This window comes from Collinsella aerofaciens (assembly GCF_020181355.1).
Lineage (GTDB): Bacteria > Actinomycetota > Coriobacteriia > Coriobacteriales > Coriobacteriaceae > Collinsella.
In genome coordinates this window covers 2,014,227-2,071,897 of record NZ_CP084004.1, presented here as the reverse complement: position 1 = coordinate 2,071,897, position 57,671 = coordinate 2,014,227, and the positions used below count along the sequence as shown (strand labels likewise).

Below are 57,671 nucleotides of genomic sequence, written 5' to 3'. Positions count from 1 at the left end.
TACAGAGGGCGCTCAGAGCCTGCATACCATCGCGACGGACGTCCGTCGCTCCACGGTTGCCTATATCAAGGAACACGCCGGCGAGTTCCCGGGCGTCAAGATTGCCGAGCGTACCGAGCGCCAGTATCCATACGGCGAGACGGCATGCCATATCTTGGGCTATACCGGCACCATTACCTCCGAGCAGCTCGAGGCCCAGAATAAGAAAACCTCTGGCGATGATGATGCTTCTGCTGGCAAGATTACGTACCAGTCGGGCGATATCGTGGGCCAGGCGGGCGTTGAGAGCTACTACGAAAACCTGCTGCAGGGTATTCGTGGCGAGCAGACCGTCAAGGTCGATGCCTCGGGCAATGTGACCGGTCAGGCCGGCGCCGTGCCCGCGAAGGCCGGCTCCGACATTAAGCTCACGCTCGACCTTAAGATCCAACAGGCCTGTGAGACGGCGCTGGCGAGCGCTATCGAGCTTGCCAAGACCACTGGCTACAGCAATGCCGGCAACGGCGCTGTGGTGTGTCTCGATCCCAACAATGGCGAGATCCTGGGCATGGCGAGCCAGCCCAAGTTCGATCCATCCGTCTTTATCGGCGGCGTCTCAAATGACGTGTGGACCGAGCTCAATGATGACAAGGGTTCGCACCCGCTGCTCAACCGCGCCATTAGCGGACAGTACATGTCGGCCTCGACCATCAAGCCGCTCTCGGCACTGGCCGGTCTTGAGTTTGGAACCTACACTTCAACGCAGACAACCAACTGCACGGGTTATTGGACGGGTCTGGGCAAGGCTTGGGGCAAGCGCTGCTGGCTGACGTCTGGCCACGGCACCATGACGCTGCAGTCGGGTATCGCCAACTCGTGCGACCCCGTCTTCTACGACATGGGTAAGGCGTTCTTTTATGACGAGCAACATCCCGAGGGCCTGCAGGAGGTCTTTCGTCGCTGGGGCCTAGGCAAGACCTGCGGTATCGATCTGCCGAGTGAGGGCGCGGGTCGTATTCCCGATGCCGAGTGGAAAGAGTCATACTTCACCGACGCCTCTGCCGAGGACCGCAAGTGGAATGCCGGCGATATGACCAACATTGCTATCGGCCAGGGCGACATCCTGGTGACGCCCCTGCAGATGGCGTGCGCCTATATGGGTCTTGCCAACGGCGGCAAACAGTACGTGCCTCACGTATTTTTGTCTGCCGTGTCGCGCGATGGCGACGGCGATGCCTATAAGTACAATGGCAAGGGCAAGAAGAAGCGCCTGGAGGCCAAGATCAACAGCGATTCGGATTTGGCTCTTGTTCGCAACGGCATGCACGACGTGATTTACACGGCATCGACGTCCCTGGCGGCGCACTTTGGCACCCTGACGCCGCAGGTATACGGCAAGTCGGGCACGGGCGAGAAAAGTGGCGAGGACGAATACGCGTGGTTCTGCGCCTATGCACCGGCCGATGATCCCAAGTATGTTATCGCTACTGTCCTGGAGCAGGGCGGCGGCGGCTCAGATACCGCGATGCATGTCGTGCGCGACGTGCTCGGCGTGATTTATGACGAGCCCGATACCTCTTCGGCCTCGGGCGATTCTTCGGTTCGATAGGAGGTTGCGATGGATTTTTCTCCGGCGGATCTGTTCCGTTCAACCAAGACCGGCTCTCGCAGCAGCCTGGACCGCGTCAACAAGCATCTTTCGGCCTCGCGCGGCACGTTTCGCCAAAAGGTGCATATCGGTGTGCTCGTGGCTACTGTGGCGCTCGTCGCCTACGGTGCCATCATTATCTGGTCGGCTTCGCAGTTTAAGGCCGATGCATCGTTTTCACGCCATCTTCTGGGAATTGGCATCGGGGCGGTGCTGGCGGTGCTGGTCTGGCGTACCGACCTGCGCGGTATTTCCAATTTCTCGACGGCGTTGCTCGTCATCGACCTGATCGTGATCCTCTCGCCCAAGATTCCGGGTCTGTCCTATACGGGCGGTCTGGGCATGACGGGCTGGATCAAGATTCCCGGTATCGGCTTGACATTCCAGCCCGTTGAGCTTGCCAAGCTCATCACCATCTTCTTTATTGCTACGCTTGGCTCGCAGTATAACGGTCGCATCGATACCGTTCGCGACTACGTCAAGCTCTGCGGCATGCTGTCCATTCCGTTTTTGGCCGTCGTTGCCATGGGCGACCTGGGCTCGGGCCTGGTCGTGCTGGTTTCGGGCGCCATCGTCATTTGTATGAGCGGTGCACGCCGCGAATGGGTGCTGTCGACCCTGGCCCTGCTCGTGGGCCTGGTGGCCCTCGTCCTGGCGCTCGATTCGGTCTTTGATTCGCTGCTCGGCCACGATGTGCTCATCAAGCAGTATCAGATGAACCGTCTGACGGTCTTTATCGACCCCGATAATGCCGATTCGGACGATGCGTACAATCTGCAGCAGTCGTTGATCGCGGTCGGCTCGGGCGGTTTCTTTGGTAAGGGCCTGGGCCATGCGACGCAGTCGGCCGGCGGCTTTCTGCCTGAGTTCCACACCGACTTCGTCTTCGCCTTTTTGTCCGAGACCTTTGGCTTCTGCGGCTCCTTTTTGCTGCTGTGCTTGTACGTGCTGCTCATCTTCTCGACGATCCGCGTTGCCTTTAAGTGCGAGTCTCTGTTTTTGCGTCTTTCGTGTGTTGGCATCGTTGGCATGTGGGCGTTCCAGACCTTCGAGAACATCGGCATGTGCATCGGCATGATGCCGATTACCGGTATTCCGCTACCGTTTATTAGCTTCGGTTCGTCTTCGATGATGATTCAGCTGCTGACGGTGGGTATCGTACAATCCATATGGCGGCATCGTTCGGGCGCCGCGTAACCGCTGGAGGGGTTTGCTATGAAAATTCCCGTAGATAAGCTGACCCGCGCTTTTAAGATGGGCGCGTCCGTTAAGAAGGATTCCGATACGCCGGTGCGCGTCTCGGTCTATCTGGATTCGTCCGCCTCGCGCTTTCTGGCCGAGACGGTGCGTGACGCCTTTGTGCCGCAGACGACCTCGGGCATTGTGCGCGTCGAGCGTCTGGGGGAGGAGCGAATTGCTCCAAAGACCGATACCGATGTGGTGCTGGTGCTCTCGTGTGGTTCCGACCGCTTGGAGAGTGCCGTGCAGGAGCTCGTGATCGCCGGCGCGCCCGTGTGCGTGCTTGCCGAGTCTGCTGTGGAGGTGCCGTTTATCGAGGAGTCCACGCCCATGCTCGGCGTGGTAGCGGCAACCGATAAGACGTATCTGCTCGAGACGCTTGCCCGCTGGATTCTCGATCGCACCGACAAGGAAACGGCTTTTGCGGCGAACTTTGCCTTCATGCGTATCGCGGCGGCCAATCGTATCATCACCTCGTGCGCGCTCACCAATATGGCGACCGGTGCGCTGGTGTTTTTGCCGGGCGCCGATTATCCCGTTATGGCGCTGGCGCAGGTGGGTATGCTCTTTGAGCTCGCTGCCGTCTTTGGACGCGGCATTAAGCCTGAGCGCGGCTACGAGGTCGCGGGCGTGCTTGCCGGCGGTCTTGTGATCCGAGCGGTCACCCGCGCACTTGTCAAGCAGACGCCGCATATTGGGTTTGCCGTCAAGGCGCTCACTGCCGCCGCGGGCACCTATGGCATGGGCCGTGCGCTCGTTTCGCTCTACGAGCGCGATGTCGACTACAGCCGTGCCAACGAGGTGGTCACTGCCACGTTCTCCCGCGTTCGCGATCTGGTGACCACGGTCGCGGGCGCTACCCGTCCTATGGCGTCCTATCAGGACGCATCAGATCTCGCTGCTTAGGGGTTTTCCGTTGCGCGTTGCATACCAAGACTGTTTTCATTTAATTGAGCCGTTGCTCGCCAAGGTCGAGAAGCCGAGTCGCTATATCGATCACGAGTGGGGCACGCTTTCCAAGGCCGATGCCGACTACCGTTGCTGCCTGATCTATCCGGATGTGTACGAGGTCGGTCTGCCCAACCAGGGTATCGCCATCCTCTACAACATCCTTAACCAGGCCGAGGGCATCTCCTGCGAGCGTGGCTATGTGCCGTGGCCCGATATGGGCGACGCCATGCGCGAGGCGGGCATTCCACTGCTCTCGCTCGAGGGTGCAGCGCCGGTCGCTTCGTTTGATATCGTCGGTCTGCATGTGCCGCACGAGATGGCGGTGACGAACTTCCTCGAGGCACTCGACCTCGCTGGCATTCCACTGTTAGCGGCTGACCGCACCGAGGACGACCCCATTATCATCGCCGGCGGCCCCTCGGTGTACAACCCCGAGCCGTACGCGGCCTTCTTCGATGTTATCCTCATCGGCGAGGGCGAGGAATCGCTGCTCGAGACCTGCCAGTTGCATCGCCGTCTGCGTGACGAAGGAGTCCCGCGCGCGCAGATTGTCGAGCAGCTTGCATCCATTGCCGGCAACTACGTGCCGTCGCTCTATGAGGTTTGTCACGACGAGCCCTGCTCGCCGCATGGCTACACCGTGCCGCGTGAGGGCAAGGATGCGCCGACCGTGGTCTACAAGCGCGTCGTCGAGGATTTCGGCGCCACGAATCCGCTGTCGCAGTCGTGCGTGCCCTATGCGCAGCTGGTCCACGACCGCCTGTCTATCGAGATCCTGCGCGGCTGCGCCCGCGGCTGTCGTTTTTGCCAGGCCGGCATGACGTATCGCCCGGTGCGTGAGCGCTCGGCCGACCAGATCGTCTCGTCGGTGATTCAGGGTCTGGAAAAGACCGGCTATGACGAGGTGTCGCTGACCTCGCTCTCCACGACCGACCACTCCTGCATTCGCGATGTGCTCGGCAGGCTCAACCATCGCCTGGAGGATACGGGTATTCGCGTGTCTATTCCGTCGCAGCGCCTGGATTCGTTTGGCGTGGATATGGCCGAGTCGGTCGCCGGCGAAAAGAAGGGCGGACTGACGTTCGCGCCCGAGGCCGGCAGCCAGCGCATGCGCGACATCATTAACAAGAACGTGACCGAGGAGGACCTGGACCGTGCGGCCAAGGCGGCCTTCGAGGCCGGTTGGAACCGCATGAAGCTCTACTTTATGATGGGCCTTCCCGGCGAGCGCGACGAGGACATCGTGGCCATCGCCAATCTGGCCGATCACGTGCTGGAGCTCGGTCGTTCCGTGGTGCCCAAGGCTCGTCGCGGCTCGATCTCGGTGTCGATCTCGGTTTCGGTCTTTATCCCCAAGGCTGCCACGCCGTTCCAGTGGTGCCCGCAGCTCGACTACGACGACGTCAAGCGTCGCCAGAAGCTGCTCATCACGAGCGTTCGCAACCGTGCCGTCCGCGTTCATTACCACGATGCCGAGACCTCGCTCATCGAGGCTGCGCTGTCCCGCGCCGGTCGTGACATGACGCCCGTCATCATCGACGCTTGGCGCTCGGGCTCTCGCTTTGACGCCTGGGTAGAGCATTTCTCGCTCGATAACTGGAAGGAAGCTGCTGCCAAAAACGGCATCGACCTCAATGAGCTCGTGCACCTGCCCTACGAGTTGGACTGGCGCCTGCCGTGGGAGCACGTGAGCCCCGGCTGCACGCGCGGCTTCCTCGAGCGCGAGTACCGTCGCTCGCTCGAGGGCGTCACGACTCCCGACTGCACCCGCACGTCGTGCACCGGCTGCGGGATCTGCCCCACGCTCCACGCCAAGAATGTATTGATGGGTGATCGCGCATGAGTGAGCGCCTGACCGACAACCCCACGCTCTTTAGACTTCGTGTTCGCTATGGCAAGCGCGATCGCCTTAAGTACCTGGGCCATCTCGAAGTGATCCATACCATTGAGCGCATCGTGCGCCGTGCGGGACTTCCCTATGCCGTCACGCAGGGCTTCTCTCCGCACATGCGCGTGGGCTTCTCTTCGGCGCTACCGGTTGGTACGTCGTCGACCTGCGAGTGGTATGACCTGTTTATGACCGAGTTCGTGGCGCTCGACGAGGCGTTTGAGCGCCTGGCTGCGGCGTCTCCGGCCGATCTGGCGCCCATCGAGGCGGCGTACATCGACGTGCGCACGCCGGCATTGACGGCGCAGCTCACGCGCCTGTCGTATCGCATCGACTTACACCTGGATCCCGAGGCGCCCGTAAGCGCCGACGAGGTGCGTCGTGCGATCGACACGCTGCGCGCGGATCATGGCATCGACTACGCGCGCGGCAAAAAGAGCAAGCGCTTGGATTTGGATCACACGCTCGTTGGCTATGAGCTCACGGCGGGGGAGCGCCCGGACCATTTGGTTCTCATGCTCGACACCCATGCCGACAACGAGGGCTCTATGCGTCCGGAAATTTTGCTTTCTGCTGCTGATGTTTTGTTGCAGGGCTTGACCCCGGGCGTGGATGCACCTATTGTTTCCACCGGTATGCAAGACCTCGTGACCATCTGCTCCTACGATGTCGAGCGTCAGAATCAAGCATGCGAGGACGACGAGGGCCGACTCGTCAGCCCCATACCTGTGCGAACTTGTGGATTTGCTCCACATACTCGTTGACGGGGGTATTTTCGCCTGCTACTATATTCGGCTGTTGCACTAACTGATGCATGAAGGGCAAGTAAACATGTACGCAATCGTTAACACGGGCGGCAAGCAGTACAAGGTCGCCACCGACGATGTCATCACCGTCGAGAAGATCGAGGGCAATGAGGGCGACAAGGTCACCCTGCCGGTTATCTTCCTCAACGATGGTAAGAAGATCGTCACCGATCCCGACAAGCTGGCCAAGGCCAAGGTTACCGCTCAGATCGTTGAGCAGTTCAAGGGCGAGAAGCAGCTGGTCTTCAAGTTCCACAAGCGTAAGCGCTATCGTCGTCTGAAGGGTCACCGTCAGCAGCTCACCAAGCTGAAGATCGTGAAGGTCCAGGCTACGTCCCGCGCCAAGAAGGCTGTCAAGGCAGAGGCCGAGGCTGTTGCCGAGGCTCCCGTCGCCGAGTAGATTACACTCGTAACGAAAGAGTAGGTATACACAATGGCACACAAAAAAGGACTCGGTTCCTCCCGTAATGGCCGTGACTCCCGCGGTCAGCGCCTTGGCACGAAGCGCTATGCCGGCCAGACGGTAACCACGGGCACGATTCTCGTCCGTCAGCACGGCACGCACATCCACCCGGGTGAGAACGTTGGCCGTGGTAAGGACGACACGCTGTTCGCGCTGGTCGACGGTACCGTTGAGTTCCACAAGGGTATCAAGCACAGGGTCAGCGTACGCCCGCTCGCGAACGCGTAATTCACCCTTCATAGAGCACATATGTGGGAGGCACTTGAGTTTTAGGATTCAAGGGTCTCCCTCTTTTTTGTAGGAGGCGATTCTGTTGTCACAGTTCACCGATATCAGCCGCATTAACGTGTGCGGCGGCGACGGCGGAGCCGGATGCATGTCGTTTAGGCGCGAGGCATTTGTCCCCAAGGGCGGCCCCGATGGCGGCGACGGCGGTCGTGGCGGCAATGTCGTCATCCAGGCCGATGCTCAGCTGTCTTCGCTGATCGATTACCGCTTTAAGCATCACTTCCGCGCCGAGCGCGGCACGCACGGGCAGGGTGCCCGTCGTAACGGTAAGAGCGGCGAGGACCTGATTCTCAAGGTCCCTATGGGTACCGTGGTGCGCGAGCTCGATCCCGAGACGCAGACCCCGATGTTCGAGATTGCCGACCTGGTGCACGACGGCGAGCGCGTCGTCGTGGCGCCCGGCGGTGCCGGCGGTCTGGGCAACACACACTTTGTGACGTCGGTGCGTCGCGCTCCGGCCTTTGCCCAGCTCGGCGAGCCTGCCGAGGAACACTGGATCGAGCTCGAGATGAAGCTTATGGCCGATGCCGCGCTTGTGGGCTTTCCCTCGGTGGGTAAGTCATCGCTCATTGCGCGCATGAGTGCCGCCCGCCCCAAGATTGCTGACTACCCGTTTACCACGCTCGTGCCGAACCTCGGCATGGTGCGTGCCGGCGAATATTCTTACGTCGTTGCTGACGTCCCCGGTCTCATCGAGGGCGCGAGCGAGGGCCGTGGCCTGGGTCACCAGTTCCTGCGCCACATTGAGCGTACGGCACTCATCATGCACGTCGTCGATATGACGGGTGGTTTTGAGGATCGCGATCCGGTCGAGGACTATCGCATCATCAACCGCGAGCTCGAGCAGTATGGCGCCGAGCTTTCGGAGCGTCCGCAGATCGTCGTTGCCAACAAGTGTGATGCGCCGGGCACGGCCGACAAGATTGCCGACCTTAAGCGTGCGGCGCTCGACGATGGCCATATGTTCTTTGCCGTGTCTGCTGTTACGGGCGCCGGCCTCAACACGCTGATGCTTGCCGTGGGCGAGCAGGTGGCTAAGCTTCGCGCCGAGCTGGCGGTCTCTGATGAGCCGGTCGATCTGCGCGACGAGGAGTGGGAGCGTCGCCGCCTGCAGCGCGAGAAGCGTTTCCGCATTGTCCAGGAAGAGCCCGGTGCCTTCCGCGTGGTCGGTCGTGCCATCGAGCGCATGGTCATCCAGACCGACTGGGAAAACGAGGAAGCCGTCATTTACCTGCAGCATAAGTTTGCGCGTATGGGTGTTGACGACGCGCTCGAGAAGGCCGGTTGCCGTGCGGGCGACGAGGTCCGCATTTGCCAGCGCGCTTTTGACTTTGAGGGCGCCGAGGACTTCTCGGAGTACGAAGAGCTCGAGGATGCTGGCGAGGACGTTGCCGTCGAGGCCATTGACGTGGCCGATGCTGCGGATGAGGGCGTCGAGGTTGTCGATGCGGCGGATGCCGAGGACGATGCCGAGACCTCGGAGGGCGAGTAAGCCATGTCGCTGCGCGGTGGAATCGGTCTGCCCGAGCTTCCTCTAGAGGACGGGCAGGAGTTTAGGCTCGGCATTATGGGTGGCACCTTTGATCCCATCCATTACGGGCACCTGGTGACCGCTGAGCAGGCGCGTGAGTCCCTCGACTTGGATGCCGTGCTCTTTATGCCGGCGGGCACGCCTGCCTTTAAGCTTGACAAGCCGGTGACGCCTGCCGAGGATCGTTATGCCATGACGGTCCTCGCCACCGCCGCGAACCCGGCCTTTTTGGCGAGCCGGTTCGAGATCGACCGCCCGGGCGTAACCTATACGGCTGATACGCTTCATGCCCTTCGCGACTTTTACCCGCCGCAGGTAAAGCTCTACTTTATTACGGGCGCCGATGCGATTATCGATATCGTGACCTGGCATGATGCCGAACGAATCGCTGAGCTTGCTACCTTTATTGCGGCGACACGACCGGGCTTTGATATCGATACAGCGCGTGCCCGAATCAAAGAGTCGGGGCTGCCGTTCGACGTGCGCTATATTCAGATTCCGGCGCTGGCGATCAGCTCGACGAACATTCGTAAGCGAGTTGCCCGCGGCATGAGCGTGCGCTATCTTACGAGCGAGTCCGTGCTCGGCTACATTCGCAAACGCAGGCTATATGCCGATTTGGGCCAAGAAGATTTTGAGTGATGGGGGTCTACGTTGTCGGTAGAGGATCAGTTTGAGGGCGATGAGCGCGCACTGCTCAAGCGCATTCAAGAGCTGCTCGATGTTCGCATGAAGGATAAGCGCAAGCGCTATGTGCATTCGCTGGGTGTTGCCGAGACCGCACTTCATCTGGCCGAGGTCTACGGCGTTGACCGCTTTGATGCCGCTGCCGCCGGCTTGATCCACGACTGGGACAAGGTGCTTTCCGATGACGAGCTCGTGGCCCGCGCGCTTCACTATGGCATCAAGGTTGCCGGCTCTCCTTCGGCCGCGACACCGCTGCTGCATGGCCCAGTTGCCGCCTATGAGCTTCCGCAGCTTTTTCCCGGGCTGTCGCCGGCGGTCTTTCAGGCTGTCGACCGTCACACCGTGGGAGCTTGCGACATGACGCCGCTCGATATGGTGGTCTTTGTGGCCGATGCCATCGAGCCCAACCGCCACGGCGACTATGCGCATGCGCTGCGCAAGATGGTGGGGGAGTCGACGCTCGATGAGTTGTTCTTCTCCTGTTTTGCGCAGGGTTTGGTCTATGTGATCCAGTCCGGGCGTTATCTTTATCCCACGGCTATTACGATTTACAACCATTACGCCCAGCTACGCTAGCTCGGGTGCGTCTAGAAAGAGGTATTCCATGGCCGACGAGACCATGACTGACGAGCAGATTCTCAAGGATGTGGAGCACAAGAGCTTCGCCGCCACGTCCGACCGCACCGCCGCCTCGCTGTCCGCGAGCGGTGTCGCCGCCGAGGATGTCGCCCGCGCCGCCGCGCAGGCCGCCTACGACAAGAAGGGCGAGGACGTTCAGGTGCTCGACCTGACTGAGCTTTCCGATGTGTGCGACTACTTTGTCCTTGCTACCGGCACCAACAACCGCCAGGTTGATTCGATCGTCGACGAGATTGAGGAGAAGGTCGCCGAGGCTTGCGGCGAGCATCCGTTCTCCATCGAGGGCCGCGAGCAGAAGACTTGGATGCTCATGGACTACGGTTCGGTTGTCGTCCACGTCTTCACTCCCGAAGCCCGCGACTTCTACCGCCTCGAGAAACTCTGGGGAGACGCCCCCCAGCTCCCCCTCAATCTCCTCTAGTAGCTCATTTGAGACGGGGTTTAGCTACCCTCACGCATATCGCCGGGCAGTTGCGGTTTTCCGCAGCTGCCCGCCTTTCTTTTTGCCCAAAGTAGCTAATTTGGGACGGGGCTTTTTTAGCTACTACCTACCGTTCGCCGATAGAAGCGAGTTGCGGTTCATTGCGTGATATTTAGCTTTCCGACTCGGGTAACGTATTTGTTATCTGTAGAGGAGGAGATGCGTATGACTCGGACCGCGCGGGAAATCTCTGTTTACGGCTATTACCATGTCGTCCAAAAGGGCTGTGGTGGTCAGCTGATATTTGAGGATGCCGATGATCGGATATATTTGATTCGGTTGCTTGCCTCGAAATGCCGAAAATACGACGTCAATATCATTGCTTGGTGCCTTATGGACAACCATATTCACTTGTTGCTAGATGATGAACATGTTCACCTGAGCGATTGCATGCACTCTGTTACGACTGCATATGCGATGTATTTCAACGCGAAAACCGGACGGAAGGGACCAGTTTTTCAGGATCGATTTAAGAGCGTGCCGATTCTTAACGATGATCAGCTGCTCAACTGTGTGAGATATATTCACGATAATCCTGCGAAAGCCAGGATTGGGACTGCTTCACTATATCGTTGGAGCAGTTTTAGCGAATATATGGGATACCCGGGTATTTGTATGACTGAATGTGTGCTAGGTTTGCTCGGAGATTCTCATAGATTTTTTGCTTTCAGTACCTCGGGAGAACCGAATCGATATTGCTTCCGTGACGGCGCTCATGTGAGCGACATAGATGCACTGGAGTTTGCACAGGCTCTCCTTAAACCGTATGAGCCTCACCACCTTAAAGATTTGCCTAAAGCCGTGCGCGACAACTACATCCGTACGCTCAAAAACGAGGGCTTTTCGATAAAGCAGATCGTGCGCCTCACGGGCATCGGTCACTGCACGATTCAGAAGGTCAAGCTCGATCAGTAGCTATTTGGGACAGAGTTTTGTTGCGGCGGGCAAACCGGACATCCGGGGTAGTCAATTTGGGACGGGGCTATTTTAGCTACCCTTTGGCTGACGGTGAATGAATTAGGCCGAATGAATCTCAACCGATATATAGGGGTAGCTAAAATAGCCCCGTCCCAAATTGACTACCAATGCCGTGTCGGACGGAAGGCAGCAACCCCCCCGTCCAAAAAAGACTAGTTATTGAAGCGGGATTGGCGGCCGAAGGAAAGGGCGGTGTCGCCGAATTTGTCTCGGACGGCGTCGATGGCGACGGAGAGGTCGCGGCGGTCGCTGGATTGGGCTCCGCGGTCATCGATCTCGCAGAACAGGTCAGTCTGGATGCCGCCTTGGTGGTCGAAGTCGCTCATGCCGATGCCCGCTAAGCGAACATGCATGCCATCCTGCCAGATGTTGTCGAGCAGTTCGAGTGCAACCGCCACGAAGATGTTCTCATCGTCGGTCGGATGAGGCAGCCGGCGCTGTGCCGTACGCCCGCTGCCATACGAATACTTAAGCTTGAGCGTTACCGTGGCACCCGTCAGCCCCTGACGGCGCAGGCGGCGTCCCACTGACTCTCCCAACAGCGCAATCGCCGCCTCAATATCCCCACGCTCAGTCAAATCTTTCGCAAAGGTGCGTTCATTGCTGACCGACTTGACCTCGCGCTCTTCATCGAGACTCGTGACTTCGGAGATTTCGAGTCCCAGCGCACGCTGGCGCATGCGTTCGCCGTTGACGCCAAAAATAGAGGACAAGGTGGATTCCGGTGCACGTGATAGCTCGCCGAGGGTGTAGATGCGCATGCGGCGCAGTCGCTCCTCGGCCGAGCGCCCGATGCCGCTCATGGCAGATACCGGCAGCGCGGCCAAAAAGCGCTGCTCGGTTCCGGGGCGCACGATGGTCAGCCCAAACGGCTTATCCCGCTCGCTTGCGATCTTTGCGACCGTCTTGTTGCAGCCCACGCCAATGGAGCAGGTCACTCCCAGCCCTGCCACGCGGTCGCTTATACGCCGCGCAACCAGCAGCGGGTCTTCGGGCGCAAAGCGACCCGGTGTGATATCGATAAAGGCTTCGTCGATGGATACGCGCTCAACGCGCGGGGTCTCGTCGGCGAGAATCGCCATGACCTGCGCGCTGACCTCGCGGTAGCGATTAAAATGCCCGTGCGTCCAAATGGCTTGCGGGCACAAGTGCCGCGCTTCGGCCGAGGCCATGGCAGAGTGCACGCCAAAGCGACGTGCCTCATACGAACACGTGGACACGACGCCACGCGAATCGGCGTCTCCGCCCACGATGAGCGGCTTGCCGCGCCATTCGGGATGATCGAGCATCTCCACGCTCGCAAAAAACGCATCGAGGTCCATCAGGCCCACCGCCGGACCCGTCCAGGGAGGCGGCGTGACGCCTGTGGCATCCTCATAACCGTATGTATGTTCGCGTCTTTCCATGTCATGAGTATACCGCGCAGCTCATGTGGGGTGCGTGTATGTGCTTGCAAATCCCGAATTCTTGTCTAAGATATGGATTTGCCCTCGACTACACCGAAGAAGTTGGTCTCACGGACTTCACCTGCCCGCGTCGATGGCGTATTATGTTCAACTGTTTGTTTGTAGTTGCAGCCTAAAGCTGCTTGGTTGGAGGAGTTTCCTTTGGCAGTCAAGATTCGCCTTGCTCGTCACGGCGCTAAGAAGCGTCCGTACTACCGTGTCGTCGTCGCCGATTCCCGCGCCCCGCGTGACGGTCGTATCATCGAGGAGGTTGGCCGCTACAACCCGATGACCGCCCCCAAGACCATCAACCTCGACCTCGAGAAGATCGCCGACTGGCAGTCCAAGGGCGCTCAGCTCACCGACGCCGTCGCCGCTCTGGTCAAGGCCGCCAACGAGGGCGAGAAGACCGAGACCGTCGTCAAGAAGTCCAAGAAGCAGCTCGCCAAAGAGGCCGAGGCCGCTAAGGCTGCCGCTGAGGCCGCTGAGGGCGCCGAGGAGTAAATCGTGCCTGAGGTTGACGCTGCACAGCTCGAGGGTGAGGCAATGCTCTCAGATCGCATCGCCGATCTCGTCGAATATCTCGTTGTTCAGATCGTCGACGACCCGGATTCCGTGAGCCTTGAGGTCATCGATGGTGACGACGCCTCTACGATTGAGGTTTCGGTCGCCGAGGATGACGTCGCTAAGGTCATCGGCCGTCGTGGCCGTACCATCAAGGCCATTCGCACGCTCGCCCGTGCACTGGCCGCTCGCCTCGACACTGCTGTCGAGGTAGAGGTTCTGGGCTAGGACCTTGAGGTCCCAGTACAAAAACATCGCCCGTGTGGTCAAGCCGCACGGAAGGAAGGGGGAGGTCCTCGCGCAGCCGCTGCGGGGGCTTCCTTCTGTATTAGAGCCTGGTATGCGCGTCGCCCTGACGCCGCCGGCGCTCAAGCGCGACCGCTTTTGCACGGTCGTGTCCGTCACCGATACGGGCGATGGCGATCTGGTCTCGTTTGAGGGCATTGACGACTTGACGGCCGCCGAGGGCATCACGGGATGCTACGTGCTGGCAAATCGTGACGACTTTGAGCTCGATTCGCTCGACGCTGCCTATACCGACCTGATGGGTCGCGAGGTGGTCGACGAGCGCTTCGGTTCGCTCGGCACGATCGTCGAGATCATGTCGACGCTCGCTAACGATGTTTGGGTTGTCGAGGGCGATCGGTACGGCGAGGTACTGATTCCCGTGATCGAGCAGGTCGTGCTCGATCTTCCCGACACAGGAACAATTTCCGTCCACGTTATGGACGGCCTGATCGATATGGACAAGTAGGGAGGACAACATGCTGATCGAGACCCTTTCGGTCTTTCCCGAGATGTTTGAGCCCGTCATGTCCACATCGATCTTGGGCCGCGCCCGCAAGGCCGGCCTTTTTGATTTCAAGGCGTATAACCTGCGCGACTGGACGCACGACCGCCATCGTACCGTCGATGACGAGCCGTACGGCGGCGGGCAGGGCATGCTCATGAAGGTCGAGCCTATCGCAGAGGCCATCGAGGCCATTGGCGCAGAGGGTCCCAAGCCCACGGTTGTGTTCTTCACCCCCTGTGGCGAGCCCTTTACGCAGCATGTGGCCGAGCGCCTGCTCAAAAGTGAGCGCCTGCTGTTTGTGTGCAGCCGCTACGAGGGCGTCGACGAGCGCGCGTATGCGTATGCCTATGAGCGTCTGTCGATCGGCGACTACGTGCTCACGGGCGGCGAGCTTCCCGCTATGGTCGTTGCCGATGCCGTCGTACGCCTGATTCCCGGCGCCCTGGGCGACGAGATGAGCAATGTGGACGAGTCATTCTCGACCGCCGAGGACGGAGGACTGCTCGAGTACGCGCAGTACACCCGCCCCGCCGAGTTCAACGGCGAGGGCGTGCCGCCGGTGCTTGTGAGCGGCGATCACGCCAAGGTCGATGCCTGGCGTCGTAAGAACGCCATCGAGCGCACCTGCCGCTGGCGTCCCGATCTGATCGAGACAGCGCGGCTCACGCCCGAGGAGCGCGCTTACGCGCAGGAGATTTTGGACGCTTCGTATTCGCAGAGCGAGGAGTGAGAATGGTTCCTACGCAACATTCCGCGTTGAGGGGTGCTTTTGAGTGGATCGCGGTCATCGCGATCGCACTGGTCGCCACCTTCTTGATTCGCTCGTTTGTGGTCGAGCCCTTTGTGGTGCCCACCGGCTCTATGGAGGACACAATCGAGATTGGCGACCAGATCCTGGCGCAAAAGGTGAGCCTCGAGCTCGGTCAGCCCGTCAAGCAGGGCGATATCGTGGTGTTTCACAACCCCGATGGCACCTCCGAGCATGATGTTCTTGTCAAGCGCGTTATTGCCACGGCCGGCCAGACGGTCGACCTGCAGGATGGCAAGGTGGTCGTTGACGGCCAAGCGCTCGACGAGGACTATACGACGGGCATGAGCTGGCCACTTTCGGTCCAAGCGCCCGGCGCTCAGGTAAGCTATCCCTTCACCGTTCCCGACGGGTGCGTGTGGGTGATGGGCGACAACCGCGAAAACTCTGCCGACTCACGCTACTTTGGTCCCGTCGATCGCTCTGATTTGATCGCTGTGGCGCTTGTGCGCTACTGGCCGCTCAACCGCATCGGCGCTATCGACTAAAAACCGCTATAGTACAGTACCTAACCGTGTAATCGTTTCGACGAGGGGATATTAGAGGCATGAACGCTTCATCGCTTTCCTTCCAAGACATCATCCTGCGCCTCCAGCAGTACTGGGGCGAGCAGGGCTGCGTCATTATGCAGCCCTATGACTCCGAGGTCGGTGCCGGTACCTTCCATACCGCGACCACGCTGCGCTCGCTCGGTCCCGCCGAGTGGCGCACCTGCTATGCGCAGCCCTGCCGCCGTCCCGCCGACGGCCGCTACGGCGAGAACCCCAACCGCATGCAGCACTACTATCAGTTCCAGGTGCTCATCAAGCCGTCGCCGGTCAACGCCCAGGAGCTCTACCTAGGTTCGCTGGCCGCCATTGGCCTGGATCCCAACGACCATGACGTCCGCTTTGTCGAGGACGACTGGGAGAGCCCGACGCTCGGCGCCTGGGGCCTTGGCTGGGAGGTCTGGCTCAACGGCATGGAGGTCACGCAGTTTACGTACTTCCAGCAGGTGGGCGGCATCGAGGTCGATCCCGTGCCCGTCGAGATCACCTATGGCCTGGAGCGCATTGCCATGTACGCTCAGGGCGTCAACTCCGTCTACGACCTGGTGTGGAGCTACCTGCCCGACGGAACGCCCATGACCTATGGCGACGTGTTCCTCGAGAACGAGCGCGAGTTCAGTGCCTATAACTTTGAGGTCGCCAACGTCGAGATGATGCGTCAGAAGTTTGACGACTACGAGGCCGAGTGCCACTCCTGCCTGGAGCGCAAGCTGCCGCTGCCGGCATATGACTGCGTCATGAAGTGCAGCCACGCCTTCAACCTGCTCGATGCCCGTGGCGCCCTGTCCGCGGTCGAGCGCGCTAACTACATCCTGCGCGTCCGCGCTGTCGCTAAGGCGTGCTGCGAGGCCTATATGGCCGAGGTCGCCGAAGTCAACGAGAATGCCGATCAGGAAGGCGAGGTGGCGTAAGCCATGGCAGACGCTAAGGATTTCCTGTTTGAGATCGGTACGGAGGAGATGCCCTCCGCGCCGCTGAACAATGCCGTCAAGCAGCTTGGCACCATGATCGCCAAGGGTCTCGACGAGGCCGGTCTGGCCCACGGCGAGGTCCGCGTGATCTCGAGCCCGCGTCGCCTGGCTGCGCTCGTGGCTAACGTCGCCACCGCGACCGATGAGGTTCACGAGGTCAAGCGTGGCCCCGCGGCCAACATTGCCTTCGACGCTGACGGTAACGCCACCAAGGCCGCCCAGGGCTTTGCCCGCAAGTGCGGTGTGGCTGCCGAGGACCTGGTCCGTCGCGAGGACACCGACGGTCGCGAGTATGTGTTCGCCGAGAAGAATATTCCCTCCGCACCGGCTACGCCGATTCTGACTGCTCTGTGCGAGAAGACCATCGCCGGCCTGCAGTGGCCCAACTACCGCAGCCAGCGCTGGGGCCACGAGCACGCGACGTTCGTGCGTCCGGTCCGTTGGATCTGCTGCCTTCTGGGCGAGGATGTTGTGCCCGTGTCGTTTGCCGACGTGACGAGTGGCAACACCACGCGCGGTCATCGCGTACTTGGCCCTGGTGACCATGTGGTTGCCAGCCCCGCCGTTTACGAGCAGGTGCTCGAGGACGCCGGCGTGCTTTCTGCCGAGCGCCGTCGTGAGGCCATCCTCGCCGGTATCGCCGAGGTCGAGGCCGCCCGTCCCGGCTGCCATGTCGATACGCCCAAGAAGGTCTTCGAGGAGGTTATTAACCTCTGCGAGTGGCCGACGGTGCTCGTCGGTACCTTCGATGAGGAGTTCCTCAAGGTCCCGCACGAGATTATCTGCGAGTCCATGCTCACCAACCAGCGCTACTTCCCGATCTATGACGGCGAGGGCAAGCTCACGCGTGAGTTCGTGGTCGTTTCCAACAGCAAGCCCGAGAATGCCGAGCGCGTGATTGACGGCAACGAGCGCGTCGTGCGCGCCCGTCTGGACGACGCCAAGTTCTTCTACGAGGAGGACCTGAAGATCTCCCTCGACGAGTTCCGCGAGCGTCTGGCCAAGGTCGCCTTCCAGGAGAAGCTCGGTAGCGTGCTCGCCAAGTCCGAGCGCATTGAGCAACTCGCGCTTGCCATCGCTCGCGAGGCCCATCTGGGCGCCCACCTGGCCGCCGACGCTGCTCGCGCCGCGCACCTGTGCAAGGCCGACCTGGTGTCTAACGCCGTCGTCGAGTTCACGAGCCAGCAGGGCGTGATGGGCGGTTACTACGCCATCGCGATGGGGGAGAACGACGAGGTCGCTCATGCTATTCGCGATCACTATCGTCCTCGCTTTGCCGGTGACGAGCTGCCCGAGGGCACCGCTGGCTGCATCGTGGCCTGTGCCGACAAGCTCGATACCATCGCCGGTATCTTTGCCATCGGCGAGCCCCCGACCGGCTCTTCGGACCCCTACGCGCTGCGTCGTGCCGCTATCGGCATCATCAACATCCTGCGCGACCGCCTGCCGATCGACCCCACGTCGCTCATCGACTTCGCCCTCGAGCTCTATAGCGAGCAGGGCATTGAGTTCGACGCCGCCGAGGTCGCCCAGCAGGTTCGTGACTTCTTCCATGGCCGCCTGGTGAGCATGGCCCGCGACGAAAAGATCCCGGCCGATACCGTTGCCGCCGTCTCCGCGGTGCACATCATCGCTCCGTCCGTCTTCTTCGCCCGCTGCGCCGCCCTCGACGAGGCCCGCAAGAACGACGCCGAGACGTTCGACAACCTTGCGACCGCCTATGCTCGCGCCGCGCATATCTCCAAGCCCGAGCTGGGCGTGGAGTACGACCGCAGACTGATGGGCGAGGTCGAGCTTGCGCTCGCCGACGCCTCCGAGGCTGCTCAGACCGCTGTCGATGCCGCCCTTGCTACCGAGGATTATCCGGCCGCATTTGCTGCCCTCGCCGCCCTGCGCGCGCCCATCGACCGTTTCTTCGACGAGGTCATGGTCATGGACAAGGACGAGCAGCTCCGCGATAATCGCCTTAAGCTGCTCAACCGCTTCGAGGCCGTTTTCTCCGGCATCGCCAACATCGGTGAGCTTGCTCGTAAAAAGTAAGCCAGCCTGCGCGTAAGCGCAAAAGGAGCCCCGCATGGATTGCCCGGTCACCGCTCGTCCCACCGTTATCGTTATCTCCGACTCGCTCGGTGATACCGCTTGTGAGGTGGTGCTTGCGGCGTCCGGGCAATTTGATGAAGGGGCTTTTCGTTTGTTGCGCCTGCCCAAGGTGACCTCGGTGGAGCAGGTGGAGTCGTTTGTGGGCCCGCGCGTCGATGCCGACCATCGCGATATTGCCGTGTTTCACACCATTGTCGATCCGGCGCTTCGCGCCCGCGTGCTCGATTACCTGGGCATGCTGCATATCCGTTCGGTCGACCTGATCGGTCCGACGCTCGCCGTGCTATCGTCGCTCATCGGTGTGCCGCCCAAAGGCGTCGCGGGCGTGATTCACAGGACCGATGACCGCTATTTCCATCGTATCGAGGCCATGGAATATTTCGTTGAGCACGATGACGGGCGCGGTTGCGACGATTTGTCGGGTGCCGATATCGTGCTGCTGGGCGTATCGCGCACGTCCAAGACGCCGCTGTCGATGTATCTGGCTTATCAGGGCTACAAGGTTGCCAATGTTCCGTTGGCCCATGGCATGGAGCCGCCGAAGTCGATTTACGAGGTCGACCCGATGCGCCTGTTCGGCCTGATTTCGACCGTCGATGTGATTTCCGAAATTCGCGATAGCCGCTTGGGCGATGACTACGCTCGTGCCGTTGCCGGCTCCTATGCCGAGCCCGAGAGCGTGCGCAGCGAGCTTGAGGAAGCTCGTGCCCTCATGAAACGCCTAGGCTGCTTTGTGGTGCGTACCGACGGCAAGGCCATCGAGGAAAGCGCTGCCGAGATCATTAGCCACTTGGAGGAAATCCAAGAAGCCCGTGCCCGCCGCGCCGCCCGTCGCACCTAATAGTAGTAGCATTTTGATAAAGCGATTTAGCAAAAACATCGCACTTGACCTGCTTTTTTATTGCAGTGGTATCTTCATAAGGTAACCACCTTTACCTACCGTTTACCGCCAGTTTTAGCACGTTTACCAAACCGCGCACCCTCTGCTCAAGCCTGCCCAAAACCCGCCGTATAGTTCCCTCACGGCCCGCATTCGGCGGGTCGATTCGTTACCACGGTCGTGCGCGAGAGCGCATGGAAGGGGAAGTGTCGTGAGCGATTGCAAGAGGGTTTACCGTTTTGGAACCGACGCCCAGGGCACCTGTGTCACCGAGGGCGACAAGTCCATGAACTTCGCGCTTGGCGGCAAAGGCGCTAACCTTGCCGAGATGAGCCGTATCGGCCTGCCGGTTCCCGGTGGCTTTACTATTACCTGCCAGACTTGCGTCGAGTACTCCGGTGCCGGCAACGTGTGGCCCGAGGGTGCACTCGATGAGATCGTTGCTGCCGAGGCGGACCTCGAGGCCCGCTGCGGCAAGAAGCTCGGCGACGCCTCCGATCCGCTGCTCGTGTCGGTTCGTTCGGGCGCTCCGTTCTCCATGCCCGGCATGATGGACACGGTCCTCAACTTAGGCCTCAACGACGACTCCGTTCAGGGGCTCATCGCCCAGACGCAAAATCCGCGTTTTGCTTGGGATAGCTACCGCCGCTTTATTCAGATGTTCTCCAACGTCGTTATGGGCGTTGACGCCGACCTGTTCGAGAACGCGCTGACCCAGGCACGCCTGGTCGCCGGCGTCCGCGTCGACTCCGAGCTTTCGGCCGAGGATCTGCAGGAGCTCGTCGAGACCTTTAAGGGCATCTTCTCCGAGAACGTCGATGCCTCCCTGTATCCCGAGCTCGAGGTCGCTGACGGCAAGCCCGTTTTCCCGCACGACCCGGAGCTTCAGCTACGCCTTGCAATTCAGGCCGTCTTTGGCAGCTGGATGAACGAGCGTGCCTGCATCTACCGCAAGCAGCATGGCATTTCCGACGAACTCGGCACCGCCGTCAACGTACAGGCCATGGCCTTTGGCAACAAGGGCGAGACATCTGCGACCGGCGTTGCCTTCACGCGCAATCCGGCCGACGGCACCAAGGAGTTCTACGGTGATTTTTTGGTTAATGCCCAAGGCGAGGACGTCGTCGCCGGTATCCGCAACACCGAGCCCATCGCCGACCTCAAGGCCACCCCGGGCCTCGAGTCCGCAGGCAAGGAGCTCGAGCGCGTCTTCCTGACGCTCGAGGATCACTATCGCGACATGTGCGACATTGAGTTCACCATCGAGCAGGGCAAGCTCTGGATGCTCCAGACCCGCGTGGGCAAGCGAACTGCCACCGCCGCCCTGCGCATCGCCATCGAGATGGTCGAGGAGGGTCTGATCACCCGCGATGAGGCTGTGAGCCGCATCGATCCCGCGCAGCTCGACCAGCTCCTGCACCCACAGTTCGACGCCTCCAAGAAGTACGAGGCTCTCGCCAGCGGTCTTAATGCCAGCCCCGGTGCCGCCGTGGGCGAGGTCATGTTCTCGAGCGACGACGCCGTCGCGCGCGCCAACGAGGGCCACAAGGTCATTCTGGTTCGTTGGGAGACCAACCCCGACGACCTGAAGGGCATGGTCGCCGCCGAGGGCATTCTGACCAGCCACGGTGGCAAGACGAGCCATGCCGCCGTTATCGCCCGCGGCATGGGTACGCCCTGCGTCTGCGGCGTTGAGCGCTTCCATATCGACGCCGCCGAGAAGGTCGTGCGCATCGAGGGCAGCGACCGCGTGCTGCATGAGGGCGATGTCATCTCCATCGACGGCACCCAGGGTATCGTCGTCGACGGCGCCGTTGATCTGGTTTCGGCCGAGCTCACCGGCGACCTGGACACCATCCTGTCCTGGGCCGACGAGATTCGCCTGGACGAGACCGGCGGCCACGCCAACCATGTGCGCGTCAACGCCGACAACCCCGAGGATGCCGCGCTCGCGCTCGAGTTTGGCGCCGAGGCCATCGGCCTGTGCCGCACCGAGCACATGTTCCTGGGCGACCGCAAGAACATCATCCAGAGCTTTATCCTGTCTGACGATGAGGCCGTGAAGCAGCAGGCCCTGGCCGACCTGCTCAAGGTTCAGACCGAGGACTTCCTGGCGATGTTCAAGACCATGTCCGGTCGCGATGTGGTCGTCCGCCTGCTCGATCCGCCGCTTCATGAGTTCCTGGATAATCCTCGCGAGCTCGAGGTCGCCATCACCAAGAAGGAAGCCGCCGGCGCCAGCGAGGAAGAGCTTGCAGCCCTGCGCGCCCGCCTGCGTCGTATCGACGGCATGGTCGAGTCGAACCCCATGCTCGGCCTGCGCGGCGTTCGCCTGTCCGTCGTCTTTAGCGATCTGCCACTCATGCAGGTTCGCGCCGTCGCCACGGCTGCTGCCCGCCTTATCAAGGAGGGCGTCGACCCGCGACCCGAGATCATGGTTCCGCTCGTCTCCATCACGGCGGAGCATGTCCAGACCCGCGAGGTCATCGAGCGGGTAATCGCCGAGGTTTCTGCCGAGGAGGGCGTCGAGCTCAATATTCCCGTGGGCACGATGCTCGAGCTGCCACGCGCCTGCATGGTCGCTGACGAGATCGCGCATCATGCCGACTTCTTCTGCTTTGGCACCAACGACCTCACCCAGACCACCTTCGGCTTCTCTCGTGACGATGCCGAGGCTAAGTTCATCCCGCTGTACATGCACAAGAAGATCTTGAAGGACAACCCCTTCGAGACCATTGACACGGCGGTGCTCGAGCTGGTGCGCATGGCCGTCGAGAAGGGCCGCGCCACCAACCCCGACATGCACTTTGGCGTGTGCGGCGAGCACGGCGGCGACCCCAAGTCCATCAAGGGTCTGTTTAATGTGGCCGACGTGGACTACGTGTCCTGCTCGCCCTACCGCGTGCCCCTCGCACGCATGGCTGCCGCCCAGGCCAAGCTCGAGGCGAAGCGCTCCGCCTAACGTTTTGGGTTCAGACGCCTAACGTAGCCCCCCCTTCATGCCGTCCGTCTCATTCGTGAGGCGGACGGTTATCATGTGCGGGTTTTGTCTTTTTGTCTGCGTAAAAAATTGTTCTTGCAGCAGAAACCCGCGCGTGTATACTCGAATACGTTTGTTCAACTACGTGCCGGCCAGAGTGGTACGGCACCTCTAGAAGAGTAAGGAATTGCACATGGATTACATCCGCGCAATCGAGCGTCAGCAGATCCGCGAGGACATTCCTCAGGTTCGCGTCGCCGACAACGTCAAGGTTCACTACCGCATTAAGGAAGGCGACCGCGAGCGCATCCAGGTCTTCCAGGGCGACGTCATCCGCATGGCCGGCGCCGGTGCCCGCGAGACCTTCACCGTCCGCAAGATGTCCTTCGGTGTCGGTGTTGAGCGTACCTTCCCGCTTCACAGCCCCAAGATCGCCAAGCTCGAGGTCGTTCGTCATGGTCGCGTCCGTCGCGCCAAGCTGTACTACCTCCGCGACAAGGTGGGCAAGGCTGCTCGCATCCCCGAGAAGCGCTAAGAAGATCGCAGCGTCTGTCCACTCGTTTGGACGTAAGGGTCACCTTCGGGTGGCCCTTCTTTTTATCTGATTTGCATGCAAGGAGGGCCTGGTATGGCCAATATGACGAGCTCGGTTTCGGCATCGCAGGTTGCCGGAGAGCTGGCGAGCGCAACGTTTGAGGAGATCCCCGCCCTCGTGGAGCATTATCGCGAGGACCCGCGCCAGCAGGTGATCAAGGCTTGTGAACGCGCCCTCAAACGCCATTCCAAAGAGGTTGCCGAGCGCGAGCGCGTCAATGGCATGTACGAGCTTATGCATGAGCTTGGCGGCGATGGGGTGGTCGTTGGTGTCGACGAGGTGGGCCGTGGCTCGGTAGCGGGTCCCTTAACCGTGTGTGCCGTGTGCCTTCCCATGGAGCCGCGCGTCTGGGGCATCAACGATTCCAAAAAGCTCACGCCGGCGCGCCGCGAGCTGCTCTCTGTGAAGATTGCCGAGGTGGCGACGGCGATTGGTTTTTGCCATATCGCGCCTAAGGATATCGATGAGATGGGTATGGCCCGCGCCATCCGCGTTGCCGTCGCGGGCGCCGTGGCCGATACGGGACTTGAACCCGACTGCGTCCTCATGGATGGCAACCCCTTGGGCGCCGTTCCCAATGAGCGCGACGTGGTGAAGGGCGATGCCAAGATCGCCTGTATCGCCGCGGCGTCCATCATGGCCAAGGTCACGCGTGACGAGATGATGGTCGAGTACGACGCCGAGTACCCCGAGTACCATCTGGCCGAGTCGAAGGGCTATGCGAGCCCCGAGCACATCGAGGCCATTCGCAAACATGGACTTTGTCCGCTGCACCGCGTGAGCTTTTGCGGAAACTTTCTGCAGACTGAGCGCCTTTTCTAGGTCAATTGTGGAGACAGGGACCTCTGGGGTTTTATAAACCTGCTGGTAGCGGGCCGTATGCAACACCATTGCTGCGTACGGCCCGTTTTTTGACGGCATTTGGTCAGCTTTTGGTTTGCTTCCGGTACTTACCCGCATGAAAGGTGCTCTCATCATCGGGGCAATGCAGTGTGCGGGAAAGGAGACCCCATGAGTGCCGCAAGCAAAAAGAGTAAGACGCAGCAGCTCAAGGAGTGTTGGGAAAACGGCAAGCTCGACTGCGGGGCGATGACGCCCGAGTTTATCAAGGGACTCAGTCCTCGCGAGCTGGGCATGCTGGGCGAGCTGATCACCATCGACTACTTTAACGAGCGCGGCTACACCTTGCTGGAGCAGGGTTATCGTTGCACCGAGGGCGAGGCCGACCTGGTGCTGCTCGATGAGCTCGACGATGTCGTGGTGATGGCCGAAGTCAAGACCAGACGCGTTGCGCTGGATTGCAGCACGCGGGTCTTTCCCGAGGAGGCCGTGGACGCCCAAAAGCAACGCCGCTACCGCCGCATCGCAAGTTGCTATCTCATGGAGCATTATCCGCTCAAGGCGATTCGCTTCGATGCCGTGGGTGTCACCATCCGCGACGGGCATATCGCCGAGATCGAGCACCAGTACAACGCGTTCGATTGGCAGGTGTCGTGATGGCGTTCGAGACGTTTGCCGTTCACGCGGCCTGCATCCGCGGCGTCGAGGCGATTCCCGTCACGGTCGAGGTCTCGCTTGCCGGTGGCATCCCAGGCATTCAGATGCTCGGTATTCCGAGTATGGAGGTGATGGAGTCACGCGGTCGTATTCGCTGCGCGATGCGCTCCGCCGGGTTCGAGATCCCACGCTCGGGCATTACGGTCAACCTGGCGCCCGGCGATATTCGCAAGACCGGTAGCGGCTTTGATCTGCCCATCGCCATCGCGGTTCTGGCGGCCGATGGGCAGATTCCCCGTGATAACCTCGATCGCTGCCTTATCGCCGGCGAGCTCGGCTTGGACGGTACGGTGCTTCCTGTCAAGGGCGAGGTAGCGTTTCAGCTATTGGCTCGCGACATGGGGCTGTCTTTTATCGCCGGCAGGTCCGACCAGCATGTGCCACTCGCGGGCGTGGATTGTGGATTCATCGATCATTTGTCTCAGCTTGCCCATGGCATGGGCGATGCCGCGCGGCACTACTTGGATTCCGAGGGCGTCGAGGCGACCTTTGAGCCCGAGCTCGACTATGCAGACGTGCTGGGGCAGGAAGTCGCTAAACGCGGCATGGCGCTTGCGGCGGCAGGAGAACTCGGCTTGCTCATGATCGGGTCTCCGGGATCGGGCAAGACGATGCTCGCACGCCGTATGACCGGCATCCTGCCCGAGCTTTCCGTTGAGGATCAGCAGGAGGCACTGTGCATCCATTCGGTTTTGGGTGAGAACATTGATGGCTTGTTGGCGGGGCACCGCCCCTTCCGCAGTCCCCACCACAGTATTTCGACCGCAGGCCTTATCGGCGGCGGGCGCCCGGTGCACCCGGGTGAGATCAGCCTTGCTCATGGCGGCGTGCTCTTTTTGGACGAGCTTGCCGAGTTTCCCACTGGCGTGCTGCAGACGCTGCGTCAGCCCATCGAGCGCGGCTACGTGAGGATCGTACGCGTCGACGGGGCCTTTACCTTCCCGTCGCGCTTTCAGCTGCTGGCTGCGAGCAATCCCTGCCCCTGCGGCTTTTTGGGCGATCGCGAGGTGCCGTGTCGCTGCTCGGCGGCGATGGTCGAGCGCTATCGGTCTAAACTGCGCGGTCCTTTGGCCGACCGTATCGACATGATGATCGATGTGACCCGTCCCGACCCTCAAGTGATTATCGAGGGTGCGGAGGGCATGTCGTCGGCCGAGTTACGTGACTACGTTGTGCGCGGTCGCGCCTTTCGCGCTTGGCGCGAATCCCGCATGGACGATGCGGATGCCGAGGCCGAGGATGACGATACTCGGTCCATTGACGGCGTCGTTTCGACCTTTGAGCTCGATGATGCGGCGGAGAAGTGTGTGCTCGGCCTGTCGAAGCGCACGCATCTCACAGGGCGTGGCATCGTGCGCCTTGTTCGCATTGCGCGCACGATCGCAGATGTCGCCGAGAGCGAGCAGGTGACGCAGGACCACGTGCTCGAGGCGGCGATGTACCAGGGAAGGAGGGACCAATGATGGCTGAGGGGACCTTCGAGCTGCATCCAGGTGACGCGTTGTATCCCGAGACCGTTTTGGAGCTTTCTGATGTACCTCAGACGCTCTATGTGCGCGGCAACCCCGAGGCGCTTTCGACGCCCGCGCTCTCCATCATCGGTGCGCGAAAGGCCTCGCCGTATGGTCTTGCCGTGGCAGAGCTTGCGGCGAAGGTGGCGGTTGAGGCGGGAGTGACGGTAGTTTCGGGCGGTGCGGTCGGTTGTGACCAGGCCTCGGGTTGGGCTGCGGTCAACGCCGGCGGCAAACACGTCGTGGTGCTGGGGACGGGCGCCGACGTGGTCTACCCGCGTTCGAGCGCGGGGCTTATTACGCGCACGCTCGATACGGGCGGCGCGGTCGTGTCGATCTCTCCGTGGGGCATGGGTCCGCGCAAGTTTGCCTTTCCGCGTCGCAATCGCGTGATCGCGGCCCTGTCGCAAGCCCTCTTTGTATCCGAGGCGGGTATGCCTTCCGGGACGTTTTCTACAGCCGAGGCTGCTATGGATTTGGGGCGCGAACTTCTTGCCGTGCCGGGGTCGATCCTATCGCCCGAGTCGCGTGGCACGAATTACCTCATTGCGAACGGTGCCTGCTGCATTGTCGACGAGGAGTCCATCGAGATGGCTATCTCTCGCATATACGGCACCCTGCGCTACTCGCGCCCCGATGCTCCCGGCATTGCCGACCTGAATCCAACACAGCAGACCGTGATGCATGCGCTCATCGCCTCTCCGCTCAAGGTCGACGACATCGCGGCGCTCGTCTCACTCGATGCTGTCGGCGTACTCAAACTCTTGGGTTCGCTTGAACTCGAGGGCCTTATCGAGCGCATGATGGATGGAAGGTATGCGCCCTCCAAGTTTGCCCTTCACGCCCAGACGCCCTTCGGTCACAATGGAAAACGTGTCAATTAGAAAGGTGTTTGCAGATGCAGTTCGATCAGGTGACGGTTATCGGTGGCGGTCTGGCGGGTTCGGAATGCGCGATCCAGCTGGCAGACCGCGGGTTTGCCGTAAAGCTGTGCGAGATGCGCCCCCAGGTGAGCTCCCCGGCCCACCATACCGATCACCTGGCAGAGCTCGTCTGCTCCAATTCGTTTAAGTCGACCCGTCCGGATTCCGCGGCTGGTTTGCTGAAGGCCGAGCTTGAGCGTATGGGCTCGGTGCTGCTCGACTGCGCTCATCGCGCTGCTGTTCCCGCTGGTGGCGCCCTGGCGGTCGACCGTGTTACATTCTCCGAGCTCGTCGAGGCTGAGGTTGCCGCCCGCCCCAATATCGAGGTCGTTCACGGCGAGGTCACCCAGATCCCCGAGGGCCACGTGGTCATTGCCGCGGGCCCGCTGTGTTCACCGGCGCTGAGCGAAGAGGTCATGAAGCTCGTCGGTGGCGACGCCCTTGCGTTCTTCGATGCCGCGGCGCCGATCGTCGATGCCTCCACGCTCGATATGGACGTGCTGTTTTCGCAGTCGCGCTACGAGGAGCAGGGGAGCGGCGACTATCTCAACGCTCCGCTCAACAAGGAGGAGTACGAGGCCTTTATCGAGGCGCTCACCACGGCCGACCGCGTGGTGCTCAAGGACTTTGAGGGCGGCGATCTGTTCCAGGCCTGCCAGCCTGCCGAGGAGGTTGCGCGCACCGGCAAGGACGCCATTCGCTTTGGCGCCATGAAGCCCGTCGGCCTCACCGACCCGCGTACCGGACGTCGCCCTTGGGCGGCGATTCAGCTGCGTGCCGAGAACAAGGAGAAGACCGCCTATAACCTGGTGGGCTTCCAGACCAACCTGACCTTTGGCGAGCAGAAGCGCGTCTTCCATATGGTGCCGGGCCTGGAGAACGCTGAGTTCTTCCGCTACGGTGTCATGCACCGCAATACCTTTGTCGACGCCCCGCACGTGCTCGATGGCACCTTTGCCGTGCCCGGTACCGGCGTGCGCCTGGCCGGTCAGATCACCGGCACCGAGGGGTACATGGAAGCCGTGGCGACCGGTCTGCTCGCGGCGCTCAACACCTATGCAGAGGCTATCGGCGCCGATTCCGTCGAGTTGCCCCGCGTGGGCGCCCTGGGTGCGCTCGTGGGCTATGCGACCGATCCTGCCACCGTGGGCTATCAGCCCATGCATGTCAACTTTGGCCTGGTGCCGCCGCTCGAGGACGGTAAGCGCCGCAGCAAGCGCGACCGCTATCAGGCCTATGCGGACCGTGCGCTCGAGGCCCTCGATGCCTACTTGGCCACGCGTTCCGACTTGTTTGGAGGCGACCGGTCATAGCCTTTGACCTGTACGACACCGTCGACTCTTTTATCGCCTATATCGCACGCGTTGAGGGGCTTTCTCCCAACACGGTGACGGCCTATGGCTCGAGACTGGAGCGCTTTGCTGCCTGGTGCGAGCGCGAGGATATTGATGCTTTCGCTGCCGACGTGCGCACCATTCGTCGCTATCTTGCTGAGCTTTCGCGTGAGCAGGTGGCTCCCCGAACGCTTGCGGCGCACCTGTCGGCTATCCGATCTCTCTATCGCTGGATGGCTGCCGAGGGGATTGTCGAGGGCGATGCGGTCTCGGCGATCGCGTCGCCCAAGCTGCCGCGTGACCTGCCGGGCGTCCTTACGACCCAGCAGGTCGAGGCGCTGCTCAAGACGCCTGATACCTCAACACCCGCGGGACTGCGCGATGCGGCGATGCTCGAGTTGCTCTATGCCTCGGGTGCCCGCATCTCAGAGCTTGCGGCGCTCAATGTGGAATCCATCTCATGGTCCGAGCGCACGCTGCGCCTGTGGGGCAAGGGGAGCAAGGAGCGTATCGTCCCTCTGTATCGTCGTGCGCTCGATGTGACGCGTCTCTATATTGAAGAGGGGAGGCCGGAGTTGCTCGCTCGGGCAAAGCGCCGCGACCTCGCTACCGGGCCGCATCCGCTGCTTATATCGGCGCGCGGCAATCGCATGAGCGCCGCGATGCTCCGGCGGCGGTTCCATACGCTGGCGACGCTCGCCGGCATTCCGGCCGACATCGCCCCGCATGCGATGCGCCATACCTTTGCGACCGACTTGCTCGAGGGCGGTGCGGACCTGCGCTCGGTTCAAGAGCTGCTGGGCCATGCGAGCCTGTCCACGACGCAGATCTACACGCATCTCACACCCGATCGGCTTAAGCGGGCTGTGGCTCAAGCCCATCCCCGCGGCGAATAGTGGCTGGGACGTCCCACGCCGCGCTCAGGTGTGTGGTTTTGATTGCGGGTTGGCAGGAAGAGGCAATCCTGCTATCATTCATCGGGTTGCTTCACGGCAACAGGTTTTTATCACGCACGCGCGGCTACTTCATACCGTGGTGCCCGGGCTTTGGTAGCACATGTCCGGGTTGGTTTTGGAGGATGACCCCGCGCGGAGGCAAACCACAGGAGGTTTAACATGGCTACCAAGATTAATATCCGCACCCTGCTCGAGGCCGGCTGCCACTTCGGTCACCAGACCCGTCGCTGGAACCCCAAGATGAAGCCGTTCATCTTCGGTGAGCGCAACGGCATCTACATCCTCGACCTCAAGCAGACCATCCTTGACGCCGACCAGGCCTATACCTTCGTCAAGAACGTTGCCAAGGGTGGCAACGTGCTGTTCGTCGGCACCAAGAAGCAGGCTCAGGAGGCCGTCAAGAACGCCGCTGAGCGCGCCAACATGCCTTACATCAACCAGCGTTGGCTCGGCGGTATGCTGACCAACTTCGTCACCATCCGCTCCCGCATCAACCGCATGGAGGAGCTCGAGGCCATGGTCGAGGACGGCCGTATGGCAGTGCTGCCCAAGAAGGAGCAGGCTGTTCTGGGCAAGGAGCTCACTAAGCTCCAGACCAACCTCGGTGGCGCCCGCGACATGAAGGGTCTGCCCCAGGCTCTGTTCGTCATCGACACCAAGCGCGAGGAGAACGCCATCAAGGAGGCCCAGCGCCTGAACATCCCCGTCGTCGCTCTGATCGACACCAACTCCGATCCCGACGAGGTCGAGTACGGCATCCCCTGCAACGATGACGCTATCTCCGCTGTCACCCTTATGTGCGAGCTCATGGCTGACGCCTGCCTCGCCGGCTCCGGCAAGGAGCAGGTCTCCGAGGCCGAGATGGCCGCTGAGCCCAAGGCCGAGTAAATCAGTCCTATTTAAGTCTTTTTCATCTCTTTGAAAGGAACCACAATGGCCCAGATTACCGCCGCTATGGTCAAGCAGCTCCGCGAGATGACCGACTCCCCGATGATGGAGTGCAAGAAGGCTCTCGTCGAGGCTGACGGCGACATGGACGCCGCTGTTGACGTTCTGCGTAAGAACGGCCTCGCCAAGGCTGCCAAGAAGGCTGGCCGCGAGACCAACGAGGGCGCTGTCGCCGCGTTCGTCTCCGAGGATGGCAAGACCGGCGCTCTGCTCGAGCTCTCCTGCGAGACCGACTTCGTTGGCTCCAACGCCAAGTTCACCGGCTTTGCTTCCAAGGTCGCCGAGGTTGTCGCCACCACCGAGCCGGCCGATGTCGACGCTCTGCTCGAGAAGCCGATGGGCGAGGAGACCGTTTCCTCCGAGCTCACCGAGATGATTCACATCATGGGCGAGAACATGAAGATTTCCCGTTTCGCTGCCCGCAAGGCCGAGAACGGTGCCCTCGCTTCTTACATCCACATGGGTGGTAAGATCGGCGTCCTCGTCGAGTTTGCTTTCGAGAAGGCCGAGACCGCTCAGGCTGAGTCCTTCAAGACCTTTGCCCACGACGTTGCCCTTCAGGTTGCCGCTGTCGCCCCGATCTGCGCTACCCGCGATCAGGTTCCGGCTGAGACCGTTGAGCACGAGAAGCAGATCTACATGGCTCAGGCTGCCGAGTCCGGCAAGCCCGAGGCCATCCAGGAGAAGATGGCTGTTGGCCGTCTGGAGAAGTTCTACAAGCAGTCCGTGCTCTCCGAGCAGGAGTTCATCAAGGACAGCTCCCTCACCATCAAGAAGTACGCTGAGCAGGTTTCCAAAGAGCTCGGCGATACCATTACCGTCGTTGCCTTCGACCGTCTGGTCCGTGGCGAGTAAATAAGCTCTTGTAGCTGGTAATGAGCAGGCTGTGGGTTTTACTCACAGCCTGCTTTTTCATGGCTCTGAGCAGAGCCTTTGATATCATATTGAGAGTCTAATTAAAGGAGGATCGCTTTGTCCGACATCCGATATAAACGCGTGCTTCTTAAGCTTTCCGGCGAAGCACTGATGGGCGATGGCCACTATGGCATCGACCCCAAGGTTACCGACCATCTTGCCAAGCAGGTCAAGGAGCTGCTCGCCGTTGGCCATGAGGTCGGCGTCGTTGTCGGCGGCGGCAATATTTTCCGTGGTATGGCCGGCGCTGCCGGTGGCATGGAGCGTGCTCAGGCCGATTACATGGGTATGCTGGCAACCGTTATGAACGCACTTGCCCTGCAGGATGCCTTCGAGCATAACGATGTTCCTTGCCGCGTTATGAGCGCCATCCAGATGAACGAGATTTGCGAGCCCTATATTCGCCGCCGCGCCATCAACCACCTGTCCAAGGGCAATGTCGTTATCTTCGCTGCCGGCTCGGGCAATCCGTACTTTACGACCGACACTGCCGCGGCCCTTCGCGCCTGCGAGATCGGTGCGGAGATTCTGATCAAGGCCACCAAGGTCGACGGTATCTACGACAAGGATCCCGTCAAGTGCGCCGATGCCGTCCGCTTTGACAAGATCACCTATCACGAGGTGCTCGTCCGCGGCCTGCAGGTTATGGATTCCACGGCAACGGCCTTGTGCCAGGACAACCGTATGCCCATTTTGGTCCTCAACATCGATGGCGAGGACACCGTCAAGCGCGCGCTCGCGGGTGAGCCCGTCGGCACGCTCGTCTATCAGGAGGATTAAGCATGGCAGAGAACATCACCGCCCACATGGACAAGTCGCTCGAGTCCCTCAAGCATAACTTCTCCAAGGTTCGCACCGGCCGCGCCAGCGCCAACATTCTGTCCGACATCACCGTCGATTACTACGGTGTTCCCACGCCGGTCACGCAGGTTGCCGCCGTCAAGACCCCCGAGGCCCACATGCTGCTCATCGAGCCGTGGGACAAGGCGCTCATCAACGCCATCGTTAAGGCCATCAGTGCCTCCGACCTGGGCATTACCCCCAACTCTGATGGTACCGTCGTGCGTCTGCCGTTCCCGGCTCCCACCGAGGAGCGTCGTCGCGAGCTCGTTAAGGAGTGCCGCGAGTACGCCGAGCAGGCCAAGGTCTCTATCCGCAACATCCGTCGCGACTTTAACAACAAACTCGAGCGCGACGAGGAGCTTACCGAGGACGATGTTCGTCGCGAGCAGGCCAAGGTTCAGAAGCATACCGACGAGTATGTTGCCAAGGTCGAGGAGCTTCTGAAGGAAAAAGAAGCCGAGGTCATGGAGATCTAAGGTGCAATACGACGAGCATAAACTGGTCGAGTACTTTGCCGACGCCCCTGCGGGCGTCGGTTTTTCCGACCTAGACCTCAATAACATTCCGCGCCATATCTCGTGCATCATGGACGGCAACGGCCGTTGGGCCACGGCGCGCGGTCTTGCCCGCACCGAGGGTCACAAGGCCGGTATCGTCTCTCTGCGCGAGATTATTACCGCCTGCGTGCGCCTGGGCGTCGACGTGCTTTCGGCCTATGCGTTTTCTACCGAAAACTGGAATCGCCCGCAGCACGAGGTCAACGTTCTCATGCATTTGTTTGCCAAGACGTTTATCGACGAACTGCCGTTGCTGAAGCGCGAAAACGTGCGCGTTGTGTTTTTGGGTGACATTTCTGCGTTGCCCAAGAAGACCCGTGATGTCTTTGAGCGCGGTCTTGCCGAGTGTGCAGACCATACCGGTATGACCCTGGCGCTCGCCGTTAACTATGGTGCCCGTGCCGAGATCACGCGCGCTGCCCGTCAGCTCGCCTTCGATGCGGCCGCCGGTAAGATTGACCCTGCCGCAATTGATGACGATATGGTGGCGTCGCACCTGTACACCGCCGGTCTTCCCGATCCCGAGCTCGTTATTCGTACCTCGGGCGAGCTGCGCCTTTCGAACTATCTGCTGTGGCAGGTCGCTTATGCCGAGTTTTATGTCACCGATACCTATTGGCCCGACTTTGATCGCTGGGGTCTTGTTGAGGCTATCTTGGCTTATCAGGGCCGCGACCGTAGGTTTGGTGGATTGAGTAAGACCGAGGAGGCTTAATCGTGTCTGATCGTCCTAAGGCAACTGCTCCCAAGGCGCCTGCCTCTTCGACACCTGTGCGCAGGGCCGCTGCTTCCAAGGCACCGGCTGCGAAGGGCGGCAGCGGCTCATGGCTGGCTGGTTTTATTACCCGTGCTGCTGCCGGTATCGTCTATGCCGTCGTCTTTATCCTGTGTCTGGTTTTGGGTATCGTGCCTACGGCTATTTTTGTGTCCGTCATGAGCGGCTTGTGCTGCTATGAGTTCTTCCGCATGACGAAACTCGATGGCAAAATGGCCAACGAGCGCCTGGGTATCGCTGCCGCCGTGCTCTTTCCGCTCTCGGCACTGGGCGACTCGATGCTTTTGAATGCCCTGCTTTTTGCTCTGATGCTTGCGGTGGGCATTTGGTATGTCTGGTCGCCGCGTACCCGCATATCCGATGTAGCCGTGACGCTCATGGGTCCCATCTACACCGGTTTTATGCTGTCGGCCATCGTGTTGCTGCGCGATGCCGTGCCCGGTTTTGCCGGCGCCCTGCTTTCGGTGGGTGTTTGCGCGTCTCTCTGGGTCTCCGATTCGTTCGCCTATATCGTGGGTAGTCGTATCGGCAAGCACAAGATGGTCCCCAAGATTTCTCCCAAAAAGAGCTGGGAAGGCTTTTTCGGCGGCATCTTGGGATCGGTGCTCATCTGGCTCATTTTGTGGGCGACGCATTTCTATAAGCTGAGCTTGCCCTATGCGCTGCTGTGCGGCGTAGTCGTGTCCATCCTGGGCGTTATCGGCGACCTCATCGAGTCGCGCATCAAGCGTGGCGTGGGCGTCAAGGATTCCGGAAACCTTATTCCGGGCCATGGCGGCATGCTCGATCGTAGCGATTCGCTTATCTTTGGCTGCATTACCGCGCAGCTGCTTTTGATGATCGGAGGCGTGCTGTAATGTCATTCCAGACGACGTATGGCTCCGATGGACGCCTTCGTGTTGCCATTCTGGGCTGTACGGGATCTATCGGCACCCAGGCACTCGATGTGTGTCGCCAGCATGCCGATCGACTGCGGGTAACGGCGCTGTCCGTCAATTCCAGCACCTCGGAGCTCGTTGCCGCCGCCCGCGAGTTCTCGGTTCCGGCCGTTGCCGTTGCCGACGCCGCCCACGGTGCGGACGCTGTGCTGCAGGAGCTGCCCGAGGGCACGGAGCTCGGTGTTGGTGCGCAGGCGGTTTGTGAGCTCGCACGTCGCGATGATGTCGACTGTGTGCTTGTTGCCATTGTGGGCGCTGCCGGGCTCGAAGCGAGCCATGCGGCCCTGACCTCGAACAAGCGTCTTGCACTTGCTAACAAGGAGTCCCTCGTTGTCGGTGGCGACCTGCTGATGCCGCTGGCGCAGCCGGGTCAGCTCATTCCGGTCGACTCCGAGCACTCCGCCATCTACCAGTGTTATCTGGGGGAGAATCCGCGCGAGGCCCACTGCATTTGGCTCACCTGCTCGGGTGGTCCGTTCTTTGGCCGTACGCGCGATGAGCTCGATTGCGTGACACGCGCCGATGCGCTGGCACATCCCACGTGGGCCATGGGCGCTAAGATCACGATCGACTCCGCCACCCTCATGAACAAGGGCCTGGAGCGTATCGAGGCGATGCACCTGTTCGGTTGCGACCTTGACTTTATCAACGTGGTCGTGCAGCGCCAGTCAAAGATTCACTCGATGGTCGAGTATGCCGACGGCTCCGTGATGGCACACCTTGGCGCCTCCGATATGCGCATTCCCATCCAGTTTGCCTTCTCGTATCCCGAGCGTTGGGATACGCCGGCGCCTCGTCTCGATTTTCGTGAGCTGGGGCAGCTTACCTTTGATGCCGCCGATATGGACACGTTCCGCTGCCTGGCGCTGGCCGAGCGTGCCGGCAAGACGGGCGGCACCATGCCGTGCGTGCTTAATGCGGCCAATGAGGTCGCGGTCGATGCGTTCTTACACGACGGCTGCAGCTTTACCGATATCGACCGCGTTGTGGAATCCTGCATGGATGCGCATGACGCGCAGGCGGTTACCTCGTTTGAGCAGCTTCACGACATCGATGCCTGGGCGCGCGAAAAGGCCTCGCTGGTGCTTGCCGCAACCCATTCCTAATCATAAGGATTGCTTTTTCGATTTATGGATACTGTTCTGAGCGTTCTCTCATCGGTCTTTTGGGGCCTGCTGATGCTTTCCGTCCTTGTGTTTTTGCACGAGGGCGGCCACTTTTTGGCGGCGCGTGCCTGCGGCGTCCGCGTGACCGAGTTCTTTTTGGGCCTGCCGTGCCGCTTTGACATCCATTACACGTCGCGTCGCATTGGAACCAAGTTTGGCGTGACCCCGCTGCTGCTGGGCGGCTACGCTGCCATCTGCGGTATGGATCCGACCGACGTCTCGTGTGCCGATCGCGTGCTCGCGGCTATCTATCGTCATGGTCGCGTGACCGTGGCCGACCTTGCCGCCGAGCTCGAGCTATCCGAGGAGGTTGTGCTCGAGGCATGCGCCTTGCTCTTGGGTTGGGGCTCTATCGCGCCTTGGTATGAGGAAGGGGAGAAGCCCTCGCCGAGCTACTATCCCACCAAGTATCAGACGCTGCCGCGAGACGCGGCGGGTTACACCACCTTTGACGGCCGCCGTTTCGATCGCGAATATTCAACTGCCGAGGGCGATGTGTGGGAGCTGCCGTGCGGCGAGGCCGAGTTCCTTGCGCAAGAGCGCTCGCACACCTATCTTGGCCAGGGTTTTCTCAAGCGCGCCTTTATGTTGCTCGCGGGCATTGTCGTCAATATCCTGACGGGCTTTTTGCTGTTGATGAGCATCTACTCTATCGCCGGTGTTTCGGTGCCGGTCGATAGCAATGTGATCGGTCAGGTCGACGAGGGCTCCATTGCTGCCAAGGCGGGCATCGAGGCCGGCGACGCGATTCTTAGTGTCGATGGCATGTCGTGCTCTTCCTGGATGGACGTGTACGATGCGATCGGAGCGGCCGCCGGCAAGGACGATATCGCCATTGAGTATCAGCGCGACGGCAAGAATCTTTCGACCTCGGTCGCGCTCAAGGAGGACGAGCGCCTAGGTGTGTACGCCTCTACGCAGGTGGTCCATTTGGATCCCATCACGTCGGCTCGCCTGTCGTTCTCCTATGTCGTGCAGACAGCGGAGGGCGTGATGCGCCTGCTCCAGCCGCAGCATACGATGGAGATTCTCGATCAGTCTTCTTCGATTGTGGGTATTAGCGTTATGTCCTCACAGGCCGCTGCTGCCGGCCCTGCCACGTTCCTCTCGTTTGCCGCCCTCATTTCGTTCTCGCTTGGCTTTATGAACCTGCTGCCCATCCCACCGCTCGATGGCGGCAAGCTGGTCATCGAGATCATTCAAAAGATTGCGGGCCGCGAGCTTCCGCTCAAGGTCCAGACGATCGTGAGCTATGTGGGCATCGCGCTCTTTGCGCTGCTGTTTATCTACATGCTTCGTTCCGACATCCTTCGATTTATTCTGTAGGGGAGTGCTTGGATTGTCTTTATCCCATCCTTTGCCGCGCGAGCTGACGCGCCCCGTGCATGTGGGCGGCGTGCAGATCGGTGGCGGCGCGCCGGTGGTGGTCCAATCCATGACCTGCACCGATACCGCTGATGTCCAGGCAACGCTTGCGCAAGTGCGCGCGTTGGCGCAAGCCGGTTGCGATATCGTGCGCGTGAGTGTGCCCACCGAGGCCGCGCTTGAGGGTTTTCGCACCATCTGTGCCGAGTCGCCGGTGCCGATCGTTGCCGATATCCACTTTAACCATAAGCTCGCCATTGGCGCCGTTGAGGCGGGTGCCGCCAAGCTCCGCATTAATCCCGGCAACATCGGCGATTGGGCCAAGGTCGATGCAGTGATCGATGCTGCGGGCGCTGCCGGGTGCGCGATCCGTATCGGTGTGAACGCCGGCTCGCTCGAGCAGGATATTGCCGAGCGCGACAATCTTTCGCAGCCCGAAAAGCTCGTGATGTCGAGCGAGCGTTTCGTCAAGCATTTTGAAGACCGCGGCTTTACGAACATCGTGCTTTCGGCTAAGGCCCATAGCGTGCAAACGACGCTTGATACCTATCGAGCCCTGTCGCGTGAGATTCCCCACGTTCCGCTTCACCTGGGCGTAACCGAGGCGGGTACCAAGCTTCAGGGCACCATTAAGAGCTCGGTGGGCCTTGGTATTCTGCTGTCTGAGGGTATCGGTGACACCATGCGCGTCTCGCTCACGGCCGATCCGGTCGAGGAGCCGCCGGTCGCCTGGGGTATCCTGCAGTCGCTGGGCCTGCGCCGCCGTGGTCCCGAGATCGTCTCGTGTCCCACGTGCGCTCGTTGCCAGGTCAACCTCATTCCCATCGCCGAGGAGGTTACCGAGCGACTGAAGAACTATTCCGCGCCGCTTTCCATCGCCGTGATGGGATGTGCCGTTAATGGCCCCGGTGAGGCTTCTGATGCCGACCTGGGCGTTGCTTGCGGACGTGGTCAGGCCCTGCTCTTTTCGCATGGCCAGATCATTGGTAAAGTAGCTGAGGACCAAATTGTCGACGCGCTTATGGCCGAGGTCGACAAGCTTATTGAGGAGAAATAAATGACCCGAGCAATGTATATGTCTAAGCTCTATGCGCCGACGCTCAAAGAGGATCCGGCCGACGCCGAGCTTGCAAGCCATCGTCTACTGCTTCGTGCCGGTATGATCCGCAAGGAGGCCGCCGGCCTGTATTCCTATCTGCCGCTCGCTTGGCGCTCGATTCGTAAGATCGAGAACATCGTGCGCGACGAGATGGACGCCGCCGGCGCCCAGGAGCTCATGATGCCCATTATGGTCGATGCGGAGCTGTGGCGTGAGTCCGGCCGCATCGATGCCTATGGCAAGGAGCTCGTGCGCTTTGACGACCGTCATGGCCGCGAGTTTGTGCTGGGCCCCACGCACGAGGAGACCGTCACGGCCCTGGTGCGCAACGAGCTGCGCTCGTATAAGCAGCTGCCCGTCAACCTGTACCACATTCAGGACAAGTTCCGCGATGAGTTCCGTCCCCGCTTTGGCCTGATGCGCGGCCGCGAGTTCATCATGAAGGACGCCTACAGCTTCTCTGCCACGCAGGAGAGCCTGCAGGAGGAGTACGACAAGATGAAGCAGGCTTACGCCAACATCTGCGAGCGCTGTTACATCAAGGCTCTGCCCGTTGTCGCCGACTCCGGCGAAATCGGCGGCGACACTTCCGTCGAGTACATGGCCCTGGCCGACGCCGGCGAGGCCTCGCTCGTGTACTGCGACGATTGCGGCTTTGCTGCCGATGACGAGGCCGCAAGCACCAAGGTCGTTGTGACCGAGGGTCCCGGCGACGGCACGCTCACCAAGGTCGAGACTCCGGGTATGGGCACCATCGAGGCCGTCGCCAAGTTCTTCGGCTTCCCCGAGAACGGCACGCGCAAGTCGCTGGCGTTGATTGACTCCGAGGGCAAGCCGGTCGTGGCCATTGTTCCGGGCGACCACGAGCTCAACGACTGTAAGGCCGAGCACGTCTTTGGCAAGGGCTATCGCATGATGACCGACGAGGAGCTCCAGACCTACGGGCTGCATAAGGGCTTTATCGGACCGGTTAACCTGCCCGAGGGCATTCGTCTGGTCTGCGACGAGAGTCTGCGCGAGTCCAAACAGTGGGCCTGCGGTGCCAACGAGGTCGACTATCACTTTACCGGCGCCTGCCCCGAGCGCGACTTTACCGTCGACGAGTGGGCCGACCTGGTTACCGTCGTCGCCGGCGATCCCTGCCCGCACTGCGGCAAGCCGCTGTCTGCTGCTCGCGGTATCGAGGTCTCCCAGGTCTTCCAGCTGGGCACCAAGTACTCCAAGGCCATGGGTGCCACCTTTATGGACGAGGACGGTAAGGAGAAGCCGCTTATCATGGGTTGCTATGGCGTTGGCGTGTCTCGCTCGCTCGCTGCCGTCGTGGAGCAGCACAACGACGAGCACGGCATCGTCTGGCCGGTCTCCGTTGCCCCGTACGAGGTTGCTGTGATTCCGCTCGACCCCAAGAAGGAGGAGTGCGCTACCGTCTGCGAGCAGATCGTTGATGGCCTGTGCGCCGAGGGTATCGAGGTCGTCGTCGATGACCGTGACGAGCGTCCCGGCTTTAAATTTGCCGACAACGACCTTATGGGCTTCCCGTATCAGGTCGTTCTGGGTAAGCGTGGCCTCAAGAACGGCACCGTCGAGCTCAAGGACCGTGCTACGGGTGAGCGCGAGGACGTGGCGATCGACGAGGTCGTCGCCAAGGTCGCCGAGCTTGTGAAGGCGGCACGCCGTTAATCGGCGATTTCGCTTGTAGTTCGATATACGGGACGGCCCCGCATTTCTCCAGATAGGGGAGATGCGGGGCCGTCCTTTTATCTTGTCGGCGTACTCAATCGCTAAAAGGAAACCCCACAGCCCATGCGAGCTGCGGGGTTTCCTTTGTGCCTCCGATGCGAAATAAATCGCTCAGATATTACTGATAATCGACGACGTCGATCCAGTTCTTCAGGAACTCATCGTTCACGTTGCGCTTACGAGCGAGCTCGGAGGCGGCGACGATGCTCGTCCACTGACGCACGACCTGCATGGGCATGTCGGCGCGGTCGCAGTAGAGCTCCAGATAAGCCTCGGCCTGGTCCTTGCTGTTGAGGGCAAAGAGCAGGTAGGTGGTGGCAACGTCGGCAGCAGGGGAGCCCTGGGTAGCGTGTGCCCAGTCGCACACATAGAGCTGGCCGTCGTCGCCGACGATGACGTTGGAGGGGTTGAAGTCGCCGTGGCAGACCTTGAACTCCTTGGTCATACCGTCCAGACGCTCCTGAAGGTTGTAACGCGTGGTGGCATTGAGCTGATCAAGGCTGTCGATCATGCGGGCGAACTTGTCGCGCTGACGGTTGAGCAGCGGGGAGGTGTAGCCGTGGATCTCGATCTGGAGGTCGACGAACATCTCGAGGTACTCACCGAAGCGCTGGGGCTCGGCAGTCATCTTCTCGGCAAGGGTGGTGCCCGGAACCTTCTCGGTCACGAGCGCCCAGCCGTTGGCGTTCTCGAGCTGGGAAACCTCGAGAGCCTTGGGGCTGCGGATGCCGCACTCATTGATGCGGGCAAGATTCAAAGCCTCGTTGAACACGTCGGAGACAGGCTTGGTCTCGTTAAAGACCTTGACGATCTTGTCGCCCAGGTCGTAAACGACCTTGTTGCCACGGCGGACGAGCTCGGTCTTGGAATCGGGTAGCAGCATGGTTGCATCCTTTCAACGATGCGATAGAAGCGACGGCGGGGGTGTGTGAAACACCCGTGCACCCCCGCCGCAAAAAACCGTGCTAAAAAACTAGCAGACGGCGTAGTCCTGGGGCTCGCGGCCGTAGTAGGCGTCCAGGTAGAGCTCCTTGATCTCGCTCATGAGCGGGTAGCGCGGGTTAGCGCCGGTGCACTGGTCGTTGAATGCCTGCTCGGTCATCTCGTCGAGGGTGTCGAGGAAGTACTGCTCGTCAACACCGTAGTCGGCGATGGTCTTCTTGACACCGATGAAGTCCTTGAGCTCCTCGAGCTTCGTGATGAAGTTCTCGAAGACCTCCTTGTCGTCCTTGCCCTCGATACCGCAGTACTTGGCCATCTCGGCGTAGTTGTGCAGCGCGTTGGGGTAAGGATACTGGGAGAAGGTACCCATCTTGACGGGAGCCTCGGCGGCGTTGTAGCGCATGACGCGGGTCAGGATGACGGCGTTAGCGATGCCGTGGGGCAGGTGATGGAAAGCGCCGAGCTTGTGAGCCATGGAGTGGTTGAGGCCCAGGAAGGCGTTGGCGAAGGCCATACCGGCCATGCAGGAGGCGTTGTGCATCTCCTCGCGGGCGTGCGGGTCCTTGGCGCCGTTCGTGAAGCTGGAGGGCAGGTTCTCAAAGACGAGCTTGGCAGCGCGCTCGGAGAGGCCCTTGGTGTAGTCGGAAGCCATGATGGAGACGTAGGACTCGATGGCGTGGGTCATGACGTCGATGCCGGAGGCAGCGGTCAGGCCGCGCGGGGCGGTCATGCAGTTGTCGGCGTCGACGATAGCCATGTTGGGGAGCAGCGCGTAGTCGGCGAGCGGCCACTTGATGCCGGTCTCCTTGTCGGTGATGATGGCGAACGGCGTGCACTCGGAGCCGGTACCCGAGGAGGTCGGGACGGCGACGAAGTAGGCCTTCTTGCCCATCTCGGGGAAGGTGAAGATACGCTTGCGGATGTCCATGAAGTCCATGGCCATGTCCTCAAACTTGCACTCGGGGTGCTCGTACATCATCCACATGATCTTGCCGGCGTCCATAGCTGAGCCACCGCCGACGGCGATGATGACGTCCGGCTCAAAGAGAGCCATCTGCTTGGCGCCGCGACGTGCGCACTGCAGCGACGGATCGGGCTCGACGTCGTAGAAGCAGTCGTGGGCGATGCCCATCTCGTCGAGCTTGGCCTCGATGGCGCGGGTGTTGCCATTCTTGAAGAGGAACTGGTCGGTAACGATGAAGGCGCGCTTCTTGCCCATGACGTTGCCCAGCTCGTCGAGGGCGACGGGCGTGGAACCCTTCTTGAAGTAGACCTTCTCGGGAGCGCGGAACCACAGCATGTTCTCACGGCGCTCGGCCACAGTCTTAACGTTGATCAAGTGCTTCACCCCAACGTTCTCGGAGACGGAGTTGCCGCCCCAGGAGCCGCAGCCCAGGGTCAGAGACGGCTTCATGCCAAAGTTGTACAGGTCACCGATGCCACCGTGCGAGGACGGGGTGTTGATGACGATGCGGCAGGCCTTCATGACGTGCTCGAACAGGCTGATCTTCTCGGCCTGGGCGGGGTGCACGTACAGAGAGGCGGTGTGGCCCGGGCCACCGGCGAGCACCAGGTGCTCGGCCTTGTCGACGGCCTCCTGGAAGTCCTTGGCGTGGTACATGGCCAGGACCGGGGAGAGCTTCTCGTGGGAGAACTCCTCCTTGGCGGGGTCGGTGGAGGTGACCTCGGCGATCAGGATCTTAGTCTTGGCGGGAACCTCGATGCCGGCGAGCTCGGCGATCTTGGCGGCAGCCATGCCGGGGATGCGGTGATCGAGGGCGCCGTTCTTGAACATGGCGGCACGCAGGGCCTCCATCTCGGCACCCTGCTTGACGAAGTAGCAGCCGCGCTTCTGGAACTCGGCCTTGACCTGGTCGTAGATGGTGTCGATGACGGTCACGGACTGCTCGGAAGCGCAGATCATGCCGTTGTCGAAGGTCTTGGAGTGGATGATGGAGTTGACTGCGAGCAGAACGTCGGCGGTGTCGTCGATGACGACCGGGGTGTTACCGGCGCCAACGCCCAGGGCGGGCTTGCCCGAGGAGTAGGCGGCCTTGACCATGCCCGGGCCACCGGTGGCGAGGATGATGTCGACGTCGCGCATGACCATGTTGGTCAGCTCGATGGAGGGGACATCGACCCAGCCGATGATGCCCTCGGGGGCACCAGCCTTGACGGCGGCGTCAAGCACGAGCTTGGCGGCGGCGATGGTGCACTTGGCGGCAGCCGGGTGCGGGGAGATGATGATGGCGTTGCGGGTCTTCAGGCTGATCAGCGTCTTGAAGATTGCGGTGGAGGTGGGGTTGGTCGTCGGGATGACGGCGCCCACGATGCCGATGGGCTCGGCGATCTTGGTGATGCCGTAAGCCTCGTCGCGCTCCAGGACACCACAGGTCTTGGTGTTCTTGTAAGCGTTGTAGATGTACTCTGCGGCGTAGTGGTTCTTGATGACCTTGTCCTCAAGAACGCCGCGGCCGGTCTCCTCGATGGCCATTTTCGCCAACGGGATACGAGCCTTGTTGGCGGCCATGGCGGCCTCATAGAAGATCTTGTCGACCTGCTCCTGCGTGTACGTAGCAAAAAGCGCCTGGGCCTCTCGCATCTGAGCGAGCTTAGCCTCAAGCGCCTCTACGTTGTCCACAATTGCGGGAGTAGTGTTTTCCGGTGACTTTTTCACCATTTGTGTCTCCTTGCGATCGGAGATTTACCCTACGACTTGCATGATAGCAAGAAATTATTCGGCGAACGGTCAGATTCCTCTAAAAGGCACACTAAAACGCTTCAATAAACTGAAACGTTTTAACTAAACAATCCGCCTGCTGCATCCCCTCGCTTATTGGGCATCGCCCCACTCATTGGGGACGGGCTTACATGAGTGCTTTCACTCATTTGGGACAGACATCGATTTGTCATTTTGCCGTTCTGGGCCTGTTGTTGCCACTCATTGGATATAAATAGGTTACAGGCTCAGCATTTTGCGTTTCTTCTCTCCTTTTAGGTGTTGCCTGTACAGCTTTGAAAGGAGAGATTATGCCCCGATGCGCCCGCCCCGTTTCGATCACCGGCTATTACCACGTCTTTGACCGCGGCAACTCCAAACAGATTATTTTTGAAGATGACTCCGACCGTTATCGTTTCTTATCGGATATCTCGGACAGGTTTGCGCGCCATGACGTGGCGGTGTTGGCTTGGTGCCTTATGGACAACCACTTCCATTTGATGGTTGATGACCCATTTGACAACCTTTCAAAGGCAATGCAGTGCGCGCTGACGGCATATGCTAAGTATTTCAATGGGAAAACGGGGAGAACGGGACATCTGTTTGACAATCGCTATTCGCGGGTCGCGGTTGAGTCGGACACGCAGGCGGTGCAGCTGCTCGACTATATTCATCTCAATCCCGTGAAGGGTGCGCTTGACTCGCTCGAGGCGTACCGCTGGTCAAGCTATAAGGCATATCAGCTGGGCTATGATCCCTTTGACATCTGTGATGCGGCCCCTATGCTCGATGTTGTCGGAGGCTCCCGTCGCTATTGCGAGCATCTCAAGAAAGTTGGCGGGCGCATCTGGTCAGTGGAGGTTCTTCCGCGCCGGAGGATCCCCGATGAGGAGGCTCTTTCCGTTGCGCGCGAAGTCCTGCCGAGCATAGATCCTGCGCTGCTCAAGGCCCTGCCACGCCCCGAACGCGATGCCTGCCTGCTGAGGCTCAGGCGGGCACATCTCACGGTCAAGCAAATTGCCCGTATCACCGGTATTGGCGCCACAAGCGTGACCAAGGCTACTGCAGGCTGGAAGGATGCAGCGTGAGATAGGGGCCGGAGCCAGTCGGTGTGCCGCTGGCATGCGTCATGTCTGTCCCCAATGCGTGAAAACACTCATGTAAGTCTGTCCCCAATGAGTGCAAAAAGGCGCCCTCCGTAGGGGAGGGCGCCTTTGGTAAGTTCTATGTGAACGCGAGGTCTTTGACCCGGAGAGTCCGAGGTACTTGTTGGTAAGACCTTATTTAGGAGCGCGCAACCTTGCCGGACTTGAGGCAGGTGGAGCAAACGTTCATCTTGCGACGGTGACCATCGACGACAACGTAGACGCGCTGGATGTTGGGGCGGAACTTACGGTTGGTGACGCGGTGAGAGTGGCTGATGGAGCGACCGGCAACGGGGTGCTTACCGCAAACTTCGCAAACTTTGGACATAACTGACCCTCCTTGGGCGACAAACGAACATGTCGCGTTAACAAACAAGCCTGAACTATAGCACAGAAGCAGTTCCCTGTGCGTAATCTACACAGAGATATTTCTCTTTTGGCGATAGTGCTCACGCCACGGCCCTGGACGTAGATCCGATTTGCGTGCAGCAGAGGGGATTATGCCAGCTCGTGCGTACGTTTTCAAGCTCGTCCCACAAATATATATAGGTTTATTGAGCATTGGGCTCCGTTTACGGATTGCCCTGTATTTATGCTCGCAATTAAGCTCGAGGTTGGCTACACTATCCCTTGACCATTAAAGGGGTACGAGATACCCACATGGAATTACATAGCTGCCAAAGAGCAGCCCTTCCTGTGGGTGTCTGGTCCGCTTTGAGCGGTCGGGCATCTATTTTTTTGACTGTGTCAGCAGTCAAGACATGTGAGGAAGGAGATCGATGGGCACGACTTCCCCCAAGGCGGTCATCATGGACGAGACCGCCGTCAATCGAGCGATGACCCGCATCGCGCACGAGATTCTCGAGCGCAACGAGGGCTGTGAAGACCTCGCTCTGGTCGGCATCGTCACGCGCGGCGACCTTCTGGCAAAGAAGCTCGCCGAGGAGATCAAGGAGATCGAGGGCGTCGACGTTCCGCTCGGCAGCCTCGACATCAGCTTCTACCGCGATGACTACGCTACCAATTTCGCTCCCGCGATCCACGCCACCAACATTCCCTTTAGCGTCGACGGCAAGCGCGTCGTGCTGGTGGACGACATCCTGTATACGGGCCGTACCATTCGCGCCGCTCTCGACGCCGTCATGGACCTGGGCCGTCCGAGCCGCATCGAGCTGGCAGTCCTCGTTGACCGCGGCCACCGCGAGCTCCCCATCTCGCCGGACTTTGTCGGCAAGAACGTTCCCTCGTCGCATGAGGAGAACGTGCACCTATATATGAAGGAAGTCGACGGCCACACCGCTGTCGAGATTAACGACGTCGCGCCGGGTTCCCACGTGGGCTCCGCGCCGCTGGGAGGTGAGTAGTACCGTGGCGTTCAACCATAAGCACCTGATCGACATTACCGAGTACTCCGAAGAGGACATCAAGCTCATCCTCGAGACCGCCAAGGCGTTCTCCGAGGTCAACGAGCGTGCGATCAAGAAGGTCCCCACGCTCAAGGGCAAGACCATCGTCAACATGTTCAACGAGCCCTCGACGCGCACCCGCAGCTCCTTCGAGCTCGCCGAGAAGCGTCTTTCGGCCGACAGCCTCAACTTTGGCGGCTCCTCGACCTCCACGGTCAAGGGCGAGAGCCTCGTCGACACCGTCGAGACCCTTAACGCCTATAAGATCGACTGCATCGTCGTGCGAGATAAGCACGCCGGTGCTCCCTACATCGTCACGCAGAACTCGCCCGCGAGCGTCATCTGCGCCGGCGACGGCAAGCACAACCATCCCACGCAGGCCCTGCTCGACCTGTACACCATCTGGGAGCACAAGGGCGACTTCCACGGTCTGAAGGTCGCCATCGTCGGCGATATCGCGCACTCCCGTGTTTGCGGTTCGCTGATCCCCGCCCTTAAGATCATGGGCTGCGAGACCTACGCCGTCGCCCCCGGCACGCTGCTGCCGCCGGCGCCCGAGGTCCTGGGCTGCGACCACGTGACGAGCGACCTCGATTCCGTCCTGCCCGAGCTGGACGTCGTCTACATGCTGCGCGTGCAGCAGGAGCGCCTCGAGGGTGCCCCGTTCCCGACCATTCGTGAGTACCACAAGCTCTTCGGTCTGACCAAGGACCGCGAGAAGCTCATGAAGCCCGATGCGATTATCTGCCACCCGGGCCCCATCAACCGCGGCGTCGAGTTCGACTCCTATATGGCCGACCACCCGCAACGCTCCGTCATCCTGGAGCAGGTCTACGCCGGTATCTGCGTGCGTATGGCTATCCTGTATCTGCTGCTTGGAGGTGCCGATAATGGCCTTGCTTCTTAAGAATGCCCACGTCGTCGACCCGTCCGTCGAGCTTGACGGTGTCGTTGACGTCCTGATTGACGGCGATAAGATCGCCGAGGTCGGCGAGAATCTCGCCGTCGAGGGAGCCGAGGTCCGCGACCTTTCCGGCAAGTACCTCGTCCCCGGCCTGGTGGACATGCACGTCCACCTGCGCGAGCCCGGCTACGAGGTCAAAGAGGACATTGAGAGCGGCACCCGCGCAGCTGCCAAGGGCGGCTTTACCGGCGTGTGCGCCATGCCCAACACCGACCCCGTTACCGACAACGGTACCGTCGTTGAGTTTGTCAAGTCCCGCGCTGCCGAGGTCGGCCACTGCCGCGTCTATCCGTCGGGCGCCATGACCCGCGGTCTTAAGGGCGAGGCCATGTCCGAAATGGGCGATATGGTCGCCCACGGCGCCGTCGCCTTCACCGACGACGGTCGCGGCGTGCAGGGCGCAGGCATGCTCCGTCGCTGCATGGACTACGGCAAGATGTTCGGCAAGGTCTTTATGAGCCACTGCCAGGACGAGGACCTGGTCGGCCACGGCCAGATCAATGAGGGCAAGGTCTCGACCCGCCTGGCTCTCGAGGGCTGGCCGGCTGCCGGCGAGGAGCTCCAGATCGCCCGCGACATCGAGATCGCCAAGCTGACCGGTGCCAAGCTGCACATCCAGCACATCTCCACCGCCCATGGCCTGGAGATCGTGCGTGCCGGTAAGGCCGCTGGCGTTCAGGTTACCTGCGAGGCCACCCCGCATCACATGTTCCTGACCGAGAACGACCTGGACGAGACCTACAACACCTCGCTCAAGGTCAATCCGCCGCTGCGTACCGAGGAGGATGCCGAGGCCATCCGTCAGGGCGTCATCGACGGCACCGTCGACGTTATCGTCACCGATCACGCTCCCCACACCCCGTGGGAGAAGGCCCGCGAGTTCGAGCTTGCGCCCTTTGGCATGATCGGTCTCGAGACCTCGCTGTCGCTCGTGCTCACCGAGCTGGTCAACACGGGCAAGATGAGCGTGGGCCGTATGGTCGAGCTCATGGCCATCAAGCCGCGTGAGATCCTGGGCCTCGACCAGGTTCAGGTCAAGGCGGGCTCCGTTGCCGACCTGACCGTGTTCGACCCCTCTGCCACCTGGACGGTCGGCGAGGACGGTTACGAGTCGCGCGCCGAGAACTCCGGTTTTGCCGGCCGCACGCTTACCGGTCGTGCCACCGATGTGTTTGTCGGCGGTAAGCAGACGCTCGCCGACGGCTGCATCTGCTAGCATAGCCTTATCGCTTTTGTGCGCGGTGCCCTTGCGGTGCCGCGCTTTCTGTTCGTTTTGACCATGCAATCGCATGGGGGATTGGAGCGTCTATGCCCACACCTTCCACTGCACGCATGCACGACTTCGAGGTCGTCTCGAACCAGGAGATCGCCGACGGCATCTTCTCGCTCGTCATCTCGGCCCCCAAGCTTGCAAGTGCGCTCAAGCCCGGTCAGTTTGTGAACATTGCCGTGCCCGGCGATGCGTCCTCGCTGCTTCGCGTGCCCCTGAGCTTCTATCGCGCCGACGCCCAGGCCGGTACCGTCGAGCTGTGGTACGCCGTCGTGGGTGACGACACCCGTCGTCTGTCGCAGATGGCCCCCGGCTCCACCTCTAACCTGCTGGGCCCCGGTGGCCGTGGCTGGATGGTACCCGAGGGCACCAGGAAGGCCCTGCTCGTCGCCGGCGGCATCGGCGTTCCGCCCGTGCTGTGCCTCGCCGGCATGCTTGCCGAGCAGGGTGTGGCCGTCGACGTGTGCCTGGGCTTTGGCACCGCGTCCAAGGCCGTGGGCATCGATGAGTTCCGCGCTCTGTGCGACACGGTCAACGTTTGCACTGACGACGGTTCGCTCGGCACGCACGGTTTTTGCACCGATCCTGCCGCCGAGCTGCTCGGCGAGGGCGGCTACGACTATGTCGCCAGCTGCGGTCCCGCCGTCATGATGAAGAAGGTCGCCGCCGCTGCCGCCGAGGCCGGTGCCTACTGCGAGGTGTCGCTCGAGCGCATGATGAGCTGTGGCTTTGGCGCCTGCAACACCTGCAATGTCGAGACGGTCGACGGTATGAAGGGTGCTTGCATGTGCGGCCCCGTGTTCGATGCTTCCAAGGTGGTGGTCTTCTAGTGGGTACCGTGAACATGGCCGTCGATTTCGGCGGCGTCAAGATGCAGAACCCCATCAACACCGCAGCCGGTACCTTTGGCTACGGTTGGCAGTTCCAGAACTTCTTTGATGTTTCCCAGCTGGGCGCCATCACCACCAAGGGTTGCGCTGCCGAGCCCTGGCCCGGCAACCCCGCGCCCCGCATGGCCGAGATCCCGGGCGGCATGATCAACTCCGTGGGCCTTCAGAACCCTGGTGTGGCTGCCTTTGCTCGCGAGTCCGGTCCGTGGCTCGAGCAGCTCTCCAAGGACGGTTGCCAGGTCATCTGCCAGGTCGCCGGTCACTCCGTCGAGGAGTTTGTCCGCGCGCTCGAGATGTATGTCGAGCTGTGTCCCTGGGCTGCCGGCTACGAGATCAACGTGAGCTGCCCTAATATCGCCGCCGGCGGTGCCGCCATGGGCTCCACGCCCGAGGGCGCCTCTTCCGTTATGGCTGCCTGCCGTAAGGTGACCGATAAGCCGCTGTTCGTGAAGATGGCGCCGGTCAACGTCGCCGAGATCGCCAGGGCCCTCGAGGCTGCCGGTGCCGACGGCCTTTCAGTCATCAACTCTATCCAGGGCATGGCCATCGACGTCCATACCCGCAAGTCCCGCGTGGCCAAGCCCAAGGGCGGCCTTTCGGGCCCGCTGTGCCACCACATCGCCGTGCGCATGGTCTGGGAGGTTGCCCAGGCCGTCGATATCCCCATCAACGGTGTCGGCGGTGTCATGACCGGAGAAGATGCGGCCGAGTTTATCCTGGCCGGCGCCACCTGCGTGTCGGTCGGTATGGCCAACTTCGTCGATCCGTGCGCTTCGCTCAAGATCGCGCATGAGCTCGAGGCCTGGGCCGAGTCCCAGGGCGTAAAGGACATCAACGAACTGGTAGGTGCTTTCGAATGCTAGAGACCGATGCCCGCGACCGCGTAATCGTCGCCCTCGACTGCGACCGTGAGCGTGCGCTCGAGCTTGCCCACGAGCTTTCGGGCCATGCCGCCTGGCTCAAGGTTGGCATGACGCTCTATTACGCTGAGGGCCCCGAGATCGTCAAGACCTTTAAGGACCTGGGCTTTAAGGTCTTCCTTGACCTTAAGTTCCATGATATTCCGCATCAGGTTCGCGGTGCCGCCCGTTCGGCCTCGCTTGCCGGTGCCGACCTGCTCTCGGTTCACGGCTTGGGTTCGGGCGCCATGCTCGCTGCCTGCCGCGAGGGTGCCGAGGAGGCGCGCGAGGACCGCGCCAAGCTCGTCGCCATCACCGTGCTCACGAGCATGAATCAGGATGCCTTGAGCGAGATTGGCGTCGAGTCGCCCGTGGCCGAGGAGGCCGCCCGCCTGGCAAAGCTCGCTCAGGCCAACGGCATCGATGGCATCGTGTGCTCGCCGATGGAGGCTCACGACATGCGTGAGCTGCTGGGTCCCGATGCCCTGATCGTGACTCCGGGTGTGCGTCCGGTGGGTGCCGCCTTAGGCGACCAGTCCCGCGTGGCGACGCCTTCCCAGGCTATCGAGCGTGGCGCAAGCCACATTGTGGTGGGCCGACCCATCACCGGCGCCGACGATCCGGTTGCCACCTTTGACGCCATTGTCGCCGAGCTGGTCGAAAACGTCGCGTAAAAGATTCCCCTAAGTCACCACTTTTGGGTCTCATTAGCACAAAATAGCCCCTGTACCTGCGTAAACTTTCCCATCCTTTGTGTGGAATCGCAGGTCAGGGGCTTAACTTTGGGCGCAGTATATTGCACTTTTTGCGGGTATCGTCTAACCTATGGAGCCGCGATTGGGCATTTTGTACGTTCTACGTGCTAAAATGCCAATTATTGAATCAGATATAACCCAACTATTTGGAGGTACGAATGGCACTCCCTCAGCTTACCGATGAGCAGCGCAAGCAGGCTCTTGAGAAGGCTGCTGCCGCACGTCACGCCCGCGCTGAGCTTCGCGAGCAGATCAAGAAGGGCGAGAAGTCCCTCGAGTCCGTGCTCAACTCCGATGACCCCATCGCTTCCCGCATGAAGGTTTCCACCCTCATCGAGTCTCTCCCTGGTTATGGCAAGGCCAAGGCCGCCAAGATCATGGAGGAGCTCGGTATCTCCGCTACCCGTCGCGTCCAGGGCCTCGGCGTCCGTCAGCGCGAGCAGCTCCTCGAGCAGCTGACCAAATAAGTGAGCGCTCAGGATTCCAAGCTCTTTGTGATTTCTGGACCGTCAGGAGCAGGCAAGGGTACGCTCGTCACTCGTGTGCGCGAGCGCCGCTCGAACCTGGGCCTGACGGTTTCGGCTACCACGCGAGCACCACGCAAAGGTGAGGTCGACGGCGTCAACTACTTTTTTCTGACGCGCGAGGAGTTCGACCGCCGCGTGGCAAACGGTGAGTTTGTTGAGTGGGCCGAGGTTCACGGTAACTGCTACGGCACGTTGGTGAGCGAGGTCACATCCAAGCTCGCCTCTGGCGCATCTCTGATTTTGGAGATCGATGTCCAGGGCGCCCTGCAGGTGAAGGAGCGTTTCCCCGAGGCCGTGCTGATCTTTATCAAGCCACCTTCGCTCGAGGTGCTTCGCGAGCGTCTAGTCGGTCGCGGTACCGAGACGCCCGAGACGATTGAGCTGCGTATGGCAAACGCCGCCGATGAGCTTGCCCTTGCCGACCGCTACGACGACGTCGTGGTGAATGACGATCTCGACCGCGCGACCGATGAGCTCGTTCGCGTTCTCGATATGCATGAAAGGATCTGAGGTCCGTGTCCGTTGTAAAGCCTTGCATTGACGATCTTCTGGAGAAGACCGATCACAACCGCTTCCTGCTCGCTTCGCTTGCCTCCAAGCGCGCCTGCGACATCAATAGCATGCTGCGTGGCCAGCACAATCGCGTGCTTGCCGTCCAGGATGTCGATGACATCACCATCGGGCTTTCCGGTGCCGATACCATCTCGATGGCTATGGACGAGATTGTCGACGGCGACATCTCTTACGACGAGGCCCGTTACGAGAAGGCGCTCGGCCACAAGGTTGCTGAAGCCTAAATGGCGGCTCGCGTCTGCCTGGTCCACTATCACGAGGTTGGACTGAAGGGTAAGAACCGCGCACATTTTGAGCATATCCTCATGGATAACATCAAGGCGGCCTTGGCCGCCTTTTCCGTGAATGCCGTGTCTCGAATTTCCGGTTATATCCTCGTGACCTTTAACGAGCATCAGGCCGACGAGGCGGCGCGTGTCATTCGCACCGTTCCCGGCGTTGCTCGCGTGTCTTTGGCGTATCACACCAATCGCGACCCTCAGGAGTACTGTGCCGCCGCCGTGAAGGCGCTGCGCGAGTTTGGTTCCTTCGATTCGTTTAAGGTGCACGCCAAGCGCTCCAATACCGACTATGAGCTCACCTCGATTGACATCAATCGTCAGGTGGGCGAGGTGCTGTGTGAGGCCTTCCCCGATAAAAAGGTTCAAATGCACGACCCCGATGCGATGGTGCACGTACTGGTGGTCCAGGGTAGCGTTTATGTGTACGCGCGCTCCGAGCGCGGCGTGGGCGGTCTGCCGGTTGGTTCTGCCGGCAAGGTCGTGACGCTGCTGTCGTCGGGTATCGATTCTCCGGTGGCGACCTGGATGCTCGCGCGTCGCGGCGCGGTGTGCGTGCCGGTACATTTCTCCGGTCGTCCGCAGACGCCCGATACGAGCGAGTATTTGGTGCAGGACATCATCCGTGCGCTTGAGCCGGGTGTCCAGATCGGCCGCCTGTACGTGGTGCCGTTTGGTGACTGCCAGCGTGAGATTTCGGTCACCTGTCCCAGCAACCTGCGCGTGATCATGTATCGCCGCATTATGTATTCGGTTGCCGAGCGCATTGCGCACATCGAGGGCGCCAAGGCCATCGTGACGGGCGAATCGCTTGGGCAGGTTGCCTCCCAAACGCTTGAGAATATCATGGCCGTCAACGAGGCCGTGAAGATCCCCGTGTTCCGTCCTCTCATCGGTTCGGACAAGCAGGAGATCATCGCGCGCGCCGAGGAGATCGGTACGTTTGATATCTCGACTGAGGCCGCTCCCGACTGCTGCACGCTGTTTATGCCGCGCCGTCCCGAGACGCACGCCAAACTCGATGCCGTGCATGAGGCCTGGGAGTTGTTCGATCACGAGGAGATGATCGAGCGCCTGCTCAAGCAGACCGAGTATATCGACTTCGAGAGCAATACGTATAAGGCCCCTAAGACCTTAAAACGCAAACATTCGGAGCTTGCTCCGCGTGAGATTTACCAAGATCACGAGTAATTTTGTGCATAGACCGACGATGCGCCTGCATCGTCGGCCTTTTGCTATCTGGGCATTTTGCGGCTAAGTGTTCATTTGCTGACGTGTGCCTGAATAAATGGACAGATTTGTGCAAGGTTTTGGTCGGTTTTTGGTTTGACCGCTAAAACCGGTTTTGGAGCGTGGCTGTTGCAGGGCTCCTTTCCTGACACGATGGTGTTGGGAGGTTTTGCTATGGCGCAGCGCGAACAACACGAACGGGTCAAACGGATGGACCGCTTGGCGGACAAGCTGCTCGGTCATAAGGCAGTGGTGATGGCGATACTGGTCGTCATTGCGATGGCGAGCGGCTTGGCGATGGCGAACCTTGGCGGCGGTGCCGGCGGTGTGTCGTTTGAGCGCACTGACGGTACGGGCTCGTTGATGGAGCCGGGATCCGGTGATGCCTCGAGCGGAAAGACATCCGAAGGTTCTTCGACTAAGGCTTCTGCCACGGCAGAGGTCTATGTCGATGTCGATGGCGCCGTTGTGTCGCCCGGTGTATATCGCCTCAAGGACGGCGCGCGGGTGGCTCAGGCGATTGATGCCGCCGGCGGGCTGGCGCCCGAGGCAGACGTTACGGGGCTCAATCGGGCATCTAAGGTCACTGATGGACAAAAAATCCACGTTCCAACGGTAGGGGAGCAGCAGGCGTCCATTGCGGAAGCCGGTGTTGATGGTGGGGCTTCCGCATCATTGGGCGTGAGTGGCGCAACGGGCCTAGTCAACATCAATACGGCAAGCACGGCAGAGCTGCAGACGCTCTCGGGCATCGGTCCCTCCATGGCACAGTCGATTATCGATGAGCGTACAAAGAACGGTGCTTTTGCCTCGGTTGACGATCTGATGCGTGTGTCGGGAATCGGCGAGAAGAAGCTTGCCAAAATCAAAGATTGCATCTGCGTATGAGTGCGACCGAGCGCGAGCATGTGATGCCTCCGCGGCCCTTGATGCCGTGGACGATGGCCCTGTGTGCCGGCATGTGCGTGAGCTGCGCTTTGGTGCTTAACGTGGCCGCTGATGCGCTGCTGAGGGAGCGGGTGCCGGCGGTCGGGCCGCTATGGGCCATTCCCGTTGCGGCGGCGGTCTTCGTTGTGCTGGCTCAATCTTGTGCGCGGCTTGCCCCTTTGAAGCGGTGGCTGTATGCCGCGTCCGTCGGTCTCGTGGCGGGAGCGGTCGTCTCGGCGTGGTGGGCTGTGGGCACGCTAGGCGCCTCGAAGGCGCTCGACGGTCGAGCGGCAAGCAGCCTCGAGTTTGTCGTGCAGGGTGATCCATCCATAAACGACGACGTGTATTCCTATACCTGCGAGGCACGCGCGGACGGTAAGAACTTGGCAGCGGTTCGCCTATCGTGTGACCGCGAGCTCAAGGTCGGGGCGCACGTGCGTGTTATCGGTCGCGTTTCACGTTTTGAGAACGATGCGTTTGGACGATCGCGCGCGCTCCGAGGCGAGGTACGCAAGGTTCAAGCCGTTCGGATTGTGCCGGTCGATGAGGGCTCTCCGGGGCCGCTGCTTCGGCTGCGAAATGGGCTGCTTGCGTCCATTGCGCCTGCGACCGACCCGGCGCGTGCGCTCATAGCCGGTGTCGCCTGCGGTCGTTCGGCCGAGCTGCGCGCCCAGCCGGCGGGCGATTGGTTTTCGGTGACGGGGACGGCGCATCTTATCGCCGTCTCGGGCAGCCATTTGGCTATCGTGGGGTTTGTAATCGAGGGCGCATTGCAAAAGACTCGGTGCTCACGTGGTCTTCAGCGGGCGATATTGGCGATATCGCTTGTTGGCTACGCTGCCTTTACGGGCGCGTCTCCTTCGGCCGTGCGCGCGTGCTGCATGGTGTTCGCGACGCTTGTCGTAAACGGCGCGGGGCGTCGCCGGCACGGCGAATCGGCACTCTTCGTAACCATGTCCATCTTTGTGCTACTGCGGCCGACGGTGCTGTTCGAGATGGGCTTTCAGCTTTCATGTGCCAGCGTCTTAGCCATTCTGTGCTTTTGCCCCTATGCGACCTACGCTTTGGGTGAGCTGGGTGTGCCATCGGGCGTCGCCAGCATGCTTTCCGCCACGCTGTGCTCGCAATTGGCGACACTTCCCATTACCATTCCCGCCTTTGGTACGTTATCGCTCATTGCTCCGCTGGCAAATGCGGTCATCGGTCCGGTGGTGAGCGTACTGCTTGCTGTGTCGATTGTGCTGGTTCCCTTTTCGCTCGTGGCACCTTTGCGGACTTGGGCGCTCATTGTGCCCATGATTGCCGCCCGTTGCGCACTGTTCTTCGAGCAGCTGTTTGCCGCCGTGCCGGGTGCATCCGTGAGTTTGCCGCCCGATAGCATGTGGATTTACCTAGTGCCGTGTTTGCTGGCGGTTCTGCTGGTCTGGTGGCCGCGTCCCCGTGCACGTCCTATGGCGGTGGGGCTTGCATGCTTGGTACTCCTGGCTGCGATTCCGTACGTCTACTGGGATCGATTCGCTCCGCCTTCGGTGACGGTGCTCGATGTGGGCCAGGCCGATGCGATTCTTATCCGCCAGGGCGGCGCAGTAGCACTCGTCGACTGCGGGCTCGACGAGCGCATGGTGGCGGCGTTGGTTCGCAATAACGTGCACCATATCGATGCCGTCTTTGTGACGCATTGGGATGAGGACCACTGGGGTGGTCTGCCTGCCGTGCTCGAACAGTTTTCGGTTGGAACGATTGCCGTGGCGGCGGATGCGCTGGAGGATGCTCCTGCCGAGGTATTGAACCGACCTGGCGTTGAGTATCGGCAGGTGCGCCGTGGGGATACGGTCGATATCGGCTCATTTTGCGCCCGCGTGATGTGGCCATTCGAGTCCGTGGATGGCGAGGGAAATGAGGACTCGCTTGTCCTGCTGCTCTCCTATGTTCAGGAAGGCAGGGGCCTGCGTATGCTCCTCACCGGTGATGCCGAGCTCGACCAAGAACGGGAATTCGTGCAGGAGGTGGGGGAAATCGATGTACTTAAACTTGGGCATCACGGCTCTAAGGTTTCAGTCGATGGTGAGTTGCTGGACGTCTTGAAGCCTGAGCTTTCCCTTGCGAGTGCGGGCGAGGGGAATCGATACGGCCATCCGTCCGATGCCTGCATCGATGCCGTTAAGGAAGCGGGCGGTGTGTTCGCGTGCACTATCGAACACGGCGACATTACCGTCACGCCAACTGCGAATGGCTTTGCGATGCGATGCCAGCGACCGTGACGACGTCGTTGGCGTGTGGTGGGCCCCTGGGCTAGAATGGCACGGAACGAATACGAAGGCCTGCGGGAGGGGAGCGCAATGTCCGAAACCAGTCTGTTGCCGGCATATCTGATCGTCGGTACCGACGGCGTCAAGCGCGATCACGCCGTCTCGCGTATGAAAGCGCGTCTGGAAAAGTCGGGTATGGTCGAGTTCAACCTCGACGAGCGCGATATGACCAAAGACCCCGATATCGAGTCGATTATCGGATCGCTCAACGCCTTTCCCATGGGCAGCGAGTTTCGCCTGGTAATCCTTGACGGCTGCTCAAAACTCGCCAAAGCGATCTCCGAGCCGCTTGTCGACTATCTGGCGAGTCCCAGCCCCACGACGGTTTGTCTCATCATCGCCGACTCGCTTGCCAAGAACACGCGCCTGTATAAGGCGATCGCCAAGATCGACAAGAAGGCGGTGATCGATTGCTCCGGTACCAAGCGCTGGGAGCTACCGCGCCGCGTGCAGCAGATGGCGACGCAGCACGGCAAGTCGATCTCGACGGCGGCCGCCGAAGAGCTCGTTTCGCGCTCGGGCGAGAACACCCGCATGCTCGATAACGACTTGGCTAAGCTTGCCCAGATGGTCGAGGCGCCCCAGATTGAGCTTGCCGACGTTGAGCGCTGGATTGTACGTACGGCAGAGGTCCAACCCTGGGACTTTCTCAATGCGGTCTCGGCACGTGACATGCGACGCTCGCTCGAGCTTTTCAATCTATTGCCCGCCAAGAGCTACGTGTGGACTTACACGTTGCTGTGCGGCCGCATCCGCGAGCTTATCGTCGCCAAGGCGCTCGATGCGCGCGGACAGGGTCGTGAGCTGGCCGCAACGCTCAAGCTCCAGTCCTGGCAGGTCAAGAATCACTTGACCTGGGCACGTCGCTTTTCGATGGCAGAGCTCGTCGCGGCGCTCGAGGGGGCGGTCGATGTAGAGCTCGCGCTCAAGGGTTCGGCCGATTCTGAG

At 60.8% G+C, this 57,671-nt stretch carries 56 protein-coding genes (2 of these 56 cut by a window edge); 52 read left to right on the top strand and 4 right to left on the bottom strand.

The window, feature by feature from the left end; translation table 11 throughout:
- The 12 genes from mrdA to LCQ44_RS09015 all read left to right on the top strand — a co-directional run.
- Positions 1–1,588 carry the 3' portion of a penicillin-binding protein 2 gene (gene mrdA, locus LCQ44_RS09070; protein WP_138374980.1) on the top strand. Its footprint begins 482 nt before the window's first position, so the window shows 1,588 of its 2,070 coding nt (coding positions 483–2,070); the start codon falls outside the window, past its left edge; its stop codon occupies positions 1,586–1,588.
- Positions 1,589–1,597: 9 nt separating this feature from the next.
- Positions 1,598–2,824 carry an FtsW/RodA/SpoVE family cell cycle protein gene (locus LCQ44_RS09065; protein ID WP_225093652.1) on the top strand — a complete coding sequence of 409 codons (1,227 nt, stop codon included), beginning with the start codon at positions 1,598–1,600 and terminating at the stop codon, positions 2,822–2,824.
- A gap of 18 nt (positions 2,825–2,842) precedes the next feature.
- Positions 2,843–3,772 (top strand): YcjF family protein, encoded by a 930-nt coding sequence (locus LCQ44_RS09060; protein WP_006236071.1) that lies wholly within the window; start codon positions 2,843–2,845, stop codon positions 3,770–3,772.
- Between the two features lie 10 nt (positions 3,773–3,782).
- The gene (locus LCQ44_RS09055; protein ID WP_161144681.1) at positions 3,783–5,660 is read left to right on the top strand and encodes a TIGR03960 family B12-binding radical SAM protein; all 1,878 of its coding nucleotides are present in this window, start codon (positions 3,783–3,785) and stop codon (positions 5,658–5,660) included.
- The gene (locus tag LCQ44_RS09050) at positions 5,657–6,469 is read left to right on the top strand and encodes a TIGR03936 family radical SAM-associated protein (protein WP_117745946.1); all 813 of its coding nucleotides are present in this window, start codon (positions 5,657–5,659) and stop codon (positions 6,467–6,469) included. Before LCQ44_RS09055 ends, LCQ44_RS09050 begins: the two co-directional genes overlap by 4 nt.
- 67 nt (positions 6,470–6,536) lie before the next feature.
- Complete coding sequence (rplU, locus tag LCQ44_RS09045) at positions 6,537–6,911, top strand: 50S ribosomal protein L21 (RefSeq protein ID WP_035138585.1); 375 nt, start codon at positions 6,537–6,539, stop codon at positions 6,909–6,911.
- A gap of 33 nt (positions 6,912–6,944) precedes the next feature.
- Positions 6,945–7,202 carry a 50S ribosomal protein L27 gene (gene rpmA / locus LCQ44_RS09040; protein WP_006236075.1) on the top strand — a complete coding sequence of 86 codons (258 nt, stop codon included), beginning with the start codon at positions 6,945–6,947 and terminating at the stop codon, positions 7,200–7,202.
- Positions 7,203–7,287: 85 nt separating this feature from the next.
- Positions 7,288–8,754, top strand: a complete 1,467-nt coding sequence (obgE, locus tag LCQ44_RS09035; protein WP_192923878.1) for a GTPase ObgE — start codon at positions 7,288–7,290, stop codon at positions 8,752–8,754.
- Between the two features lie 3 nt (positions 8,755–8,757).
- A complete protein-coding gene (gene nadD / locus LCQ44_RS09030) occupies positions 8,758–9,435 on the top strand; it encodes a nicotinate-nucleotide adenylyltransferase (RefSeq protein ID WP_089573445.1) in 678 nt (225 codons plus the stop codon).
- Positions 9,436–9,522: 87 nt separating this feature from the next.
- Positions 9,523–10,056 carry a bis(5'-nucleosyl)-tetraphosphatase (symmetrical) YqeK gene (gene yqeK, locus LCQ44_RS09025; protein ID WP_192923881.1) on the top strand — a complete coding sequence of 178 codons (534 nt, stop codon included), beginning with the start codon at positions 9,523–9,525 and terminating at the stop codon, positions 10,054–10,056.
- A 28-nt stretch (positions 10,057–10,084) separates the two neighbouring features.
- Positions 10,085–10,540, top strand: coding sequence for a ribosome silencing factor (rsfS, locus tag LCQ44_RS09020; protein ID WP_138374982.1), 456 nt, complete (start codon positions 10,085–10,087; stop codon positions 10,538–10,540).
- Between the two features lie 225 nt (positions 10,541–10,765).
- Positions 10,766–11,515, top strand: a complete 750-nt coding sequence (locus LCQ44_RS09015; protein ID WP_195245997.1) for a transposase — start codon at positions 10,766–10,768, stop codon at positions 11,513–11,515.
- A gap of 215 nt (positions 11,516–11,730) precedes the next feature.
- On the opposite strand, the gene dinB is transcribed toward LCQ44_RS09015, so the two are convergent.
- Positions 11,731–12,984, bottom strand: coding sequence for a DNA polymerase IV (gene dinB, locus LCQ44_RS09010; RefSeq protein ID WP_225093651.1), 1,254 nt, complete (start codon positions 12,982–12,984; stop codon positions 11,731–11,733).
- Positions 12,985–13,185: 201 nt separating this feature from the next.
- On the opposite strand from dinB, the gene rpsP reads away from it, so the two are divergent.
- The 26 genes from rpsP to LCQ44_RS08880 all read left to right on the top strand — a co-directional run bounded on the left by rpsP (position 13,186) and on the right by LCQ44_RS08880 (position 39,829).
- Positions 13,186–13,527 (top strand): 30S ribosomal protein S16, encoded by a 342-nt coding sequence (rpsP, locus tag LCQ44_RS09005; RefSeq protein WP_022094749.1) that lies wholly within the window; start codon positions 13,186–13,188, stop codon positions 13,525–13,527.
- Positions 13,528–13,569: 42 nt separating this feature from the next.
- Entirely contained in the window at positions 13,570–13,815 is a 246-nt protein-coding gene (locus tag LCQ44_RS09000; RefSeq protein WP_171021534.1) for a KH domain-containing protein, read from the top strand.
- A 34-nt stretch (positions 13,816–13,849) separates the two neighbouring features.
- The gene (gene rimM, locus LCQ44_RS08995) at positions 13,850–14,341 is read left to right on the top strand and encodes a ribosome maturation factor RimM (RefSeq protein ID WP_225094251.1); all 492 of its coding nucleotides are present in this window, start codon (positions 13,850–13,852) and stop codon (positions 14,339–14,341) included.
- 10 nt (positions 14,342–14,351) lie between these two features.
- Entirely contained in the window at positions 14,352–15,110 is a 759-nt protein-coding gene (gene trmD, locus LCQ44_RS08990) for a tRNA (guanosine(37)-N1)-methyltransferase TrmD (protein ID WP_225093650.1), read from the top strand.
- Positions 15,111–15,112: 2 nt separating this feature from the next.
- Complete coding sequence (lepB, locus tag LCQ44_RS08985; RefSeq protein WP_225093649.1) at positions 15,113–15,676, top strand: signal peptidase I; 564 nt, start codon at positions 15,113–15,115, stop codon at positions 15,674–15,676.
- Between the two features lie 59 nt (positions 15,677–15,735).
- Positions 15,736–16,647: a glycine--tRNA ligase subunit alpha gene (locus tag LCQ44_RS08980; protein WP_138374988.1), complete on the top strand. Its 912-nt coding sequence runs from the start codon at positions 15,736–15,738 to the stop codon at positions 16,645–16,647.
- A 3-nt stretch (positions 16,648–16,650) separates the two neighbouring features.
- Positions 16,651–18,747, top strand: coding sequence for a glycine--tRNA ligase subunit beta (gene glyS, locus LCQ44_RS08975; RefSeq protein WP_138374989.1), 2,097 nt, complete (start codon positions 16,651–16,653; stop codon positions 18,745–18,747).
- 34 nt (positions 18,748–18,781) lie between these two features.
- Positions 18,782–19,648, top strand: a complete 867-nt coding sequence (locus LCQ44_RS08970; protein WP_195644955.1) for a pyruvate, water dikinase regulatory protein — start codon at positions 18,782–18,784, stop codon at positions 19,646–19,648.
- A 250-nt stretch (positions 19,649–19,898) separates the two neighbouring features.
- Positions 19,899–22,649 (top strand): pyruvate, phosphate dikinase, encoded by a 2,751-nt coding sequence (ppdK, locus tag LCQ44_RS08965; protein ID WP_225093648.1) that lies wholly within the window; start codon positions 19,899–19,901, stop codon positions 22,647–22,649.
- A 211-nt stretch (positions 22,650–22,860) separates the two neighbouring features.
- Positions 22,861–23,202 (top strand): 50S ribosomal protein L19, encoded by a 342-nt coding sequence (rplS, locus tag LCQ44_RS08960; RefSeq protein ID WP_006236098.1) that lies wholly within the window; start codon positions 22,861–22,863, stop codon positions 23,200–23,202.
- A 93-nt stretch (positions 23,203–23,295) separates the two neighbouring features.
- Complete coding sequence (locus LCQ44_RS08955; RefSeq protein ID WP_055309871.1) at positions 23,296–24,084, top strand: ribonuclease HII; 789 nt, start codon at positions 23,296–23,298, stop codon at positions 24,082–24,084.
- 189 nt (positions 24,085–24,273) lie between these two features.
- Positions 24,274–24,759, top strand: coding sequence for a YraN family protein (locus tag LCQ44_RS08950; RefSeq protein ID WP_225093647.1), 486 nt, complete (start codon positions 24,274–24,276; stop codon positions 24,757–24,759).
- Positions 24,759–26,282: a YifB family Mg chelatase-like AAA ATPase gene (locus LCQ44_RS08945; protein ID WP_195621721.1), complete on the top strand. Its 1,524-nt coding sequence runs from the start codon at positions 24,759–24,761 to the stop codon at positions 26,280–26,282. The genes LCQ44_RS08950 and LCQ44_RS08945 overlap by 1 nt, the downstream gene beginning before the upstream one ends.
- On the top strand, positions 26,279–27,214 hold the full coding sequence (locus LCQ44_RS08940) for a DNA-processing protein DprA (protein ID WP_055250024.1): 936 nt from the start codon (positions 26,279–26,281) through the stop codon (positions 27,212–27,214). Before LCQ44_RS08945 ends, LCQ44_RS08940 begins: the two co-directional genes overlap by 4 nt.
- Before the next feature lie 14 nt (positions 27,215–27,228).
- Positions 27,229–28,566, top strand: coding sequence for a methylenetetrahydrofolate--tRNA-(uracil(54)-C(5))-methyltransferase (FADH(2)-oxidizing) TrmFO (gene trmFO / locus LCQ44_RS08935; RefSeq protein ID WP_195239256.1), 1,338 nt, complete (start codon positions 27,229–27,231; stop codon positions 28,564–28,566).
- A complete protein-coding gene (locus tag LCQ44_RS08930) occupies positions 28,563–29,483 on the top strand; it encodes a tyrosine recombinase (protein ID WP_161160301.1) in 921 nt (306 codons plus the stop codon). The genes trmFO and LCQ44_RS08930 overlap by 4 nt, the downstream gene beginning before the upstream one ends.
- A 219-nt stretch (positions 29,484–29,702) precedes the next feature.
- Entirely contained in the window at positions 29,703–30,431 is a 729-nt protein-coding gene (gene rpsB, locus LCQ44_RS08925) for a 30S ribosomal protein S2 (RefSeq protein WP_006236109.1), read from the top strand.
- A 45-nt stretch (positions 30,432–30,476) separates the two neighbouring features.
- Positions 30,477–31,346, top strand: a complete 870-nt coding sequence (tsf, locus tag LCQ44_RS08920) for a translation elongation factor Ts (protein ID WP_225093646.1) — start codon at positions 30,477–30,479, stop codon at positions 31,344–31,346.
- A gap of 117 nt (positions 31,347–31,463) precedes the next feature.
- Positions 31,464–32,186 carry a UMP kinase gene (pyrH, locus tag LCQ44_RS08915; RefSeq protein WP_118259777.1) on the top strand — a complete coding sequence of 241 codons (723 nt, stop codon included), beginning with the start codon at positions 31,464–31,466 and terminating at the stop codon, positions 32,184–32,186.
- A gap of 2 nt (positions 32,187–32,188) precedes the next feature.
- Complete coding sequence (gene frr / locus LCQ44_RS08910; RefSeq protein WP_138112676.1) at positions 32,189–32,725, top strand: ribosome recycling factor; 537 nt, start codon at positions 32,189–32,191, stop codon at positions 32,723–32,725.
- Between the two features lies 1 nt (position 32,726).
- On the top strand, positions 32,727–33,521 hold the full coding sequence (locus tag LCQ44_RS08905; RefSeq protein ID WP_138112674.1) for an isoprenyl transferase: 795 nt from the start codon (positions 32,727–32,729) through the stop codon (positions 33,519–33,521).
- A gap of 2 nt (positions 33,522–33,523) precedes the next feature.
- Positions 33,524–34,438 carry a phosphatidate cytidylyltransferase gene (locus LCQ44_RS08900; RefSeq protein WP_225093645.1) on the top strand — a complete coding sequence of 305 codons (915 nt, stop codon included), beginning with the start codon at positions 33,524–33,526 and terminating at the stop codon, positions 34,436–34,438.
- Entirely contained in the window at positions 34,438–35,625 is a 1,188-nt protein-coding gene (gene dxr / locus LCQ44_RS08895; protein WP_225093644.1) for a 1-deoxy-D-xylulose-5-phosphate reductoisomerase, read from the top strand. The genes LCQ44_RS08900 and dxr overlap by 1 nt, the downstream gene beginning before the upstream one ends.
- Positions 35,626–35,649: 24 nt before the next feature.
- Positions 35,650–37,011 (top strand): M50 family metallopeptidase, encoded by a 1,362-nt coding sequence (locus LCQ44_RS08890; RefSeq protein ID WP_225093643.1) that lies wholly within the window; start codon positions 35,650–35,652, stop codon positions 37,009–37,011.
- A gap of 13 nt (positions 37,012–37,024) precedes the next feature.
- Positions 37,025–38,107, top strand: coding sequence for a flavodoxin-dependent (E)-4-hydroxy-3-methylbut-2-enyl-diphosphate synthase (gene ispG, locus LCQ44_RS08885; RefSeq protein ID WP_225093642.1), 1,083 nt, complete (start codon positions 37,025–37,027; stop codon positions 38,105–38,107).
- A complete protein-coding gene (locus tag LCQ44_RS08880) occupies positions 38,108–39,829 on the top strand; it encodes a proline--tRNA ligase (RefSeq protein WP_225093641.1) in 1,722 nt (573 codons plus the stop codon).
- Between the two features lie 178 nt (positions 39,830–40,007).
- On the opposite strand, the gene LCQ44_RS08875 is transcribed toward LCQ44_RS08880, so the two are convergent.
- Both LCQ44_RS08875 and adhE read right to left on the bottom strand, forming a co-directional pair.
- Complete coding sequence (locus LCQ44_RS08875) at positions 40,008–40,772, bottom strand: aminoglycoside phosphotransferase family protein (protein WP_006236119.1); 765 nt, start codon at positions 40,770–40,772, stop codon at positions 40,008–40,010.
- Between the two features lie 90 nt (positions 40,773–40,862).
- Positions 40,863–43,511, bottom strand: a complete 2,649-nt coding sequence (gene adhE, locus LCQ44_RS08870; protein ID WP_117716641.1) for a bifunctional acetaldehyde-CoA/alcohol dehydrogenase — start codon at positions 43,509–43,511, stop codon at positions 40,863–40,865.
- Positions 43,512–43,846: 335 nt separating this feature from the next.
- On the opposite strand from adhE, the gene LCQ44_RS08865 reads away from it, so the two are divergent.
- On the top strand, positions 43,847–44,638 hold the full coding sequence (locus tag LCQ44_RS08865; protein ID WP_225093640.1) for a transposase: 792 nt from the start codon (positions 43,847–43,849) through the stop codon (positions 44,636–44,638).
- 196 nt (positions 44,639–44,834) lie between these two features.
- Here the strand turns inward: LCQ44_RS08865 and rpmB are convergent, their stop codons facing one another.
- The gene (gene rpmB, locus LCQ44_RS08860) at positions 44,835–45,023 is read right to left on the bottom strand and encodes a 50S ribosomal protein L28 (RefSeq protein ID WP_022094725.1); all 189 of its coding nucleotides are present in this window, start codon (positions 45,021–45,023) and stop codon (positions 44,835–44,837) included.
- A 451-nt stretch (positions 45,024–45,474) separates the two neighbouring features.
- Between rpmB and pyrR the strand changes: the two genes are divergently transcribed.
- The 13 genes from pyrR to holA form a co-directional block, all read left to right on the top strand.
- Complete coding sequence (pyrR, locus tag LCQ44_RS08855; protein ID WP_006236123.1) at positions 45,475–46,059, top strand: bifunctional pyr operon transcriptional regulator/uracil phosphoribosyltransferase PyrR; 585 nt, start codon at positions 45,475–45,477, stop codon at positions 46,057–46,059.
- A 4-nt stretch (positions 46,060–46,063) separates the two neighbouring features.
- On the top strand, positions 46,064–47,008 hold the full coding sequence (locus tag LCQ44_RS08850; protein WP_225093639.1) for an aspartate carbamoyltransferase catalytic subunit: 945 nt from the start codon (positions 46,064–46,066) through the stop codon (positions 47,006–47,008).
- Positions 46,992–48,281: a dihydroorotase gene (locus LCQ44_RS08845; RefSeq protein WP_225093638.1), complete on the top strand. Its 1,290-nt coding sequence runs from the start codon at positions 46,992–46,994 to the stop codon at positions 48,279–48,281. The genes LCQ44_RS08850 and LCQ44_RS08845 overlap by 17 nt, the downstream gene beginning before the upstream one ends.
- A gap of 116 nt (positions 48,282–48,397) precedes the next feature.
- Positions 48,398–49,165 (top strand): dihydroorotate dehydrogenase electron transfer subunit, encoded by a 768-nt coding sequence (locus tag LCQ44_RS08840; RefSeq protein ID WP_225094250.1) that lies wholly within the window; start codon positions 48,398–48,400, stop codon positions 49,163–49,165.
- 14 nt (positions 49,166–49,179) lie between these two features.
- Positions 49,180–50,088, top strand: coding sequence for a dihydroorotate dehydrogenase (locus tag LCQ44_RS08835; protein ID WP_192924107.1), 909 nt, complete (start codon positions 49,180–49,182; stop codon positions 50,086–50,088).
- Positions 50,082–50,798 (top strand): orotidine-5'-phosphate decarboxylase, encoded by a 717-nt coding sequence (gene pyrF / locus LCQ44_RS08830; protein WP_225093637.1) that lies wholly within the window; start codon positions 50,082–50,084, stop codon positions 50,796–50,798. The genes LCQ44_RS08835 and pyrF overlap by 7 nt, the downstream gene beginning before the upstream one ends.
- A gap of 239 nt (positions 50,799–51,037) precedes the next feature.
- Entirely contained in the window at positions 51,038–51,346 is a 309-nt protein-coding gene (gene mihF, locus LCQ44_RS08825; protein WP_006236130.1) for an integration host factor, actinobacterial type, read from the top strand.
- A complete protein-coding gene (gene gmk, locus LCQ44_RS08820) occupies positions 51,347–51,916 on the top strand; it encodes a guanylate kinase (protein ID WP_006236131.1) in 570 nt (189 codons plus the stop codon).
- A 5-nt stretch (positions 51,917–51,921) separates the two neighbouring features.
- On the top strand, positions 51,922–52,203 hold the full coding sequence (locus LCQ44_RS08815) for a DNA-directed RNA polymerase subunit omega (RefSeq protein ID WP_035138532.1): 282 nt from the start codon (positions 51,922–51,924) through the stop codon (positions 52,201–52,203).
- On the top strand, positions 52,204–53,448 hold the full coding sequence (gene thiI, locus LCQ44_RS08810; RefSeq protein WP_006235944.1) for a tRNA uracil 4-sulfurtransferase ThiI: 1,245 nt from the start codon (positions 52,204–52,206) through the stop codon (positions 53,446–53,448).
- 213 nt (positions 53,449–53,661) lie between these two features.
- Positions 53,662–54,375: a helix-hairpin-helix domain-containing protein gene (locus LCQ44_RS08805; protein ID WP_225093636.1), complete on the top strand. Its 714-nt coding sequence runs from the start codon at positions 53,662–53,664 to the stop codon at positions 54,373–54,375.
- Positions 54,372–56,675 (top strand): DNA internalization-related competence protein ComEC/Rec2, encoded by a 2,304-nt coding sequence (locus tag LCQ44_RS08800; RefSeq protein ID WP_225093635.1) that lies wholly within the window; start codon positions 54,372–54,374, stop codon positions 56,673–56,675. The genes LCQ44_RS08805 and LCQ44_RS08800 overlap by 4 nt, the downstream gene beginning before the upstream one ends.
- Positions 56,676–56,753: 78 nt before the next feature.
- Positions 56,754–57,671 carry the 5' portion of a DNA polymerase III subunit delta gene (gene holA, locus LCQ44_RS08795; RefSeq protein ID WP_225093634.1) on the top strand. Its footprint extends 45 nt past the window's final position, so 918 of the gene's 963 nt are visible here — the first part of the coding sequence; its start codon is at positions 56,754–56,756; its stop codon lies off the right edge, out of view.

Excerpts from the sequence above, each read along its gene's own strand:
- trmD (WP_225093650.1), top strand. The coding sequence starts at position 14,352 with ATGCTGATCGAGACCCTTTCGGTCTTTCCCGAGATGTTTGAGCCCGTC.
- LCQ44_RS08800 (WP_225093635.1), top strand. The coding sequence starts at position 54,372 with ATGAGTGCGACCGAGCGCGAGCATGTGATGCCTCCGCGGCCCTTGATG.
- LCQ44_RS08880 (WP_225093641.1), top strand. The coding sequence starts at position 38,108 with ATGACCCGAGCAATGTATATGTCTAAGCTCTATGCGCCGACGCTCAAA.
- rsfS (WP_138374982.1), top strand. The coding sequence starts at position 10,085 with ATGGCCGACGAGACCATGACTGACGAGCAGATTCTCAAGGATGTGGAG.
- LCQ44_RS08875 (WP_006236119.1), bottom strand. The coding sequence starts at position 40,772 with ATGCTGCTACCCGATTCCAAGACCGAGCTCGTCCGCCGTGGCAACAAG.
- LCQ44_RS08950 (WP_225093647.1), top strand. The coding sequence starts at position 24,274 with ATGAGTGCCGCAAGCAAAAAGAGTAAGACGCAGCAGCTCAAGGAGTGT.
- LCQ44_RS08955 (WP_055309871.1), top strand. The coding sequence starts at position 23,296 with ATGGCCAATATGACGAGCTCGGTTTCGGCATCGCAGGTTGCCGGAGAG.
- LCQ44_RS08940 (WP_055250024.1), top strand. The coding sequence starts at position 26,279 with ATGATGGCTGAGGGGACCTTCGAGCTGCATCCAGGTGACGCGTTGTAT.
- yqeK (WP_192923881.1), top strand. The coding sequence starts at position 9,523 with ATGAAGGATAAGCGCAAGCGCTATGTGCATTCGCTGGGTGTTGCCGAG.
- rpmB (WP_022094725.1), bottom strand. The coding sequence starts at position 45,023 with ATGTCCAAAGTTTGCGAAGTTTGCGGTAAGCACCCCGTTGCCGGTCGC.
- LCQ44_RS09050 (WP_117745946.1), top strand. The coding sequence starts at position 5,657 with ATGAGTGAGCGCCTGACCGACAACCCCACGCTCTTTAGACTTCGTGTT.
- tsf (WP_225093646.1), top strand. The coding sequence starts at position 30,477 with ATGGCCCAGATTACCGCCGCTATGGTCAAGCAGCTCCGCGAGATGACC.
- dinB (WP_225093651.1), bottom strand. The coding sequence starts at position 12,984 with ATGGAAAGACGCGAACATACATACGGTTATGAGGATGCCACAGGCGTC.
- LCQ44_RS09000 (WP_171021534.1), top strand. The coding sequence starts at position 13,570 with ATGCTCTCAGATCGCATCGCCGATCTCGTCGAATATCTCGTTGTTCAG.
- nadD (WP_089573445.1), top strand. The coding sequence starts at position 8,758 with ATGTCGCTGCGCGGTGGAATCGGTCTGCCCGAGCTTCCTCTAGAGGAC.
- LCQ44_RS08945 (WP_195621721.1), top strand. The coding sequence starts at position 24,759 with ATGGCGTTCGAGACGTTTGCCGTTCACGCGGCCTGCATCCGCGGCGTC.
- rplU (WP_035138585.1), top strand. The coding sequence starts at position 6,537 with ATGTACGCAATCGTTAACACGGGCGGCAAGCAGTACAAGGTCGCCACC.
- LCQ44_RS09065 (WP_225093652.1), top strand. The coding sequence starts at position 1,598 with ATGGATTTTTCTCCGGCGGATCTGTTCCGTTCAACCAAGACCGGCTCT.
- LCQ44_RS09060 (WP_006236071.1), top strand. The coding sequence starts at position 2,843 with ATGAAAATTCCCGTAGATAAGCTGACCCGCGCTTTTAAGATGGGCGCG.
- pyrR (WP_006236123.1), top strand. The coding sequence starts at position 45,475 with ATGGGCACGACTTCCCCCAAGGCGGTCATCATGGACGAGACCGCCGTC.
- LCQ44_RS08980 (WP_138374988.1), top strand. The coding sequence starts at position 15,736 with ATGAACGCTTCATCGCTTTCCTTCCAAGACATCATCCTGCGCCTCCAG.
- rpmA (WP_006236075.1), top strand. The coding sequence starts at position 6,945 with ATGGCACACAAAAAAGGACTCGGTTCCTCCCGTAATGGCCGTGACTCC.
- frr (WP_138112676.1), top strand. The coding sequence starts at position 32,189 with ATGGCAGAGAACATCACCGCCCACATGGACAAGTCGCTCGAGTCCCTC.
- mihF (WP_006236130.1), top strand. The coding sequence starts at position 51,038 with ATGGCACTCCCTCAGCTTACCGATGAGCAGCGCAAGCAGGCTCTTGAG.
- LCQ44_RS08805 (WP_225093636.1), top strand. The coding sequence starts at position 53,662 with ATGGCGCAGCGCGAACAACACGAACGGGTCAAACGGATGGACCGCTTG.
- LCQ44_RS08845 (WP_225093638.1), top strand. The coding sequence starts at position 46,992 with ATGGCCTTGCTTCTTAAGAATGCCCACGTCGTCGACCCGTCCGTCGAG.
- LCQ44_RS08890 (WP_225093643.1), top strand. The coding sequence starts at position 35,650 with ATGGATACTGTTCTGAGCGTTCTCTCATCGGTCTTTTGGGGCCTGCTG.
- LCQ44_RS08835 (WP_192924107.1), top strand. The coding sequence starts at position 49,180 with ATGGCCGTCGATTTCGGCGGCGTCAAGATGCAGAACCCCATCAACACC.
- lepB (WP_225093649.1), top strand. The coding sequence starts at position 15,113 with ATGGTTCCTACGCAACATTCCGCGTTGAGGGGTGCTTTTGAGTGGATC.
- LCQ44_RS08970 (WP_195644955.1), top strand. The coding sequence starts at position 18,782 with ATGGATTGCCCGGTCACCGCTCGTCCCACCGTTATCGTTATCTCCGAC.
- rplS (WP_006236098.1), top strand. The coding sequence starts at position 22,861 with ATGGATTACATCCGCGCAATCGAGCGTCAGCAGATCCGCGAGGACATT.
- LCQ44_RS09015 (WP_195245997.1), top strand. The coding sequence starts at position 10,766 with ATGACTCGGACCGCGCGGGAAATCTCTGTTTACGGCTATTACCATGTC.
- LCQ44_RS08840 (WP_225094250.1), top strand. The coding sequence starts at position 48,398 with ATGCACGACTTCGAGGTCGTCTCGAACCAGGAGATCGCCGACGGCATC.
- thiI (WP_006235944.1), top strand. The coding sequence starts at position 52,204 with ATGGCGGCTCGCGTCTGCCTGGTCCACTATCACGAGGTTGGACTGAAG.
- dxr (WP_225093644.1), top strand. The coding sequence starts at position 34,438 with ATGTCATTCCAGACGACGTATGGCTCCGATGGACGCCTTCGTGTTGCC.
- trmFO (WP_195239256.1), top strand. The coding sequence starts at position 27,229 with ATGCAGTTCGATCAGGTGACGGTTATCGGTGGCGGTCTGGCGGGTTCG.
- pyrF (WP_225093637.1), top strand. The coding sequence starts at position 50,082 with ATGCTAGAGACCGATGCCCGCGACCGCGTAATCGTCGCCCTCGACTGC.
- rpsB (WP_006236109.1), top strand. The coding sequence starts at position 29,703 with ATGGCTACCAAGATTAATATCCGCACCCTGCTCGAGGCCGGCTGCCAC.
- adhE (WP_117716641.1), bottom strand. The coding sequence starts at position 43,511 with ATGGTGAAAAAGTCACCGGAAAACACTACTCCCGCAATTGTGGACAAC.
- glyS (WP_138374989.1), top strand. The coding sequence starts at position 16,651 with ATGGCAGACGCTAAGGATTTCCTGTTTGAGATCGGTACGGAGGAGATG.